The 56,531-nt window shown below is 66.2% G+C and carries 52 protein-coding genes, 1 tRNA gene and 2 riboswitches (2 of these 55 running past the window's edge); of the genes, 17 read left to right on the plus strand and 36 right to left on the minus strand.

Annotated elements, in window-relative coordinates; translation table 11 throughout:
• The 5 genes from V5734_RS01950 to V5734_RS01970 form a co-directional block, all read left to right on the plus strand.
• Positions 1–115 carry the 3' portion of a hypothetical protein gene (locus V5734_RS01950; protein WP_347311851.1) on the plus strand. The gene continues 257 nt to the left of window position 1, outside the view, so only the last 115 of its 372 coding nucleotides appear in the window; its start codon lies beyond the left edge, outside the window; its stop codon occupies positions 113–115.
• Entirely contained in the window at positions 108–1,145 is a 1,038-nt protein-coding gene (locus tag V5734_RS01955; protein ID WP_347311852.1) for a sulfotransferase, read from the plus strand. The genes V5734_RS01950 and V5734_RS01955 overlap by 8 nt, the downstream gene beginning before the upstream one ends.
• Positions 1,146–1,403: 258 nt before the next feature.
• Positions 1,404–2,867 (plus strand): AMP nucleosidase, encoded by a 1,464-nt coding sequence (locus V5734_RS01960; RefSeq protein WP_347313704.1) that lies wholly within the window; start codon positions 1,404–1,406, stop codon positions 2,865–2,867.
• 142 nt (positions 2,868–3,009) lie between these two features.
• Positions 3,010–3,297, plus strand: coding sequence for an HU family DNA-binding protein (locus V5734_RS01965; RefSeq protein WP_347311853.1), 288 nt, complete (start codon positions 3,010–3,012; stop codon positions 3,295–3,297).
• Positions 3,298–3,449: 152 nt separating this feature from the next.
• Entirely contained in the window at positions 3,450–4,331 is an 882-nt protein-coding gene (locus V5734_RS01970; protein ID WP_347311854.1) for a DMT family transporter, read from the plus strand.
• Between the two features lie 41 nt (positions 4,332–4,372).
• Here the strand turns inward: V5734_RS01970 and V5734_RS01975 are convergent, their stop codons facing one another.
• Positions 4,373–5,023, minus strand: a complete 651-nt coding sequence (locus tag V5734_RS01975) for an HD domain-containing protein (protein WP_347311855.1) — start codon at positions 5,021–5,023, stop codon at positions 4,373–4,375.
• Positions 5,020–6,123 carry a chorismate synthase gene (aroC, locus tag V5734_RS01980; RefSeq protein ID WP_347311856.1) on the minus strand — a complete coding sequence of 368 codons (1,104 nt, stop codon included), beginning with the start codon at positions 6,121–6,123 and terminating at the stop codon, positions 5,020–5,022. The genes V5734_RS01975 and aroC overlap by 4 nt, the downstream gene beginning before the upstream one ends.
• Before the next feature lie 177 nt (positions 6,124–6,300).
• Positions 6,301–6,403, plus strand: a riboswitch (TPP riboswitch).
• A gap of 67 nt (positions 6,404–6,470) precedes the next feature.
• On the opposite strand from aroC, the gene thiB reads away from it, so the two are divergent.
• From thiB to V5734_RS01995, 3 genes are read left to right on the plus strand one after another with little or no spacing between them, the layout of a single operon-like run.
• Positions 6,471–7,445 carry a thiamine ABC transporter substrate binding subunit gene (thiB, locus tag V5734_RS01985; protein WP_347313558.1) on the plus strand — a complete coding sequence of 325 codons (975 nt, stop codon included), beginning with the start codon at positions 6,471–6,473 and terminating at the stop codon, positions 7,443–7,445.
• A complete protein-coding gene (locus V5734_RS01990) occupies positions 7,421–8,989 on the plus strand; it encodes a thiamine/thiamine pyrophosphate ABC transporter permease ThiP (protein ID WP_347311857.1) in 1,569 nt (522 codons plus the stop codon). Before thiB ends, V5734_RS01990 begins: the two co-directional genes overlap by 25 nt.
• Positions 8,976–9,671, plus strand: coding sequence for a thiamine ABC transporter ATP-binding protein (locus V5734_RS01995; RefSeq protein WP_347311858.1), 696 nt, complete (start codon positions 8,976–8,978; stop codon positions 9,669–9,671). The genes V5734_RS01990 and V5734_RS01995 overlap by 14 nt, the downstream gene beginning before the upstream one ends.
• Positions 9,672–9,757: 86 nt before the next feature.
• Here V5734_RS01995 and V5734_RS02000 read toward each other — a convergent pair whose 3' ends face one another.
• The 7 genes from V5734_RS02000 to V5734_RS02030 form a co-directional block, all read right to left on the minus strand.
• A complete protein-coding gene (locus V5734_RS02000; RefSeq protein WP_347311859.1) occupies positions 9,758–10,543 on the minus strand; it encodes a cytochrome c1 in 786 nt (261 codons plus the stop codon).
• An 18-nt stretch (positions 10,544–10,561) separates the two neighbouring features.
• The gene (gene petB, locus V5734_RS02005) at positions 10,562–11,884 is read right to left on the minus strand and encodes a cytochrome b (RefSeq protein ID WP_347311860.1); all 1,323 of its coding nucleotides are present in this window, start codon (positions 11,882–11,884) and stop codon (positions 10,562–10,564) included.
• Positions 11,885–11,896: 12 nt separating this feature from the next.
• Complete coding sequence (gene petA, locus V5734_RS02010) at positions 11,897–12,460, minus strand: ubiquinol-cytochrome c reductase iron-sulfur subunit (RefSeq protein WP_347311861.1); 564 nt, start codon at positions 12,458–12,460, stop codon at positions 11,897–11,899.
• Between the two features lie 273 nt (positions 12,461–12,733).
• Positions 12,734–13,372, minus strand: a complete 639-nt coding sequence (locus V5734_RS02015; protein WP_347311862.1) for a LysE family translocator — start codon at positions 13,370–13,372, stop codon at positions 12,734–12,736.
• The gene (locus tag V5734_RS02020; RefSeq protein ID WP_347311863.1) at positions 13,369–13,977 is read right to left on the minus strand and encodes a glutathione S-transferase; all 609 of its coding nucleotides are present in this window, start codon (positions 13,975–13,977) and stop codon (positions 13,369–13,371) included. The genes V5734_RS02015 and V5734_RS02020 overlap by 4 nt, the downstream gene beginning before the upstream one ends.
• A gap of 10 nt (positions 13,978–13,987) precedes the next feature.
• Entirely contained in the window at positions 13,988–14,278 is a 291-nt protein-coding gene (locus tag V5734_RS02025) for a hypothetical protein (protein ID WP_347311864.1), read from the minus strand.
• A 235-nt stretch (positions 14,279–14,513) separates the two neighbouring features.
• Positions 14,514–15,134 (minus strand): FMN-binding negative transcriptional regulator, encoded by a 621-nt coding sequence (locus V5734_RS02030; RefSeq protein ID WP_347311865.1) that lies wholly within the window; start codon positions 15,132–15,134, stop codon positions 14,514–14,516.
• A gap of 153 nt (positions 15,135–15,287) precedes the next feature.
• A riboswitch (FMN riboswitch) is annotated at positions 15,288–15,435 on the plus strand.
• Between the two features lie 76 nt (positions 15,436–15,511).
• Between V5734_RS02030 and V5734_RS02035 the strand changes: the two genes are divergently transcribed.
• The gene (locus V5734_RS02035) at positions 15,512–15,946 is read left to right on the plus strand and encodes a 6,7-dimethyl-8-ribityllumazine synthase (RefSeq protein WP_347311866.1); all 435 of its coding nucleotides are present in this window, start codon (positions 15,512–15,514) and stop codon (positions 15,944–15,946) included.
• Between the two features lie 46 nt (positions 15,947–15,992).
• On the opposite strand, the gene V5734_RS02040 is transcribed toward V5734_RS02035, so the two are convergent.
• The 4 genes from V5734_RS02040 to dapF all read right to left on the minus strand — a co-directional run bounded on the left by V5734_RS02040 (position 15,993) and on the right by dapF (position 19,101).
• On the minus strand, positions 15,993–16,400 hold the full coding sequence (locus tag V5734_RS02040) for a c-type cytochrome (RefSeq protein ID WP_347311867.1): 408 nt from the start codon (positions 16,398–16,400) through the stop codon (positions 15,993–15,995).
• A 118-nt stretch (positions 16,401–16,518) separates the two neighbouring features.
• On the minus strand, positions 16,519–16,920 hold the full coding sequence (locus V5734_RS02045; protein WP_347311868.1) for a c-type cytochrome: 402 nt from the start codon (positions 16,918–16,920) through the stop codon (positions 16,519–16,521).
• Between the two features lie 91 nt (positions 16,921–17,011).
• On the minus strand, positions 17,012–18,265 hold the full coding sequence (mtaB, locus tag V5734_RS02050) for a tRNA (N(6)-L-threonylcarbamoyladenosine(37)-C(2))-methylthiotransferase MtaB (protein ID WP_347311869.1): 1,254 nt from the start codon (positions 18,263–18,265) through the stop codon (positions 17,012–17,014).
• Positions 18,262–19,101, minus strand: a complete 840-nt coding sequence (gene dapF / locus V5734_RS02055) for a diaminopimelate epimerase (RefSeq protein ID WP_347311870.1) — start codon at positions 19,099–19,101, stop codon at positions 18,262–18,264. Before dapF ends, mtaB begins: the two co-directional genes overlap by 4 nt.
• A gap of 97 nt (positions 19,102–19,198) precedes the next feature.
• Here dapF and V5734_RS02060 point away from each other — a divergent pair.
• Positions 19,199–19,274, plus strand: a tRNA-Lys gene (locus tag V5734_RS02060).
• 115 nt (positions 19,275–19,389) lie between these two features.
• Positions 19,390–20,586 carry a 23S rRNA (adenine(2503)-C(2))-methyltransferase RlmN gene (gene rlmN / locus V5734_RS02065; protein ID WP_347311871.1) on the plus strand — a complete coding sequence of 399 codons (1,197 nt, stop codon included), beginning with the start codon at positions 19,390–19,392 and terminating at the stop codon, positions 20,584–20,586.
• Between the two features lie 60 nt (positions 20,587–20,646).
• On the opposite strand, the gene V5734_RS02070 is transcribed toward rlmN, so the two are convergent.
• From V5734_RS02070 to V5734_RS02095, 6 genes are all read right to left on the minus strand, one after another.
• A complete protein-coding gene (locus V5734_RS02070) occupies positions 20,647–22,656 on the minus strand; it encodes a hydantoinase/oxoprolinase family protein (protein WP_347311872.1) in 2,010 nt (669 codons plus the stop codon).
• 11 nt (positions 22,657–22,667) lie between these two features.
• Positions 22,668–24,299, minus strand: coding sequence for a GMC family oxidoreductase (locus tag V5734_RS02075; RefSeq protein ID WP_347311873.1), 1,632 nt, complete (start codon positions 24,297–24,299; stop codon positions 22,668–22,670).
• A 76-nt stretch (positions 24,300–24,375) separates the two neighbouring features.
• A complete protein-coding gene (locus V5734_RS02080; protein WP_347311874.1) occupies positions 24,376–25,275 on the minus strand; it encodes an NAD(P)-dependent oxidoreductase in 900 nt (299 codons plus the stop codon).
• A 27-nt stretch (positions 25,276–25,302) separates the two neighbouring features.
• A complete protein-coding gene (locus V5734_RS02085) occupies positions 25,303–26,856 on the minus strand; it encodes a trimethylamine methyltransferase family protein (protein ID WP_347311875.1) in 1,554 nt (517 codons plus the stop codon).
• 82 nt (positions 26,857–26,938) lie between these two features.
• Entirely contained in the window at positions 26,939–29,383 is a 2,445-nt protein-coding gene (locus tag V5734_RS02090) for a GcvT family protein (RefSeq protein ID WP_347311876.1), read from the minus strand.
• Between the two features lie 64 nt (positions 29,384–29,447).
• A complete protein-coding gene (locus V5734_RS02095; RefSeq protein ID WP_347311877.1) occupies positions 29,448–31,892 on the minus strand; it encodes a GcvT family protein in 2,445 nt (814 codons plus the stop codon).
• A gap of 105 nt (positions 31,893–31,997) precedes the next feature.
• On the opposite strand from V5734_RS02095, the gene V5734_RS02100 reads away from it, so the two are divergent.
• Entirely contained in the window at positions 31,998–32,876 is an 879-nt protein-coding gene (locus tag V5734_RS02100) for a LysR family transcriptional regulator (RefSeq protein WP_347311878.1), read from the plus strand.
• A 3-nt stretch (positions 32,877–32,879) separates the two neighbouring features.
• On the opposite strand, the gene V5734_RS02105 is transcribed toward V5734_RS02100, so the two are convergent.
• From V5734_RS02105 to V5734_RS02175, 15 genes are all read right to left on the minus strand, one after another.
• The gene (locus V5734_RS02105) at positions 32,880–33,551 is read right to left on the minus strand and encodes a hypothetical protein (protein ID WP_347311879.1); all 672 of its coding nucleotides are present in this window, start codon (positions 33,549–33,551) and stop codon (positions 32,880–32,882) included.
• A 93-nt stretch (positions 33,552–33,644) separates the two neighbouring features.
• Positions 33,645–34,286 (minus strand): ATP-binding cassette domain-containing protein, encoded by a 642-nt coding sequence (locus V5734_RS02110; RefSeq protein ID WP_347311880.1) that lies wholly within the window; start codon positions 34,284–34,286, stop codon positions 33,645–33,647.
• Positions 34,283–35,992, minus strand: a complete 1,710-nt coding sequence (locus V5734_RS02115; RefSeq protein WP_347311881.1) for an ABC transporter permease — start codon at positions 35,990–35,992, stop codon at positions 34,283–34,285. Before V5734_RS02115 ends, V5734_RS02110 begins: the two co-directional genes overlap by 4 nt.
• Complete coding sequence (locus V5734_RS02120; protein ID WP_347311882.1) at positions 35,989–37,176, minus strand: ABC transporter substrate-binding protein; 1,188 nt, start codon at positions 37,174–37,176, stop codon at positions 35,989–35,991. The genes V5734_RS02115 and V5734_RS02120 overlap by 4 nt, the downstream gene beginning before the upstream one ends.
• A 15-nt stretch (positions 37,177–37,191) precedes the next feature.
• On the minus strand, positions 37,192–37,803 hold the full coding sequence (locus tag V5734_RS02125; RefSeq protein ID WP_347311883.1) for a CDP-alcohol phosphatidyltransferase family protein: 612 nt from the start codon (positions 37,801–37,803) through the stop codon (positions 37,192–37,194).
• A complete protein-coding gene (locus V5734_RS02130) occupies positions 37,804–39,954 on the minus strand; it encodes an FAD-dependent oxidoreductase (RefSeq protein ID WP_347311884.1) in 2,151 nt (716 codons plus the stop codon).
• A 430-nt stretch (positions 39,955–40,384) separates the two neighbouring features.
• Positions 40,385–41,170, minus strand: a complete 786-nt coding sequence (locus V5734_RS02135) for a methyltransferase domain-containing protein (protein WP_347311885.1) — start codon at positions 41,168–41,170, stop codon at positions 40,385–40,387.
• 3 nt (positions 41,171–41,173) lie between these two features.
• Positions 41,174–42,049, minus strand: coding sequence for a dimethylsulfonioproprionate lyase family protein (locus V5734_RS02140; RefSeq protein WP_347311886.1), 876 nt, complete (start codon positions 42,047–42,049; stop codon positions 41,174–41,176).
• A complete protein-coding gene (locus V5734_RS02145) occupies positions 42,046–42,885 on the minus strand; it encodes an ABC transporter permease subunit (protein ID WP_347311887.1) in 840 nt (279 codons plus the stop codon). The genes V5734_RS02140 and V5734_RS02145 overlap by 4 nt, the downstream gene beginning before the upstream one ends.
• Positions 42,882–43,820, minus strand: coding sequence for an ABC transporter permease (locus V5734_RS02150; protein WP_347311888.1), 939 nt, complete (start codon positions 43,818–43,820; stop codon positions 42,882–42,884). The genes V5734_RS02145 and V5734_RS02150 overlap by 4 nt, the downstream gene beginning before the upstream one ends.
• 3 nt (positions 43,821–43,823) lie before the next feature.
• Positions 43,824–44,987, minus strand: a complete 1,164-nt coding sequence (locus V5734_RS02155; protein ID WP_347311889.1) for an ABC transporter ATP-binding protein — start codon at positions 44,985–44,987, stop codon at positions 43,824–43,826.
• 49 nt (positions 44,988–45,036) lie between these two features.
• Entirely contained in the window at positions 45,037–46,140 is a 1,104-nt protein-coding gene (locus V5734_RS02160; protein ID WP_347311890.1) for a polyamine ABC transporter substrate-binding protein, read from the minus strand.
• Positions 46,141–46,180: 40 nt separating this feature from the next.
• Positions 46,181–47,398: an aromatic ring-hydroxylating oxygenase subunit alpha gene (locus tag V5734_RS02165; protein ID WP_347311891.1), complete on the minus strand. Its 1,218-nt coding sequence runs from the start codon at positions 47,396–47,398 to the stop codon at positions 46,181–46,183.
• Positions 47,399–47,408: 10 nt separating this feature from the next.
• A complete protein-coding gene (locus tag V5734_RS02170) occupies positions 47,409–48,542 on the minus strand; it encodes an aromatic ring-hydroxylating oxygenase subunit alpha (protein ID WP_347311892.1) in 1,134 nt (377 codons plus the stop codon).
• Positions 48,539–49,888 carry an aspartate aminotransferase family protein gene (locus V5734_RS02175; protein WP_347311893.1) on the minus strand — a complete coding sequence of 450 codons (1,350 nt, stop codon included), beginning with the start codon at positions 49,886–49,888 and terminating at the stop codon, positions 48,539–48,541. Before V5734_RS02175 ends, V5734_RS02170 begins: the two co-directional genes overlap by 4 nt.
• 190 nt (positions 49,889–50,078) lie before the next feature.
• On the opposite strand from V5734_RS02175, the gene V5734_RS02180 reads away from it, so the two are divergent.
• Positions 50,079–50,756: a TetR family transcriptional regulator C-terminal domain-containing protein gene (locus V5734_RS02180; protein WP_347311894.1), complete on the plus strand. Its 678-nt coding sequence runs from the start codon at positions 50,079–50,081 to the stop codon at positions 50,754–50,756.
• A gap of 6 nt (positions 50,757–50,762) precedes the next feature.
• Here the strand turns inward: V5734_RS02180 and V5734_RS02185 are convergent, their stop codons facing one another.
• Complete coding sequence (locus V5734_RS02185; protein ID WP_347311895.1) at positions 50,763–51,422, minus strand: GntR family transcriptional regulator; 660 nt, start codon at positions 51,420–51,422, stop codon at positions 50,763–50,765.
• Between the two features lie 105 nt (positions 51,423–51,527).
• On the opposite strand from V5734_RS02185, the gene V5734_RS02190 reads away from it, so the two are divergent.
• Genes V5734_RS02190 through V5734_RS02205 form a run of 4 tightly spaced genes read left to right on the plus strand, consistent with a single transcriptional unit; the run spans position 51,528 to position 55,729 of the window.
• On the plus strand, positions 51,528–52,421 hold the full coding sequence (locus tag V5734_RS02190) for a dihydrodipicolinate synthase family protein (RefSeq protein WP_347311896.1): 894 nt from the start codon (positions 51,528–51,530) through the stop codon (positions 52,419–52,421).
• 9 nt (positions 52,422–52,430) lie between these two features.
• Positions 52,431–53,690, plus strand: a complete 1,260-nt coding sequence (locus V5734_RS02195; protein WP_347311897.1) for an NAD(P)/FAD-dependent oxidoreductase — start codon at positions 52,431–52,433, stop codon at positions 53,688–53,690.
• Complete coding sequence (locus tag V5734_RS02200) at positions 53,687–54,688, plus strand: 4-hydroxyproline epimerase (protein WP_347311898.1); 1,002 nt, start codon at positions 53,687–53,689, stop codon at positions 54,686–54,688. Before V5734_RS02195 ends, V5734_RS02200 begins: the two co-directional genes overlap by 4 nt.
• 9 nt (positions 54,689–54,697) lie before the next feature.
• Positions 54,698–55,729: a trans-3-hydroxy-L-proline dehydratase gene (locus tag V5734_RS02205; RefSeq protein WP_347311899.1), complete on the plus strand. Its 1,032-nt coding sequence runs from the start codon at positions 54,698–54,700 to the stop codon at positions 55,727–55,729.
• A gap of 46 nt (positions 55,730–55,775) precedes the next feature.
• On the opposite strand, the gene V5734_RS02210 is transcribed toward V5734_RS02205, so the two are convergent.
• On the minus strand, positions 55,776–56,531 hold the 3' portion of the coding sequence (locus V5734_RS02210) for a saccharopine dehydrogenase C-terminal domain-containing protein (protein ID WP_347311900.1). Its footprint extends 324 nt past the window's final position; 756 of the gene's 1,080 nt are visible here — the last part of the coding sequence; its start codon lies off the right edge, out of view; its stop codon occupies positions 55,776–55,778.

The raw sequence follows: 56,531 nt of genomic DNA on the forward strand, positions 1-56,531 counted from the left end.
TCCGGGCGGCATGGCCGCTTGGGGGGAAGCGTTGATGCGGCCGCTCGTGATCCTCGTCCTTTGTATCGCCTCCATCGCTTATATCTGGCTTCGGTTGAAGGTGACGCGTGTCTGACTATTCCGCGTTGGACCGCGTGCTGCACCGGCTGGCGCTGGCGTCGCCCGCGCGGGCGGAAATGATGCATGACATCGAGCGAGGGGCGTTTCTCAAATCCTCCCCCGAGGATACCGGCCGGCATGTCTTCGTGACCGGCCTCGCCCGGGCCGGGACGACGATCCTGATGCGGGAGATTCACCGGACCGGGGAATTCGGATCGCTGACCTATGCCGACATGCCCTTCGTCCTCGCGCCGAACCTCTGGGCAAAGCTCAGCCGCAAGGGTCATGAACCGGGGGTGAAGGCCGAACGCGCCCACGGCGACGGGATCGAGGTCGATACCCAAAGCCCCGAGGCGCTCGACGAGGTCTACTGGCGGGTCTTTGACGGCAAGGCCTATATCGGCGCCGATGGGTTGATGCCGCATGACCCGGACGACGACCTGATCGACGGCTACCGCGACCTGATCCGGCTGGTGCTCAGGAAGACCGGAAAGACGCGGTACGTTTCGAAGAACAACAACAACATCCTGCGGCTCCGGGCACTGGCAGACGCCATGCCGGAGGCGGAGTTCCTCGTGCCGTTGCGCCGGCCGCTCGATCACGCGGCGAGTCTTCTTGGCCAGCACGCGCGCTTTCGCGACGCCGACGCCTTCACGCAGGACTACATGACCTGGCTCGGCCATCACGAATTCGGCGCGACCCACCGGCCGTTTCTGTTTGGCGCGCGGCCTTCGGGCGATCCGATGGCGATGGACTACTGGCTGAGGCTCTGGCTGTCGGTCTATGCCGCGCTCGATCCCATCGAGGCGGAGTGCCCGAACGTGACTTTCGTCCCCTATGAGGCGCTGAGCGCGGATCCCGCGGTCTGGGCGGCCGTCGCCACGCGGATCGGGGTGCCGGCTGGCGCTGCGGGCGAATTGCGGCCGGTTCCCGACAAGGCGCCGGGAGCGCACGATGCCGGCCTCGGCCGCGAGGCTGAAGCGCTGCACGCCAGGCTTTCCGCGCGGGGCTTTGGCACCCTGGGGCTCGGCGGCGAAGGATCGTGAAGACCTGCTTTCCCGGCGGCCTCACGCGGACGCGGAAAATCTCGGCCATTCTTGCAAATCCGCGCGGATTTCCGGCAAAAACGCGACGGGGCCGGCCCCTTGCGGGGGGGCGGCCGATCTGTCAGGTTTTGGCATGAACACAGGAACACGAACCAATCTTTCCCGACAGTGCTTAGCGGTCCACGTCACCGGACCGGGACCATCCGAATGTCGCCCGGACGCCGGCGCGGAGCAGAGGCGATGAACGCACAGGACCAGATGCCCATTCTGTTGCCGCAGATGTCGGCCCCGGAAGCGTTCACGGATGCCGAGGCGGCTGTGTCGCGGCTGGAGGCGCTCTATTCCCAGGCCACGCATTTCCTTTTCGACACGTTCACCGAGACGATCGCCGGCAAACGCCCGAAAGCGCGGGTCCGGGCCTTCTATCCCGAAGTGCGGATCACGACGACGAGCCATGCCAAGGCCGACAGCCGGCTGAGCTTCGGCCATGTCGCCGTTCCCGGCACCTATGCCGCGACGATCACGCGGCCGGACCTCTTCCGTAACTACCTTGTCCAGCAGCTTGACCTTCTGATCCGCAACCACGGCGTTCCGGTCATCGTCGGGCCGAGCGCCACGCCGATCCCCGTGCATTTCGCGGTGGCCTCGAACCCCTCGGTTTCGGTCCCCCAGGAGGGTGTGCTCGACTTCCCGCTGCGAGACGTCTTCGACGTGCCGGACCTTGCCACAACGAACGACGACATCGTCAACGGAACCGCGAAACCGAATGCCGACGGGTCGGGCCATCTTGCCCCCTTCACCGCGCAGCGCGTGGACTATTCGCTTGCCCGGCTCGCGCATTACACCGCGACGGATCCGGCGCATTTCCAGAACCACGTCCTTTTCACCAACTACCAGTTCTATGTCGACGAGTTCGAGACCTTCGCGCGCCAGGTCCTTGCCGATCCATCCTCGGGCTACACGTCCTTCGTGTCGCCCGGAAATCACGAGATGCGAACTGCTGACGGCGATATCCCGCTTCTCGCCAAGCTGCCGCAGATGCCGTCCTATCACCTGAAACGCCGCGGCGGGCAGGGGATCACGCTGGTGAATATCGGCGTCGGCCCGTCCAACGCGAAGACGGCGACGGATCACATCGCGGTGCTGCGTCCGCATGCCTGGCTGATGGTCGGCCATTGCGCCGGCCTCAGGAACAGTCAGTCGCTTGGCGATTTCGTCCTCGCCCATGCCTATCTGCGCGAGGACAAGGTGCTTGACGACGACCTGCCGGTCTGGGTGCCGATCCCGGCGCTGGCCGAGATCCAGATCGCGCTGCAGGAGGCCGTGGCGGAGATTGCCCAGCTCGACGGGTTCGACCTGAAGCGGATCATGCGGACAGGAACAGTGGCGACGGTCGACAACCGCAACTGGGAACTGCGCGACCAGACCGGCCCCGTGCAGCGCCTGAGCCAGAGCCGGGCCATCGCGCTCGACATGGAAAGCGCCACGATCGCGGCGAACGGTTTCCGGTTCCGGGTGCCCTACGGCACGCTTCTCTGTGTCTCGGACAAGCCCTTGCATGGCGAGTTGAAGCTGCCCGGCATGGCCACGGATTTCTACAGGACGCAAGTCAGCCGCCACCTCCTGATCGGGGTGAAGGCGATGGAGCGGCTGCGCGAGATGCCCCTCGAACGCATCCACAGCCGCAAGTTGCGCAGCTTCGAAGAGACGGCCTTCCTCTGAAACCCTGCGGAACGGGCGAAAAAACGCCACAAACGGGCGGAAATCGCTTGCTTTGGGCCACAAAAGATTGTGTAGCAACACTAGATGACGCTAAATGGCGCAGATAACCCCCAACCTAACGGGGACCAGTGAGGAGACAGACATGTCCAAACCGATGACCAAAACCCAGCTCGTCGCCGCCCTGGCCGAGGAGATGGGGTCCGACAAGAAGACTGCCTCGTCGGCTCTCGACGCAATTGCCGCCGTGGTGACCCGTGAAGTGGCCGGCGGCGGTGCCGTCACGCTGCCGGGCATCGGCAAGGTCCAGTGCCGCGCCCGTCCCGAGCGCCAGGTGCGCAACCCCGCCACCGGAGAGACGATGACGAAGCCCGCCGACAAGGTCGTGAAGGTCGGGATCGCGAAGGCGCTGAAGGACAGCGTCAACGGCTGATCCGGTCCTCGGGACGCGTTCAGGGCCGCCCTGGCCGGGGCGGCCTTTTGCTTTTGCGGGACCGCGCGGGGCACTCCCCAGATCGCGCCCCTCTTGTATCCCGCCCGGTCGCCCCTCAAAAGGGCTACGGGACAACGGCACGGAGAACAGGGTTGGACATTCGCGCGATCTTCATGGGGCTGGCCTTCGCGCTGATGTGGTCATCGGCCTTCACCTCGGCGCGGATGATCGTCGCGGATGCGCCGCCCCTGACGGCATTGTCGCTGCGGTTCGTGATCTCGGGTCTCATCGGCGTCGCGATCGCCCGGGCGCTCGGCCAAAGCTGGCGCCTGTCGCCGCCGCAATGGCGATCGGTCCTGATCTTCGGCCTTTGCCAGAATGCGCTCTATCTCGGCCTGAACTTCGTCGCGATGCAATGGATCGAGGCGTCGCTCGCCGCGATCATCGCCTCGACCATGCCGCTTCTTGTGGCGTTGCTCGGCTGGCTTTTCCTCGGCCAGAAGGTGCGACCGCTCGGCATCGCCGGGCTGGTCGCGGGCGTCGTCGGCGTGGCGATCATCATGGGCTCGCGGTTTTCCGGCGGGGTCAGCATTCCGGGTCTTCTGTTCTGCGGCCTCGGCGCGCTCGCCCTCGCGGTCGCGACCCTCTCGGTGCGGGGGGCGTCGACCGGGGGCAATGTCCTGATGATCGTCGGGTTGCAGATGTTCGTCGGTGCGGCGCTTCTTGCCGTCGCCGCAGCCGTCGTGGAGCGTGGCCTGCCGATCCACTGGACGCCGCGCCTCGGCCTCGCCTTCGCCTATACGACGCTGGTGCCGGGCCTGGTCGCCACCTGGATCTGGTTCCGGCTGGTCGCGCGGATCGGCGCCGTCCGGGCGGCGACCTACCACTTCCTCAATCCGTTCTTCGGCGTTCTCGTCGCCGCCGTCCTGCTGAATGAACAGATGGGCCTTGCCGACGGGTTGGGCGTGGCCATCGTTACGGTCGGGATTCTCGCCGTGCAACTCTCGAAACAGGGTCCCGCGAGGACCGGCTGAAGCCTGAACGGAACCCGGTTCTGCCCGCACCGCCTTGCCGATCACCACGCCGGCGGCGGCGCCCCCAGTTCGCGCGCGAGGTCGGCGAGATAGCGGCGCATCACCGCCGCCCGCTCCTCCGCCAGACGCCGTCCCGTCGGGGTCAGGAATGTCTCGGGCAGTTTCAGGAGTTTCACCGCGAAATGGTCCAGCGCGGAGACCGCGTCATCGGGCTCGCGCGCCAGGGCAAAGGGATCGTCAGCATCGAAAAGGGGCCGGCCGAGCGCGCCCGAGACGGCGAAGCATCGTGCGACGCCGATGGCACCCAAAGCTTCCAGCCTGTCGGCATCGCGAAGGATGCGCGCCTCGGGCGATTGCGGCTCTATCCCGCCGGAAAAGCTGTGCGCCTCGATCGCATGGCGGGCTTGCGCGACCTCGGTCGGGGCAAGGCCGAGCGCCTGCATCACCGGCCCGGCGGCCGAGGCGGACATCGTCGCGGCCCTCGCGCGCTTGGGGTGGTCCTTGGGCAACGTCACCAGGTCATGCAGGTAGGCGGCGCAAAGAAGAACGCGCGACGGGGCCATCCCCTCGCCATGCGCGATCGTCCGGGCATGCATCCAGACCCGGTCGGCATGGGCAAGATCATGTGCGGCATCGCCGGTTTCCGCCGCCAGGGCCTGCCGAAGGGCAGCGCGCAGCGGCGCGAGGCTCATCCGATCCGCCCACCTGCATCGCCGACCTGGCCGCGATGGAGGAGGAGATGGTCGAGGATCACGCAGGCCATCATCGCCTCGCCCACCGGCACGGCCCGGATCCCGACGCAAGGATCGTGGCGGCCCTTGGTGACGATCTCGGTCTCCGCGCCGGCGATGGTGATGGTCTTGCGCGGCGTCAGGATCGACGAGGTCGGCTTGACCGCGAAACGGACGACAAGCTCCTGCCCGGTCGAAATGCCGCCGAGGATGCCCCCGGCATGGTTGGAACTGAAGCGGGGCTTGCCGTCATTGCCCATGAAGATCTCGTCGGCATTCTCGACGCCGGTGAGTTCCGCCGCGCCCATCCCGGCGCCGATTTCCACGCCCTTGACCGCGTTGATCGACATCATCGCGGCGGCGAGATCGGTGTCGAGCTTGCCGTAGATCGGCGCGCCAAGACCTGCCGGTACGCCCGAGGCCACGACCTCGATCACGGCGCCGACGCTGTTGCCGGTCTTGCGCAATTCATCGAGATGCTCGGCCCAGATCGCGGCGGCGGCGGCGTCCGGAGACCAGAAGGGATTGCGCTCCACCTCGGCCAGATCGAACCGGTCACGATCCGCCTTGAGCCGCCCCATCTGCACCATGTAGCCCGTGATCCGCACCTCTGGCGCCAGCATCTTCAACGCCTCGCGCGCGACCGATCCCGCCGCCACCCGCGCGGCGGTCTCACGGGCCGACGACCGCCCGCCGCCACGGGGATCCCGTATCCCGTATTTCTGCCAGTAGGTGATGTCGGCATGGCCGGGGCGGAACTTCTGCGCGATCTCGCCGTAATCCTTCGACCGCTGGTCGGTGTTCTCGATCATCAGCTGGATCGGGGTTCCCGTCGTGCGCCCCTCATAGACGCCCGACAGGATGCGCACCGCGTCCGGTTCCCGCCGCTGCGTCGTGTATTTCGACTGGCCGGGCTTCCGCCGGTCGAGCCAGTGCTGGATCATCGCCTCGTCAAGTGCGATTCCCGGCGGACAGCCATCCACGGTGGCACCCAGGGCCGGGCCATGGCTCTCACCCCAGGTGGCGACACGGTAGAGATGGCCGAAGGTATTGAGGCTCATGGACGGGCTCCTTTGCCAAAGCGGCATAGCGAAGCCAGCGCCCGCGCTCAAGCATTCCCTCCCCTCTCTCCGTCATCTCGCCGCAAATATCCCGGGGCGCTGCCCCTGGAGGGGGCGAGGGGCAGCGCCCCTCCGCTTACCTATCCGCTTGCGCCGCCCGCGCCTTTCGCTATGGTGCGGCCCACCTCGGGGTGCTCTGGGATCAGGGCTGAGATGCGAAAGCGAACCCGTTGAACCTGAACCGGTTAAGACCGGCGGAGGGAAGGTCAGGCAACCATGCCACCCCCATCTCCGCCCGCCTGACCATTGGAGGATGAGAGATGAAACATACCGGTATCTCGACCCTGATGATCGCGGGTTTCCTGACGGCCACGACGGCCATGGCGCAGGAAAAGCCCGTCCTCACGGTCTACACCTATGACAGCTTCGTTTCGGACTGGGGTCCGGGACCGGCGATCGAGACGGCTTTCGAGGCCGAATGCGGCTGCGACCTCAAGTTCGTCGCGACCGGCGACGGCGCGGCCCTCTTGTCGCGCGTGCTTCTGGAAGGCGAGGGGACGGAGGCCGATGTCGTTCTCGGGCTCGACACGAGCCTGACCGCCGCGGCCGCAGCGTCCGGGCTTTTCGCCCCGGGCAGGCAAGCGGGCGCGGCCTATGACCTGCCGGTCGACTGGACCGATCCGACCTTCGTTCCCTATGACTGGGGATGGTTCGCTTTCGTCTACGACAAGACGAAAACAGACACTGTTCCGGCGGATTTCGAGGCGTTGGCGAAGTCCGATCTGAAAATCGTGATCGAGGATCCGCGCTCATCGACGCCCGGCCTCGGACTCCTGTTCTGGGTCAAGGCCGTCTATGGCGACCGGGCTGCTGCAATCTGGGAAGGACTTGCCGACAACATCGTGACCGTGACGCCGGGATGGTCCGAGGCCTACGGCCTCTTCCTAGAGGGCGAGGCGGACATGGTCCTGTCCTACACGACCTCGCCCGCCTATCATCTCATCGCGGAAAGCGACGACAGCAAGGCCGCCGCCGCCTTCAGTGAGGGCCACTACCTTCAGGTCGAGGTCGCCGGGAAGCTGAAAGGCACCGATCAGGATGCCCTCGCAGACCAGTTCCTGGCCTTCATGACGACCGATGCCTTCCAGAGCGTGATCCCGGAAACCAACTGGATGTATCCCGCCGTCACGCCAGTATCCGGTCTGCCCGTAGGTTTCGAAACCCTGATCCGGCCGGAAAAGAGCCTGCTCTTCCCGCCCGAAGAAGCAGCGGCAATCCGCGATTCGGCCTTGGGCGAATGGCAGACCGCGCTCAGCCGCTGAGCGCGGGGCTCTGGCTCGGCGCGGGGACGGCCGTGGCGCTGATCCTCGCGTTGACGCTCGGCACGCTCGGCGCGGTTCTGGGCCGCGCCGGGAGTTTCGCCGGCCTTGCTCCGGCCGACTGGGCGGCCTTGCGATTCACGGTGACCCAGGCGGCGGTTTCGGCGGCGCTCAGCCTCGCGCTCGCCATTCCGGTTGCCCGGGCGCTGGCCCGGCGGCGCTTTCCGGGGCGTGGCGCCCTGATCACCCTTCTCGGCGCGCCCTTCATCCTGCCCGTCATCGTCGCGGTGATGGGCATCCTCGGGATCTTCGGCCGCTCGGGCATTCTCAATGACGGGCTCGCCGCCCTCGGGTTTGACCGCGTCTCGATCTACGGCTTCGGCGGCGTCGTTCTCGCGCATGTCTTCTTCAACCTGCCGCTCGCGGTGCGGCTCCTCCTGCAAGGCTGGCTTGCGATCCCGGCCGAGCGCTTCCGCCTCGCCGCCGCGCTCGGCTTCGGCCCCGGCGATATCGCCCGCCATCTCGAACGGCCGATGCTGAAGGCGCTCGGCCCCGGCATCTTCGTCACCATCTTCCTCATCTGCCTCACCAGCTTCGCGGTCGCCCTGACGCTCGGCGGCGGGCCGAAGGCGACGACGGTGGAGCTGGCGATCTATCAGGCCTTCCGCTTCGATTTCGACCTCGGTCGCGCCGCCCTTCTCGCGAGCCTCCAGCTTGCGCTCTGCGCTATCACCGCTCTTGTCGCCGCGCGCTTCGCGGTGCCCTCTGCCTTTGGCGCCGGGCTTGACCGTCCGGTGGCGCGCTGGGACGCGGGAAGCGCCGGGCTGAGGCTGCTCGACACGCTTCTTCTCGGGCTGGCCGCGCTTTTCCTTCTCGCCCCGCTCGCGGCGGTCATGGTGGCGGGCTTGCCGCGTGTCCTCGCCCTGCCGGAACAGGTCTGGCATGCCGCGATCCGCTCGCTCATCGTGGCCTGCGGAACGACGATCGTCGCGATGGCGCTCGCCCTGCCGCTCGCCCTCGCCATCGCGCGGCGGGGACGGACGCGGATGCTTGAGACAGTGGGCATGTTGCCGCTCGCCACCTCGTCGCTCGTCACCGGCACGGGCCTCTTCCTCCTCCTGCGTCCGGTGGCGAGCCCCGGCGACCTCGCCTTGCCCGTCACGGTTGCTGTGAACGCGGCGATGGCCCTGCCCTTCGTACTGCGGGCGCTGATCCCTGCCGCCCGCGATCTGGAGGCGGATTACGGTCGCCTCGCGGCCAGCCTCGGGATGCAGGGCGTCGCGCGGCTGCGCCTGCTCACCGTGCCGCGCCTCCGCCGTCCGCTCGGCTTCGCGGCCGGGCTGACGGCGGCGCTGTCGATGGGCGATCTCGGCGTGATCGCCTTGTTCGCCGACGCCGATCACGCCACATTGCCCTTGCAACTCTACCGGCTGATGGGGGCCTACCGGATGGCGGACGCGGCGGGGGCGGCTGTTCTTCTTCTGGCGCTCAGCCTCGCGCTCTTCTGGATCTTCGACCGTGGAGGGCGCGCCGATGCTGGTGCTTGAGAACGTCGTCATCACCCAGGACGACTTTCGCCTGACCGCGGATTTCGCCGTGACGAAGGGCGCGCGGGTCGCAGTCGTCGGACCCTCGGGCGCCGGCAAGTCGACGCTCTTGTCGGTGATATCCGGCTTCTTCCCCGCCGCTTCGGGGCGCATCCTTTGGGACGGACGCGACATGTCGCACCTGCCGCCGGGGCAGCGGCCGCTGTCGATCCTGTTTCAGGACCAGAACCTCTTTCCGCACCTCACCGTCGCCCAGAATGTTGGGCTTGGCCTTCGCCCGAACCTGCGGCTTTCAGCAGCCGAGTCCGCCCGGGTGAGCGCGGCGCTGGCCCGCACCGGTCTCCGGGGGATGGAGGATCGCAGGCCGGGGACGTTGTCGGGCGGCCAGCAAAGCCGCGTCGCGCTGGCCCGCGTGCTGCTTCGCAGCCAGCCGCTGATGCTCCTTGATGAGCCCTTCTCTGCCCTCGGCCCGGCACTCAAGGACGAGATGCTCGACCTCGTCGCCGATATCGCGTCCGAGACCGGCGCGACGGTGCTGATGGTCAGCCACGATCCCGGCGATGCGCGCCGCTTCTCCACCGAAACCATCGTCGTCGCCGAAGGCCGGGCCGCGCCGCCCGCGCCGACGGTGGCGCTTCTGGACGATCCGCCCCCGGCGCTCGCCGCCTATCTCGGCAAATGAAAAGAGGCGCTCGGTTCCGGGCGCCTCTTCTTCTGTTCGCAAATACTCCGGGGGTCCGGGGGCAGCGCCCCCGGCCTTCCCGACCGTCAGGCGCTCTGCTTGCCCTTGTGCGGCGCCCAGAGCCGCTTGTTGGTCAGATAGAGAAGCACCGTGAGAAGGCCGAGGAACAGCACCGCCACGAAGCCCGCCTTCTTGCGCGCCATCATCTGCGGTTCCGCCGCCCACATCAGGAAGGCGCTCACGTCCATGGACATCTGATCGACCGTGGCCGGCGTGCCGTCCTGATAGGTCACGAGATCGTCGGAAAGCGGCGGCGGCATCGCGATCCAGCCGGTGGAGAAGGCGTGGTTCTCGTAGAAGGTCGAACCGGCCTCATCCTTGGTTTCTTCCGTGTAGTCCGTGAGGATGGCGTGGATGTATTCCGGCCCGCCAATGCCCTTGAAGAACTGGTTGATCCCGGTGCCGTAGGGTCCGTGGAACCCGGCCCGCGCCTTGGCCATCAGAGAAAGGTCGGGCGCGCCCGCATCGTTGTTGGCCGGGAAGTTGTCGGTTTCCTTCGCTTCCCGTTCTTCACCGGTCTCCTTGTCGATCGCGGTGAACTGCTTGGCAAAGGCGCGCACCTGGTCTTCGGGCAGGCGCGGGCCGCCCTCGTCGGCGAGCGAGCGGATCGGCACGAACTTCATGCCGTGACAGGCGGAGCAGACCTCGGTATAGACCTGCAGCCCGCGCTGAAGCTGGTGCTCGTCGAACTTGCCGAACGGGCCTTCGAAGGAGAAGGCCACATCCTCGATATGCGCTGTTTCCGCCGCGAAAGCGCCGCTGCCGGCAAGGGCGAGGACGGAAGCGGCCGTGATTGCGATTTTTCTCAGCATCTCAATCGATCCTTTCCGTCACTCGGCCGCATGGGCTTTGGCGCCGTAATGCGCGTTGAAGTCGTCCTCGATCGTCGCCGGCGGGGTCGTCGGCTTCTCGATCACGCCCAGAAGCGGCAGGATCACGAGGAAATAGGCGAACCAGTAGGCCGCGGCGATGAGCGAGATCCAGGTGTAGATCCCTTCGGCCGGCTGCGCGCCCACCCACATCAGCACCACGAAGTCGATGACGAGGAGGTAGAACCACCAGCGGAACATCGGCCGGTACTGGCCCGAACGGACGTTCGAGGTGTCGAGCCACGGCACGATCGCCATGACCGCGATCGAGCCGAACATCGCGATGACGCCGAAGAACTTGGCGTCGACGATGCCGAAGGTGATGAACTGCACCAGCTGCACGATCCACACGTCGCCTGTGAAGGCGCGCAGGATGGCGTAGAAGGGCAGGAAGTACCATTCCGGCACGATATGCGCGGGCGTCGCCAGCGGGTTGGCCTGCGTGTAGTTGTCCGGGTGGCCGAGGTAGTTGGGCATGAAGCCGACGACCGCGAAGAACACCACGAGGATCAGCGCCAGCGCGAAGAGATCCTTGATCACGAAGTAGGGCCAGAAAGGCAGGGTGTCCTTCTCGGCCTCGGCCTTCGAGCCGCGCCGCACCTCGACGCCCGTCGGGTTGTTGTTGCCGGTGGTGTGGAACGCCCAGATGTGGACGGCGACCAGCGCGGCGATGACGAAGGGCAGGAGGTAGTGGAGCGAGAAGAAGCGGTTCAGCGTCGGGTTGTCGACCGCCGGCCCGCCCAGAAGCCAGGTCTGGATCGGCTCGCCGATGCCGGGGATGGCGCCGAAGAGGCCGGTGATCACCGTGGCGCCCCAGAACGACATCTGACCCCAGGGAAGCACGTAGCCCATGAAGGCGGTGCCCATCATGCAGAGGTAGATGATCATGCCGACGATCCAGGTGATCTCGCGCGGGGCCTTGTACGACCCGTAGAAGAGGCCGCGGAAGATGTGGATGTAGACGGCGAGGAAGAAGAGCGAGGCGCCGTTGGCGTGAATGTAGCGCAGCATGTGGCCGCCATTCACGTCGCGCATGATGTGCTCGACCGAGGCGAAGGCCAGATCGACATGCGGGGTATAGTGCATCGCCAGGACGATGCCGGTGACGATCTGAAGAACCAGGCAGAAGGCCAGGACGATGCCCCAGATCCACCACCAGTTCAGGTTCTTCGGCGTCGGGATCATCAGCGTGTCGTAAGCGAGGCCGACGATCGGCAGGCGGCGATGCAGCCACTGCTCGAAGGCCGACTTGGGCTCATAATGGTCGTGCGGAATACCAGCCATGTGTCAGCCCCCTCAGCCGAGTTTGATCGTGGTGTCGTCGGTGAAGGCCGCGACAGGAATGTCGAGGTTCCGCGGCGCCGGGCCTTTGCGGATGCGGCCGGCCGTGTCGTAATGCGACCCGTGGCAGGGGCAGAACCACCCGCCGAAATCGCCCGACGCGTTGCCGAGCGGCACGCAGCCGAGATGGGTGCAGACCCCCATCATCACCAGCCATTCGCCGGCCTCGTCGAGGGTGCGGTTCTGATCCTCGGCGTCGGCCTCCGGCCCGAGGTTTGCGTTATCCGCCTTCGGATCGACCAGGTCGGACAGCGGCACGGCGCGGGCGGCGTCGATCTCGTCCTGGGTGCGACGGCGGATGAAGACCGGCTTGCCGCGCCATTTCACGGTCAGCTGGGTGCCCACTTCGACGCCCGAAACGTCGACGAAGATCGAGGACAGGGCCTGCACGTCCGCCGAAGGGTTCATCTGATCGGCGAGGGTCCAGACGGCGGCGCCGGTGGCGACGGTTCCCGCCCCGGCCGTGGCGTAGTAGAGGAAATCCCTCCTGGTGCCTGCGTGGTCTTCTGCGTGGGACACGAAACTTTCTCCCTTCTCTGACCGGCAGTCCGGCCGTGCGACAACGGGGCGACGGTTTCCCGCAGCCTTCAGGGGCGGTTATTAGCGGCCAAAATCAGGCCCGTCCAGCGGACAATCGGGCGCATGAGGGCGGGTGTGTCGCGGGCGCGTCAGCCCGTGGGCGCTACCATGACCGGCGGGCGGTTGCCCGTACCGGGAGGCACACAGCGTTTTTCACGTCGCTACCCCGGAAGGGCGGGCTTTATCGCCGCGGATTGCCGGTCCGGACATTCGTCACCGCAAAAGCCCGAGGGCGAGCTTGAGCGCGAATCCGGTAAAGAAGACCCCGACGCCGGTATTGATCGCCGGCGCGAGTCGCAGCCAGGCCCGGGCGGCGGGTGGGGTCGAGAAAGCGAGCGCGTAGCCAGCGTGGATCGTGAAGGCGATGGTGGCCGCCCCGACCCCGAGAAGGGCGATGTCGCCGGCATGGGCGTGCGCAACCGGAAAGAGCGACAGAATCACCACCCAGGTCGTCAGCGCCTTCGGGTTCAGCGCATTGACCGAGAGCGAGCGCAGGAACGAGGCGCGCATCCCGAGACCGGCGCGCCCGGAGATTCGCTGGGCGCCGTGGCGCCATCCGGCCCAGGCGGCGCCGAGATAGCGGCTCGCGAACCACAGGAGGAGGCCGATGGCGATCACCGTGAGAAGGGCGCGCGTCGCCGGTACCGCCTGAAAGAGCGCGGCCATGCCGAGGGTCATGCCAAGGCACCAGAGCCCGACGCCGAGCGCCACGCCCGCCGCCGAGGCGAGCCCCGGCCCGCGCCCCGATCCCATCGCCGTGGTGATGGTGTTGAGAACATTCGGCCCCGGCGAGGCGATGTTCATCGCCAGCACCGCCCAGACCGTCAGGAAGGGCGCGAAGGCCAGGCTCACCCCTGCGGCTCGGTCGCCTTCATGCTGTCACGCCGGGCGAAGGCTTCATGCCATGCGGCAAGCTTCGGGTGGCCGGCGCGCCAGTTGCGGGCATCATGGCGGAAGTCGAGATAGGAGAGCGCGCAGGCCACCGCGACCTGGCCCATGTCGAGCGGACCGCCCAGGTGGTCCATCCAGCGCCCCTCGAGCGAATCGAGCGCCCGGGCGATCTTGGCCCATTGGCCCTCGACCCAGCCGTCGAAGCGCTTCTCCTCCGGTCGGATACGGATTTCATAGACCATCAGGAGCGCCGCATCGAGGATGCCATCGGCGGTCGCCTCCAGCGTCAGGGTGCGCCAGAGGCGGGGCTTGGCGGGATAGAGCTTGCCGCCGGCACGATCGTCGAGGAAACGGCAGATCACCCGGCTGTCATAGACCGGCGTGCCATCGTCCAGTTCCAGCGCCGGGATCTTGCCAAGGGGGTTGGTGTCCAGCGGAGTGGAGCCGGGATCGACCGGGCTGCCGGAGGCGGGGACGACCTCCACATCGCCGGCCTGGCCGGTTTCGATCAGCATCACCATGACCTTGCGCCCGAAGGGCGTTGTGGGCGAGTGGAAAAGGCGCATGTCGGACCTTTCAGATCTTGCGGATACGGAAGCGGGCGAGGCCGGCGGCGTCGATCTCGACTCCCTTGTCGCCCCAGCGGATCACCCGGTGGAAACGGGCGGCGGCATTGGTCTGGCCGCGATCGGCCGGACGGTGCACGGCGAGGCCCTCGTCCATCTGGTCCATCGCATCTTCGGCGCGCTGGTCGGTGCGGCCCTTGCGAAGCGCGCGTTTCACGCCGTAGGCGGCGACGGCGAGCGCGCCATAACGGATGCCGTAGCGCAGGGCGACACCGGCGATCGGGGCGAGCGGAAGCGGCATGGAACCCTCCTTGTCCGTTTCGGCAGCGATGCTAGGGGCGGGTCGGGATGCTGTCCATTCAAGATTGGTTATGATTCGGCCCGCACCCCTGCCGGGCCGGCCGTCGGGGAGCGGGGCAAACGCGGGGGCGACGCTGCCGGCGGCTGGCCTGCCGCAATCCAGAGGAGCGCGCGGTGCCGCTCGCAGGTTTATATCTCGCCCCCGGCGCCGATGCGCCAGGCGCTCGGGCGGGCATTCAGCCGGGGGTGGCGCGCATCATGCCCGCCAGGGCGGCGGCCTCGCTGCCGATGCCGGCCGCCTCGAGTCCGTCGGCCGAGCCGAGCCGGGCGCGGTCGGGTTTGTTCTGGCCGAGCTTCCAGGTGCCATCCACCTTCGCGATGTCGAGCCGGCAGGGCAGGATCATCCGCATCAACCGGTCGAGCGCCTCTTCCGGCATCTTGTCGGTCCGCCAGGGAGTCTTGGGCCGGAGCCGGTTCTCGAACTCGGCCGACAGCCGGTCGAGCTGGCCGCGCATCAGATCGGGCGGCAGCGCGGTGAGGGTGCCGCGCAGGTGGGCGGCGATGTAGTTCCAGGTCGGGACCTGATCCGCCATCCCGTACCAGTCGGGCGAGATGTAGCCGTCCGGGCCGATGACGGCGAGCAGCGCCGGTTGGGGCACCGCGAGGGCGCGGGCAATGGGGTTGGAGCGCACGAGGTGCAGTTCAAGCGAAGTGCCGTCGGGGGCGAGAACGAAGGGGATGTGCGAGGCAAGGGGCCCGCCGGGCCCGTTGATGGTGAGCGTGCCGAAGCCGCGCGCGCGGGCGAAGGCGAGCACGGTGTCCTCGGGCGTCTGGCGGTAGGCAGGGTTCGGGTGCATCTGTCAGTCTCCTCGGCCTTCAAGGTTCCTGCCGGGGACGGGCGGGTCTGTCACGCGGCTTTTTGTGCGGAGCACATTTTCCCGGCGGGCCGGGCAAACGTCGCCTGACCGCCGACGCCCCCTTGCCTTGCGCTGCCGCTGCTGGCACTTTCCTCCCGTTCTCAGGGCGGGGCGAAATTCCCCACCGGCGGTATGGGGTTCGTCCCCGAGCCCGCGAGCGCCCCGGATCCTGGTCCGGGGGTCAGCAGACCCGGTGCGAGGCCGGGGCCGACGGTTACAGTCCGGATGGAAGAGAACGTGCAAGGCGGACCCCCGCGAGGGGTTCACCCTGCCCGTGATCGCCTTGGGTGACGTGTCACTTTTGAAAGGAGATCACGATGACACACACCCGCTATGCCTTCATCAAGGCCAACTGGCATGCCGATATCGTCGACCGGGCGCTCGAGGGGTTCCGCGCCGCGATCGGCGACGCCGACATCGACGTTTTCGATGTGCCGGGCGCGTTCGAGATTCCGCTTCTTGCCCGCGATCTTGGCCGCTCGGGCCGCTACGACGCCGTCATCGGCGCGGCTTTCGTTGTCGATGGGGGCATCTACCGCCACGATTTCGTCGCCTCGACCGTCGTTGAGGGCCTGATGCGGGCACAGATGGATACCGACGTGCCGGTCCTGTCGGTGGTTCTGACGCCGCACAATTACCAGGAGACGGAAGCGCACACCGCCTTCTTCCGCGAACACTTCGTCCTCAAGGGGCGCGAAGCGGCCATGGCCGCGCAAGCCATCGGCGGCGCCCGCCGCCGTGCCGCTGCCTGATCTGTGTATTCCTCTCCGCAGCGGCGGTGCGCCCTGCGGAGAGGAATCACTTCTGGATCGACTCGAGGTAGAGGGCCAGTGACAGCATCCGGCCACGGGTGGCGACCGATGAAGCGTAGGGCCCGACATCGCCCGGAATCTCTGATGTGAAGATATCGCCGTAGGTCGGCATCGGTCCGCCATGACCACGAACGCCGGTCCGGCCGTCGATGATGTGAATGATCCGCAGCATCGGGAATTCGCCATCATTGTTGGCGGAGAGTTGCGTGAGGTCGGCGACCTTGACGGTCATCAGTTCGGTCAATGGGCCCCTGCCGTCCCCGGTCTCGCCGTGACAGGTTGCACAGTACTGCATGTAGATTCGTTCACCGGTACCCGCGTCCTGCGCCGCCGCGGCGCCGGCGCCGAGCAGCGCGGCCACGGCCAGAGCCGCCCTCGTCCTCGAAAGCATCATCTTGTCCCCTCCATCTTGTGCACGTCCCGCATTGATCATGCTTGCGGCCCGGGGCCATGCGTTGATCGAAATCAGCGTCACCCCGCCCGGTTATAGAAGTGTCGAGCCGTGAAAACGCTCACTGCTGGATCGATTCGAGGTACATGGCGAGCGAAAGCACCCGACCCCGCACTTCAAGAACCGAACCGTAGGGATTGGCCGGCCCCGGATCGGACGCGAACACGCGGCCGAATACCGGCATCGGGGCGCCGTGACCACGCAGCCCGGTACGGCCGTCGATCACATGGATCACCTTCAACATCGGAAACTCGCCGTCGTTGTTTGTCGCCAGGAGCGTAAGATTCGGTGCCGGAATGGTCATCAGGTTGGCCATGTCGCCGTCGCCCTTGCCGCTCGCACCGTGGCAGGCCGCGCAATAGTCGGCATAAAGGTGCGCGCCGATGTCGGTGTCCTGCGCGACGGCCGATCCGGCCAGAAGGCCGAACCCTATGCAGGCTGCCAGAGTCGTGATCGTTTTCATGTTTCCCTCCACCTGGAACGCTACGTTCCGGGGTGAAGTCTAGCCGAGTGCTGAAGCTACCAACTGATTTGGATCATTAGGTCCCGCGCATCTACGCGAGAAGCATGCGGCCATCCGCTCCGGCGATGCGCGCGGTGACGATGGCGCCGACAGGTTGATCGGTCGCGAAGGCCACTTCCATGAATTGTTCGGTCCGGCCCATGTGCGCGCTTTCGGTGAGAATGCGGTGCGCCTTGCCCAGCTCGGCCGAGAGGTGGCGCGTGAGCGCCGCGTCCCCCTCGGCACGGAGCCGTGCGGCGCGCTCGCGGATCGCCGGGCCCCTTACCTGAGGCATGCGCGCGGCGGGCGTGCCGTCGCGGCGGGAATAGGGGAAGACGTGCAGGAAGGTAAGGCCGCAGTCCCGGACGAGCCTGACGGAATTGTCGAACATCGCCTCGGTCTCGGTCGGGAAACCGGCGATGATGTCTGCGCCGAAGACGATGTCGGGACGGAGGCGGCGCGCCTCATCGCAAAAACGGATGGCGTCGTCGCGAAGATGCCGGCGTTTCATCCTCTTCAGGATCAAGTCGTCGCCGTGCTGGAGCGAAAGGTGCAGGTGCGGCATCAGGCGCGGCTCGGTGGCGATGGCCTGCATCAGGTTCTCGTCCGCCTCGATCGAGTCGATCGAGGAGATGCGCAACCGGGCGAGATCGGGCACGAGGCGGAGAATGCGCATCACCAGATCGCCGAGGCGGGGCGCGCCGGGCAGGTCGGCGCCCCAGCTCGTCAGGTCCACGCCGGTCAGCACGACTTCCAAAAAGCCCTTGTCGACCAGCCGCTTGATCTGCTCCACCACCACGCCCGCCGGGACCGAGCGGGAATTGCCGCGACCGTAGGGGATGATGCAGAAGGTGCAGCGGTGATCGCAGCCGTTCTGGATCTGCACATAGGCTCTGTGCCGGCCGAATCCGTCGATCAGGTGGCCCGCGGTCTCGGTCACGCTCATGATGTCGTCGACCATGATCTTCTCGGTCTCGCCGATCAGGTCAGGGGCCTTGAGCGCGGCCCAGGTGGCGGCCTGCATCTTCTCGGTATTGCCGATGACGCGGGTGACTTCGGGCATCGCGGCGAAGGTTTCGGGCTCGGTCTGGGCGGCGCAGCCGGTCACGATCAGCGTCGCATCGGGATTCTCGCGGCGCAGGCGCCGGATCTCCTGCTTGGCCTTGCGCACGGCCTCGGCGGTGACGGCGCAGGTGTTGACGACGACCGCGCCCTCGATCCCGGCCTTTTCGGCCAGGTCCTTCATCGCTTCCGTCTCATAGGCGTTGAGGCGGCAACCGAGGGTGGAGAAGACCGGCGCGCTCATGCGTATTGGGTCAGGAAGGCGGATGTGAGGGCGCCGTCGAAAACATGGGCGGTGGGGCCGGTCATCCAGACCCCGTCGTCGCGCCAGTCGATTTCCAGCGTGCCGCCGTCGAGGTCGAGCGTGACCTTGCGGCCGGTCAGCCCGCGCCGATGGGCGGCGACGGCGGTCGCGCAGGCGCCGGACCCGCAGGCGAGGGTGATGCCGGCGCCGCGTTCCCAGACCCGCATGCGCAGGCGGTCGGGGCTGGTGACGCTGGCATATTCGACATTGGTGGCTTTGGGGAAGAGCGGGTGACGCTCCATCGCCGCGCCGTCGGCGGAAAGGTCCACGGCCTCGGCATCGGCGACGAAGAAGACGCAGTGCGGGTTGCCCATGCCGACCGCGGCAGGATCGCCGTCGATTGGCAGATGCAGGAGGTCGGCGGGTTCGGCAAGCGGCACCCCGGCCCAGTCGAGAATGGGCGCGCCCATGTTGACGCTGACGAGCCCGTCGGCGCGGCGGAGCGCGGTCAGGACGCCGCGTTCGGTGACGAAACTCACCCGGTCACGGCCGAGCCCGGACATCACGTGATCGGCGACGCAGCGCGAGGCATTGCCGCAGGCCCCGGCGCGGCTGCCGTCGGAATTCCAGAAGTCGAGCGCGTAATCGGCGCCCTCGACATCGCGAATCTCGGCCAGCTGGTCGAAACCGACGCCCCGGTGCCGGTCGCCAAGCGCGGCGGCAAGCGCTGCCGTAGTCACGGGGTTCCGCCCCCGTGAATCGATGATCACGAAGTCATTGCCCGCGCCATGCATCTTCATGAACGGCAGGCCGGCGGAGGGTCGCGCGTCCTTCATGGCCCGCGATATACGCCCGGCACAGGGATTTTGCCAGTGGGGCCTGCTTTTGCACTTGACCGCCTCGGATGGGGTTCATAAAGAGACGCCCTGTGATGGGCCGGTAGCTCAGTTGGTAGAGCAACTGACTTTTAATCAGTAGGTCTCGGGTTCGAGCCCCGACCGGCTCACCACTCACCCCATCCCGATCGTGATAACAGGCGGTGTGCGCGGACGTTGCGGCCAGTGTTCCGTTTTGCCGGGCGATCGTCTATATGACTGGTCTTCAAGCTTTTCGAGATGTCGCAGATGACCGAACAGAGCCCGAGCGCGCCGATCACTCAGGACGTGATGACGATTCCCCGCAAACTGCCGGAGGGCGGACGGGTGAACCTCGTCGGGCTCACGCGTGAAGGCCTGCGCGACGCGCTGATCGCCGCCGGTACGCCGGAGAAGCAGGCGAAGATGCGGGTGGGGCAGATCTGGCAATGGATCTACCACTGGGGCGTGCGCGATTTCGCCGCGATGACCAACCTCGCCAAGGACTATCGCGCGATGCTGGCCGAGACATTCGAGATCGCGCTGCCCGAGATCGTGACGCGGCAGGCCTCCGCCGACGGGACGCGCAAGTATCTCCTCCGCATCGCTGGCGGGCACGAGGTCGAGACGGTCTATATACCAGAGGAAAATCGCGGGACGCTGTGTATCTCGTCGCAGGTCGGCTGCACGCTGACCTGCTCCTTCTGCCATACCGGCACGCAGAAGCTCGTCCGCAACCTCACCGCGGCCGAGATCGTCGGGCAGGTCCTGGTCGCGCGCGACGACCTTGGCGAATGGCCCGTTCAGGGTGCGCCGAAGGACGAGACGCGGCTGGTGTCGAATGTCGTCCTGATGGGCATGGGCGAACCGCTCTACAACTTCGAGAATGTCCGCGACGCGATGAAGATCGTGATGGACGGCGAGGGGCTGACCCTGTCGCGCCGTCGCATCACCCTGTCGACAAGCGGTGTCGTCCCCGAGATTGCCCGCGCCGCCGAGGAGATCGGCTGCCTTCTGGCCGTCAGCTTCCATGCGACGACGGACGAGGTGCGCGACACGCTCGTGCCGATCAACAAGCGCTGGAACATCGAGACGCTTTTGGCGACGCTGCGCGACTATCCACGGCTGTCGAACTCCGAACGGATCACCTTCGAATACGTGATGCTGAAAGGCGTGAACGACAGCGACGAGGATGCCAAGCGACTGGTCAAGCTGATCCGTGGCATCCCGGCCAAGATCAACCTCATTCCCTTCAACGAATGGCCGGGCGCGCCCTATCAGCGCTCGGACTGGGGGCGGATCGAGGCTTTCGCCGACATCGTCTACAAGGCGGGCTATGCCTCGCCGATCCGCACGCCCAGGGGCGAGGATATCATGGCGGCCTGCGGTCAGCTCAAGTCCGCGACCGAGCGTGCCCGCAAGAGCCGGGCCGAGATCGCCGCCGAAGCGGGGCTGCCGGGGGCGTAGGCCTCTTGAGCGCGAAGGGCCGCGCCCGACACTCGGCTGGGGAGTGGAACGCGAAAAGACCTATCCCGTGGCGATCCTCGGACGGCCCTGCGCGGTCACGCGAAGCCGCGCCTCGATGAACATCGACTGGCCCTCGACCTCGATCTCTGACATGTCGCGGGTGCAGGTGACGCGAAGCTCCTCGACTCCGGCGCGGCGGGCGCGGTCTGTGGCGTCGGCCGTCAGCGCCGCCTCGAGTGCGGCGAGAGCCTTGTCGCGGTCGTTGAACCGGTGCGGCCCGTCCGCGAGATGGGCGGCGAAAAGGCCAGGGCCGGGGCTTGTGACGATGCCTTCGGCATGCATGGCGATCTGGCCGACGACGGCGCCGATCGCGTTTGCGACGCCGGCATGTTCCGGCAGGATCATCCGCGCGCCAAGGCGGTCCCCCACCGCGCCGTAATAGCTCGGGGCCGAGGCGCCGAGGCCGATCACCGGTACGCCGAGGCTCGCCGTGATGCGGATCACGCCGGAATGCCGGTCGAGCCCCGCCTTCATAAGGGAATGCCGCGCGAGGTCTTCCGGAGCCGCGCCCCAATCCCGGCCATCCTCGGCAAAGGCGGCTTCCAGAAGGCAATCGACGGTCTGCGCGGTCAGCTGATCGATGATCCGCTGCGCGAGCGCCTCGGGCGCCGCCGCGATCCGGTCCCCGCGCCCGTTGCGGCGCCGGGCGAAGAGGGTCACGGCCTTGCGTGCGGCCCCGGCGTCCCAGCTGTCGAGGCGGCCAAGGACATGCGCGGCGTCCGAAGGTGTGATGCCCGAAACCATCACCTGCCCGCGCGACACGAGCCGCATCAGCGCCGGCAGTTCCAGCCGCGTCCGGACCGCGTCGGCAAGCCGAACCGGGCCGCCGAGAAGGCGTTCGACCACCGCGCCCTCGCGCCCCTGGAGCCCTTCGGGCGGGGTGCCGCGCCACATCGGCAGGGCGAAACGGCCGTCATGCTCACCCGTCGCATCCTGCGACAGCCAGCCGTCGAGCGCGTCGTGCACCAGTCCCGGCCAGTCGCGTGCGGCCAGCGCCACCGGCATCAGCCGGCGGGGGCCAAGGCGGAGGCCGGTTTCCAACCCCTCGATCAGATGCACCTCGCTGTCGCCGCCAAGCCCGGTCGTGCGCATCGCCACCGCCTCGACCATGGTGCGGAAGCTGCCGACGCGGGCGCCCATCGGGTCGATCATCGGCTTGCCGTCCTTGAGAAGACAGACATCCGTCGTCGTCCCGCCGATATCGGAAACGAGCGCGTCCGTCTCTCCGGTCAGCCAGCTCGCCCCGGCGATGGAGGCGGCGGGGCCGGAAAGGATCGTCTCGATCGGCCGTTCCCGCGCCAGCGCCGCCGAGACGAGCGCGCCGTCGCCGCGCACCACCATGAGGGGCGCCGCGATCCCGAGATGGGCCATGTGCCCCTCGCAGGCGGAAATCAGGTGGTCGATCATGCCGATCAGCCGGGCATTCAGGACGGCCGTCAGCGCCCGGCGCGGGCCGTTCAGCCCGGCCGACAATTCATGCGAACAGGTGACCGGCCGGCTGGCTACGCGGCGGATCAGATCGCGGGCCGCGATCTCGTGCGCGGGGTTGCGCGTCGCGAAGCTCGCCGCGACGGCAAAGCCGCTGATACCGGGACCGAGGGCGGCGATTTCAGTCTCTAACCTAGCCAGATCGAGAGGTGCCGTCTCTGCGCCGGCATGGCTGTGGCCGCCCGCGAGGCGAATCACTGGATCGCCCTTTAGTGCGTCTTCAAGGCCGGCGCGGCCAAGCTCCGCCTCCTCGAAACCGATGAAGACGAGCGCGACGCGGCCGCCCTGGCCCTCCACCAGCGCATTGGTGGCAAGCGTCGTGGAAAGCGAGACCATCGCGATCTCCGCCGCCGCGACGCCCGAGGTGGCGATGGCCGCGTCGATGGCGGCACCGACGCCGCGCGAAAGGTCGGGCCGTGTCGTCAGCGACTTCGCCGAGGCGATGACACGGTCCTCGGCCTCGTCGAGGACCACCGCGTCGGTATAGGTGCCGCCGGTATCGACGCCCAGAAGATATGCCATGCGCGTTCCCTCTAGTGCGCGTCCGCGAGGATGCGTTCTGCTCCCAGCCAGCCGACCAGAATGCTCGGCGCATTGGTATTGCCGCCGATCAGCGTTGGAAAGACCGAAGCGTCGCAGACCCGTAGTCCATCGACACCGTGCACTTTCAGATCGGGGCCGACGACGGACGTTGCCGCGTCGTGCCCCATCCGCGCCGAGCAGGACGGGTGATAGACCGTCCCCGACCGCGCCCGGATGTCGGCGATCAGATCCGCGTCGCTCCGCACTTCCGGTCCCGGCCGCAACTCCTCGGCGATAAGGGGGCGGATCGGGTCCTGATCGGCGATCCGGCGGAGGAATTTGACCGCCGCCAGCATTTCCTGCACGTCATGGTCGGTCGAATAGGCATTCGCGACGATTTTCGGATGCGCGAAGGGATCGGCGCTGTTCAGCGTGATCTCGCCCCGGCTGGTCGGCCGGCAGTTCGAAAGCCCGATGGAGAGGCCCGAGAACGGGTCCGGCGTCAGCAGAGGCCGCTCGCCGACGCGGGGGACGAGGGTGGAGAAGGCCTGGAAGTAGAGCTGCATGTTGGGGCGCGGCAGGTCCGGCGAGGTACGGAAGAAGCCGCCGCCGTGGTTGATCGACTTCGCCAGCGGGCCGCTGCCGGTCAGGAAATATCTCAGGCCGACCGCTACCTTGCCCCACCACGGGCGCAGGACGTCATTGTAGGTCGGCACCTTCATGCGCCAGGTGTAGTTCAGCCCCTGATGGTCGTTGAGGTTCCGGCCGACCTGTGGGCTGTCGGACGTCACCGCGATCCCGTGATCCTTCAGATGCGCCGCAGGACCGATCCCGGAGAGCATCAGGAGCTGCGGGGAATTGATCGCGCCGCCGGAGAGGATCACCTCGGATGCGGCTCTAACCCGGCCTAAAACACCGTTCTTCCGGTATTCAATCCCGATGGCCCGGCGCCCCTCGAAGATCACGCGTGTGACCTGTGCATGGGTCATCACGGTGACGTTCGCCCGCTTCATCGCCGGGCGCAGGAAGGCCCGCGCGGCGGAGTTGCGGCGGGCATTGCGGATCGTCATCTGGTAGGTGCCGACGCCCTCCTGGTCCGCCCCGTTGAAATCGGCGTTGCGCTTCAGTCCCGCCGCCTCGGTCGAGCGGATGAAGGTCTCGCAGAGGGGATGCAGGTCGCGCTGGTTGGCCGAGATGAAGAGCGGCCCGCCCTTGCCCCGGAAGGTATCCGCGCCCGCCTCGTTATCCTCGATGGCGCGGTAGGCGTCGCGCGCCTTCGCCCATCCCCAGTGCGGCCCGGCGATCTCTTCCCAGTCGTCGTAGTCGCTTTGATGGCCACGGATCCAGACCATCGCGTTGATGGAGCTTGACCCGCCAAGGAGCTTCCCGCGCGGCCAGTGGTCGCGGTTGCCGGCGAGGCCCGGATCAGGCTCGGTCTGATAAAGCCAGTTGACGGCGGGGTCGTAGAAAAGCTTGCCGTAGCCGAGCGGCAGCTGGACATAGAAGCGCCGGTCGCTGCCGCCGGCCTCCAGCACGAGAACCCGGTGCCGGCCACTCGCCGACAACCGCTCGGCCAGGACCGAGCCGGCCGATCCGGCGCCCACGATGATGTAGTCGAATTCTGCCCCGTTCACGGCCGCCACCTGTTTCCCCGCCTAGCATTTCCACGGGAAAGGGCCGGATTCCGCCAGATCTGCGACCGATCTGGTCGCAAAGGAGCTATTCCAGCCGCGCCGGGAAGCCGGGCGCCCTGAGATCGGTGCCGAGAAGATCCTCCAGAAGCCTGGCGATCATCGGCGACTGCGCCTCGCCGCCATAGGCGGCCTTCGCCGCTACATAGGTCTGGTTGGTCATCGAGGCGAGGTCCAGGGGCACACCGAATTCCTTGCCGAAGCCCAACGCGAATCCGAGGTCCTTGAGCGCGAGATCGACGGAAAAGGCGATATCGTAGGAGCCGTTGAGGATCAGCGCCCCCTCCGTCTCGTGCACGAAGGAGTTGCCGGAGGAAGCGGCGATCGCATGCCAGGCCTGCCCGAGATCAAGGCCGCCGCGCTTGGCCAGCATCAGCGCTTCGGATGTGGCTTTCAGGTGGATGAAGGCCAGCATGTTGGTGATGACCTTGATGATCGAGGACGAACCCAGGGGGCCCATGTGGAAGATCCGGTCGCCCATCGCCTCGAACGCCTTCCAATGGAGATCGACAAGGTCCTTGTCGCCCCCCGGCAGCATGGTGATCTTGCCTTGCGCCGCCAGATGCACCCCGCCTGTCACCGGCAGTTCCAGCATCCGCACGCCGGCCTCGCCAGCGACCTCGGCGAGCGCCAGAACATCGTCGCGGCCGAGCGTCGACATCTCGATCCAGGTCGCGCCGGGCTTCATCGCCGGCAGGATCCCGCGCAGCACCTTTTCCGACACGAAAGGCGAAGGCAGGCAGGTGATGACATGATCGACCGAGGCGGCGAGATCCGCGGCGCTGTCGGCCCAGGTGGCGCCCATCGCCACCAGTCGCCCGGCCGGTTTGGGGTCGAGGTCGTGCACCGTCACCGCAAAGCCCGCCTTCAGGAGGCAAGCCGCACAATTGGCGCCGAGATTGCCGAGGCCGATATAGCCGTAATGCACCGCGAATCTCCTGAAACCGGGTCTATTTCACCGGAAATAGATGTTGTAGTCCGCCCTGATCGCCGCATCGAGTTGCGGGTCGACCTGCATCCCGGCCTTGGCGAGAATGTCGTTCTTGCGTGCGATGGCCTTGTCGAGGAGCATCGGCCGCCCCGCCTCCACCCATTCCTTCGGGCTCATCCGGTTGCCGACGGTCGGGTAGATGTATTCGGTCTGCATCAGCGCCAGCGTCTGGTCGGAGCCGAGGTAATGCCCCGGCCCGCCGAGGCAAACCGCCTTCATCGCCTCGATCGAGGTCGAATCCTCGGTCACGTCGATGCCGCGCACGGTGCGCAAGACCTGACCAAGGATATCGTCGCCGAGGACCAGCGATTCGAGGCAGAAGCCCAGAAGCGAGGCATGCATGCCCACCGCCTCGTAGACCATGTTGAGGCCCGAAAGCCCCGCGAGCGTGTTGGTGATCGCCTGTTCCCAGCCGGCCTGCATGTCCGGCAGCTTCGAATCCGAGATCCCAGCTGCCGCCCCGCCCGGCAGGTTGTAGAACCGGTGCATCTGCGCGCAGCCGGCGGTCAGAAGGGCCTGCTCGGCCGAGCCGCCCGACATCGCCCCGGTCCGAAGGTCGCTGACGAAGGGCCAGGTGCCGAAGATCGCCGGATGTCCCGGCGCCATCGCGTTGACGTAGACGACACCCGCGAGGCACTCCGCCACCGCCTGCACGATGGTCAGCGCGATGGGCGCTGGCGCGGTCGCCCCGGCCTGCCCGGCGCTCAGAAGAAGCACCGGCATGCCGCCCCTAATGCACTTCTCCATCGTGACGCAGCTTTCCTCGGCGAATTTCATCGGCGGCACGACGAAGCAGTTTGAGTTGGAGATGAAGGGGCGCGCACGCCATGCCCCCTCGCCGCCGGCGATCCGGTGGATCATGTCGAAGCACGGCTCCACATGGCTTGGATCGCTGAAAGAGGTGCCGACATGTTTCGAGGTCCCGGAACAGCAGGCATAGAGCGTGTTGAGGTCCATCTCGAGATTGTCGAGCACGTCGCGGGCCACCATCGCGCGCTGGAAGAAATGCACGTTGTCGAGGTGATGGGTGATCCTTGCGGCGTCGAACAAATCCTGCGCGGTCGAATCGCGATAGGTGTTGGTTTCTAGGTCGACGATATGGACCGCCGCACCGGCGGTGCCGAAATGCACGTTGGTCCCGCTCAGATGCAGGTCGTATTTCGGATCGCGGCCGCACAGGGTGATGTCGCGCGCCGCCACGGCCAGCATGTCCTCGACCAGGGCCCGCGGAAACCGGAGCCGTCCGTCATCGCCCAGGATCGCCCCGGCGCCGGTCATGATCTCCACCCCCGATGCGGGCGCCTGGCTCAGCCCGATCACCTCCAGCGCGTCGAGCGCGGCGGCATGGATCTTCGCCATCCCCGCCTCGGTCAGGGGCTTGTACTGCCCGCCCGGCAACCCGGCGCGAACCGGACGCAGGTTCTCGGCAAGGGGGGCTGCCCGCAACGCGACCCGCGCCGCCCGCCCGCCACCCCGCGCCGCCCGCCTCGGCGCGCAATTCAACGCATCGTCAGACATTGCCGTCACTCCTTGAACGCCACTGGCTTCTTCTGTTCAAAAATACTCTCGGGGGTCCGGGGGCAGACGGCCCCCGGCCCGGTCACATCCGCACACGGTCCGATTTCGGATCGTAAAGCGGCTGCAAGGATGCCGCAGCCTTCACCCGCCGTCCCGCGATCTCCACCTCATAGTCCGACGCCAGCACATCGGCCGCGCTCTCGCCCTTGCAGGGCACGTAGCCCATGCCGATCGCCGCGCCGAGGTGGTGGCCGTAGGTGCCGGAGGTCAGGTGGCTGACGATCTTGCCGTCCCGGATCAGCGGTTCGTTGTGATAGACCATCACCTCGGGATCGCTCAGCCGGAATTGCACAAGCCGCTTCTCCAGCCCGGCCTCTTTCTTCCTGAGCACCGCGTCGCGGCCGATGAAATCGGGCTTCGACGTCTTCACCGCGAAGCCGAGCCCGGCTTCCAGCACATGATCCTCGCAGGTGATGTCGTGACCGAAATGGCGGAACGCCTTCTCGATCCGGCATGAGTCCATCATGTGCATGCCGCAGAGCGTAAGATCCAAGTCGCGCCCGGCCTCGCGCAGCGTCTCGAACACATGGCCGCACATGTCGGAGGAGACATAGATCTCCCAACCAAGCTCGCCGACATAGGACACCCGGTGCGCCCGGGCGAGGCCCATGCCGATCTCGATCTCCTGCGCCGTGCCGAAAGGGTTGGCCGCGTTCGAGAAGTCGTTGGGGCTGACCTTCTGCATCAGCTTCCGCGCATTAGGCCCCATCACGGCGAGGACGCCCTCCGCCGCCGTCACGTCGGTCAGGACCGCGTTGAAATCGCCGATCTGCCGGCGCATCCAGACCTGATCCTTTGGCCGGGTCACGGCCGGGGTCACCACCAGATAGGCGGTCTCGGACAGCCGGGTGACGGTCACGTCCGCCTCGATCCCGCCTTTTGCGTTCAGGAATTGCGTATAGACGATCTTGCCGACAGGCACCGACATGTCGGCGCCGGAGATGTGGTTCAGAAACGCCTCCGCATCGCGGCCTTCGACCCTGATCTTGCCGAAAGAGGACATGTCGTACATGCCGACATTGGTGCGGATGGACTTGTGCTCCGCGGCCGTGTTGGCGAACCAGTTCTGCCGGCCCCAGCTATACTCGTAGTCCCGCGCCTGCCCCGGCGTCGCGAACCAGTTCGCCCGTTCCCAGCCGCCGATCTCGCCGAAGACCGCGCCCTCGACGTCGAGATGGGCATGGAACGGCGTCCGCCGCACCCCGCGCGCGGTGGCTTTCTGGCGATAGGGGAAATGATCGGCGTAGAGGAGGCCGAGCGTCTCCTTCGAACGTTCGAAAAGGTAGTGCCGGTTGCCCTGGAAGGGCTGGTTCCGCCCCACATCCACGTCGCCGAGATCGAAAGGCTTCTCGCCCGTCTCCATCCATTCGGCCAGCGCCATCCCGGCGCCGCCCGCCGACTGGATGCCGATCGAATTGAAGCCCGCGGCGACCCAGAAATTGTCGACCTCGAGCGAGAGCCCAAGGTTGTAGGCGTCATCCGGGGTGAAGCTTTCCGGCCCGTTGAAGAAGGTGTGGATGCCGGCCTCGGCGAGCATCGGCAGCCGGTTCACCGCGCGTTCGAGGATCGGCTCGAAATGGTCGAAATCCTCGGGCAATTGGTCGAAGCAGAAATCCTCCGGAATGCCGGCCATGCCCCAGGGCTTCGCATTCGGTTCGAAGGCGCCAAGGAGGTACTTGCCGGCATCCTCCTTGTAATAGGCGCATTCGTCCGGCACCCGCAGCACCGGCATCTGCGTCAGGCCGGGGATCGGCTCGGTCACGATGTAGAAATGCTCGCAGGCGTGCAAGGGCACGTTGACGCCCGCCATCCGGCCCACCTCGCGGCCCCACATGCCCGCGCAATTGACCACGTGATCGGCCTGAATAGAGCCGCTTTCACCACCCTTCGACCAAGACACCGCCTTGGCGCGTCGCCCTTCGACCGTGACGCCGGTGACCTTCACGCCTTCGAGGACCAGCGCCCCGCGTTGCCGCGCCCCCTTGGCAAGGGCCAGCGCGATATTCGCCGGATCGCCCTGGCCGTCGGTCGGCAGCCAGACGCCCGCCTTCACGCCGTCGATATTCAGATGGGGATAGCGCTCCTTCACCTCCGCCGGCGACATCTCCTCCACCGGCACTCCGAAGCCCCGCGCCATCGAGGCCGAGCGGAACAACTCCTCCTTCCGCGCCTCGGTCAGCGCGACAGAGACCGAACCCACCGTCTTCATCCCCGTGGCGAGCCCCGTCTCGGCCTCCAGCCCCCGGTAAAGATCGGCCGAATACTTGGCGAGTCGCGTCATGTTGGCCGAAGCGCGAAGCTGCCCGATCAGCCCTGCCGCGTGCCAGGTCGTGCCCGACGTGAGCTGTTTGCGCTCCAGAAGCACGACATCGGTCCAGCCAAGCTTGGTCAGATGATAGGCCACCGAGCAGCCGACCACCCCGCCGCCGATGATCACGCATTTCGCTTTTTCAGGTAGGATAGACACTTAAAAGCCTCTTCATCTTGCCGTAAATATCCTGGGGGTCCGGGGGTGAAACCCCCGGCGTTCCTCAGGCCCGAATCCGCGCGTTCTCCGGATCCCAGAGCGGTTGATCCTTCTGCACCACGGCGCGGTGGCGCTCGCCGTAGATCTCGACCTCGACCACGGTCCCCGGCACCGCGAGATCCGCCCGCACCATGCCAAGCGCGATCGACGCCCCGACCCGGTAGCCCCAGGCGCCGGAGGTCGTCTCGCCGACTACCTTTCCGTCATGCCAGAGCGTCGACATGTAGGGCGCGTCGCAGTCGCCCGCGTCGACCATCAGCGTGACGAAGCGCTTCTTCACGCCGCGCTGCTTTTCGGCCAGAAGGGCCGCCTTGCCCGGGAAGTCCTGCAGCTTGTCGAATTTGACGAACCGGTCGAGCCCGCCTTCGAGAAGGCTGTAATCGGTCGAAAGGTCACCCTTCCACGCCCGATAGCCCTTCTCGATCCGCAAGGAATTCAATGCCCACATACCGAAGGGTTTGGCGCCTTCCGCCAGCACCGCGTCGTAGATCTCCGGGATGTTCCCGACGGGGGCGTGGACTTCCCAGCCGAGTTCCCCGGCGAAGGAGACGCGGGCGAGGACGGCCTTTTGCCCGGCGACCGTCCACATCTTGTGGCTGAGCCAGGGCAGGGTCAGGTCGGCATCGGACATCTTCGCGAAGAGGTCGCGCGACTTCGGGCCGGTGACGATTAGCGTCGACAGGTCTTTCGTCCGGTCCTTCAGCGTGACACTTTCCGGCAGCGTACGCGCGAGCCATTCGTAGTCGTGCCATTGCGCGACGGCGGCGGTGATCAGGGTGAAATCGTCCGCGCCGTTACAGGCGACGGACATCTCGGTCAGGATCCGCCCCCGGTGATCCGGGAAATAGGCCAGCGACAGCCGCCCCGGCTTCGGAAGATTGCCCGCGATCCGTCCCAGAAGCCATTCCCCGGCGCCCGGCCCCGAAAGGTGGAAGCGCGAAAAGCCCGGCAGGTCGAGGACACCGACGCCGTCGCGGACCGCCTCGCATTCCTCGCGGATGCGCGCCTCCCACGGGCCGGAGCGGCCCCAGGTATGCGTCGCTTCCTCGGAGGTGTCGTCGCCCGGCTTCGCGAACCAGTTCGCCCGCTCCCAGCCGTTATAGGCGCCGAACTGGCCGCCGAGTGCCTTCACCTTCGCATGGGCTGGGGAGAGCTTGCGATCCGCCCCGGCGGGCCAGCGGTGCCAGGGGAAATGCATGGCGTATTCGTGGCCATAGACCTCCTTGCCCTTGGCGATACAGTAGTCGCGGTCGGTGTAGTCGGTGTAGCGGCGCGGGTCGCAGGACCACATGTCCCACTCGGTGCCGCCTTCCGTGATCCATTCGGCCAGCACCTTGCCCGCCCCGCCGCCCTGCGCGATGCCGAAGGTGAAGACGCAAGCCTCGAACGCGTTCGGAACGCCGGGCATCGGCCCGATCAGAGGATTGCCGTCGGGCGCGTAGGGGATCGGGCCGTTGATCACCCGGCTGATCCCGGCCGAGCCCAGAAGCGGGACGCGCGCCATCGCATCCTCGATATACCATTCCAGGCGGTCGAGATCGTCGGGATAGAGCTGGAAGCTGAAGTCGTCCGGCATCGGGTCGTCGGGCGTGACCCAATGCGCCTTGCAGTTGCGCTCATAAGGGCCAAGGTTGAAACCCGTTTTTTCCTGCCGGAGATAATAGGAACTGTCGACGTCGCGCAGCAGTGGCAGCTTGTGGCCGACTTCCTTGCTCCAGGCTTCGATCTCGGCGATGGGTTCGGACAGAAGATACTGGTGGCTCATCACCATCATCGGCCCGGTGCGGCCGCCGAAGGGCTTGAACCATTCGCCGACCTTCTGGGCGTAGTAGCCAGCGGCATTCACCACGAATTCGGCCCGGATAGAGCCTTTTTCGGTGTGAACGATCCATTCGCCATTCTCGCGGCTCACTCCGGTTGCCGGGGTGAAGCGCAGGATCGTCGCGCCCATGTCGCGGGCGCCCTTGGCCAAGGCCTGCGTCAATTGCGCCGGGTCGATATCGCCGTCGGCCGGATCGTAGAGCGCGCCGGCGAGGTCGTGGGTTTCGAGGAAGGGATACTTGCCCTTGATCTCATCCACGCCGAGCACTTCAAGCGCCATGCCCTGATAGACGCCCATGCCCTTCGCGCGTGCGAATTCCTGCATCCGCTCCTTCGAATGGGCGAGGCGGACCGAGCCGGTGACGTGGTAGTTCATCGGGTAGTCGACCTCGGCGCCGAGGCGGCTGTAAAGCTCGGTCGAATAGCGCTGCACGTTCATGATCGACCACGAGGTCGAGAATGTGGGCACGTTGCCCGCCGCGTGCCAGGTGGACCCGGCCGTGAGTTCGTTCTTTTCGAGAAGCACGCAATCGGTCCAGCCCGCTTTCGCGAGGTGATAGAGCGCCGAGACACCGACCACGCCGCCCCCGATGATCACCACGCGCGCCGTTGTCGGAAATCCGGACATTTTGCCCCCCTAGTCGAATTCGGCGCGAGTATCGGCGGAGTTCGGGGCGCTTTCAATTCGTCAGCGCTCGGTTTATTAATCGGCATCTCCGATCAGGAGCGCCCCTTGCAGATCGAACTCATCGAAACCTTCCTCGACCTTTGCGATACCCGCAGCTTCAACCGCACAGCGGACCGGATGGGTGTGACGCAATCGACGATCTCCGGCCGGATCCGCACGCTTGAAAAGACCCTCGGCCACCGGCTTTTCATCCGCTCGCGCGCAGGAACGGAACTGACGACGGAAGGCTTGCGCTTTGCCCCCCACGCCCGCAGCCTGCTGCATGGCTGGACCGAGGCGCGCCATGCGATGGGCGATACGGCCGGGGCGGTGACGATGCGGATCGGCATTCAGCATGACCTCGTCAACCTGCATTTCAGCGAGCTGATCGGCGATTTCCGCGCCGCGATGCCCGACACGGCGTTCTTCTTCGAGGCGGACTATTCGGCGCAGATGTGCTCGGACCTCACGACGGGGATCGAGGATTTCGCCATCCTCTTCTCGCCGCGCTACCATCCCGACCTCTACTTCGAGACGATTGGCGAGATCGCCTATCTGATGGTCTCGACCGAGACCGACCGGCTGGCCGAGGTCCGCCGGGAGACCTATATCCTTCCGCATTTCTCCGACGCCATTGCGCCCCTTCATGCCGCGCTGCATCCGCGGCTGGCGACCGCGAGCCTCTCCATCGGCCAGAACGCGGCGATGGTGGCGCTTCTGGGCTCACTCGGTGGGACGGCCTATGTCCTGCGCCAATCCGCGGATGAGCTTGTCGGCGCCGGAACCTGCCGTCTCGTGTCAGGGGCGCCGCCGATACCCCAGCCGATCTTCGCGGGCATCCATATCCGCAACCGCCACCGCTCCGCCCACCGGCGGCTCCTCGGCATTCTGCGGACGCGGTTCGGGCCGTCCGGCCCGACGCTCGCGCGGCGACGCGTTGGATAGGGCTCAGAAGCCGGGCAGCGGCAGGCCCTCGCCAAGCCAGAAGACCAGGATCGGCACCGGCGCGACCGCAATCGCGATGGTCAGGAGCGTGGCGGCGAGCGAGAAGAGGCGGCTGACGCCTGCGATCAGAAGGATACCGCCGCCGCCGCCCAGAAGCGTGTTGCCCGGCAGATTGATCAGGAGCGCGAGGAGCACGTAGCGCTGGCCGCGAACGAGGGGCGACAACCGGCGCGGCAGCCGTGCGCCAAGGAAGTCGAGGCGGGCTGCGCGGTCAAGGGGTTGCAGCGTGGCCACGAGATCCGCCGCCCGCCGGAGACCGAGGTCGGCAAGGAACCGTCTCAGCATCGGATCGGGCAGAAGCGACCCCACCCCGTAAGCCAGCGCCAGACCGCTGAGCGTCGCCGCCCAGATGAAAGGCGCGATCGCCGCGCCCTCGACCATCATCAGGGTAATGCCGAGTTCCGCGCCCGGCACGAAGGGCAGCGCGATGAGGAGGGCATAGGCAACGAGGAGGAGGGCGACGAGCGCGAGGGCCGGCATCGACCGTGCGTCGGATTTGAGGGCATCGGCCTCCGTCATCGTCCATCCGATGAGAAGGTGGACGAGCCAGACAACAAGCGCCAGTGCGCCGAGGCGCAGCAAGAGCCGTCCGATGGATGCGCCCCGGATCGTCAATGCACCTTCCCCCGCCGGTCCCTGAGAGGCGGACGGCAGGTCAACCTAGCATGGATCGGGTGCGTTGCAGAGGTGCCGGCCGTCGGCAAACCGCTATTCCAATGCGACAAGCGGTCCGCTTGCAGCTTCGGCATCCTCAACGTCGTGGCTGACCATCAGGACCGGCACCCCCCGTTCACGGATATGGTCGAAGACAAACGCCCGAATTTCCGCCCGACGATCGGGGTCGAGTTTCGAGAATGGCTCATCGAGGAGGAGCGCCCGGGGTTCGGCCAGAAGCGTCCGCATCAGCGCCGCGCGTGCGCGCTGGCCACCGGATAGCGTGGCCGGATCGCGGTCGTAAAAGCCGGAAAGACCCGCCTGATCAAGGGCCGCCTCGACCGCGGCGCGCCGTTTCGACCGGCCGCGCAGGTCGCGGGCAAGACCGAAGGCGAGGTTATCGCCCACGGAGAGATGCGGGAAGAGAAGCGCGTCCTGGAACAGGATGCCGATCCGCCGCGCCTCGGCCGGAAGCCGGGTGACGTCGCGGCCATTCAGCAGGACCCGCCCGGTCGCCTCGAACCCGGCGGAAAGATGGCCGCCGATGAAGTCGATCAGCGTCGATTTTCCAATGCCGGAGGGGCCAATGATCGTCGTCACGCTCCCGGCAGGTACGCGGAGGGTCAGTGGGGCGAAAAGCGGCGCGGGGCTCTCACAGGGGCGGATCGACACGTCGAGAAGCTCCAGCGCGCTCATGCGACCGCCCCCGCGAGGCCGCGACGGTGGCGCAAGAGGGCCGCCGGAAGCATCAGCGCAGCGCCATAGGCGGCGAAGGGAAGGGTGGCCTGCAACACCGCGTAGACGCCCGTCACCCGGCGGTCCGAGCCAGAGGAGAGGGTCACCGCCTCGGTCGTCAGTGTCGCGATCCGGCCGGCACCAAGGAAGAGCGTGGGAAGATACTGCGCGACCGAGACGGCAAAGCCGATCGCGGTCGCCGTCAAGACCGGGGCGAGCAGGACGGGAAGTTTCACGGCGAACAGGCGCCGCCACGGCCCCGCGCCAAGGGCCGCCGCCGCGCGCACCATCCGCCGGTCGACTGCCCGCCACGGGTCGGAGAGCGCGATCATCACGTAAGGAAAGACGAAAAGCGCCTGGCCCCAGATCACCGCCATCATGCCACCGGTGACGCCCGCACGAAGGAACGTCACCGAAAGGCCGTAAAGGAACGCGACCTGCGGCACGAGGAGCGGCAGATAGATCAGCCCCTCGGCCCAGCGCGCGCGGCTCATCCCGGCGCGGTCCTCGCCCTCAAGCCACGCGATGGCGAGCGTCAGCGACAGAACGGTCGTGGCAATTCCGATGATCAGGGTCTGTTTCAGCGCCATCCCCCATCCCATTGCGGGCCGCGCCCAGGCCCCGAGGCTCCAGCTTTCAGGCAGGGTATCGGGAAATGGCCATCGCCACGTCACCGACCAGATCAGCAGGGCAAGCAGTGCCGCCGTGCCAAGCGCCATGAGAAAACCGGCCCCGGCAACCGCGACCGCCAGTCCCGGCCCCGAGGAGAGGCCGCGCCCGCCGCGACGAATCCAGAACCGGCCTGCAAGGATCGCAGCGCGTTCCGCCCCGACCCAGAGCAGGATCCCCCCCGCCACCAGCGCCGTCTGCGTCAGCGCCGCGGCCGAGGCCGGGAGGATCAGCATCGTGTCGGCCGCGAAGAACCAGCGGGTTATCGCCACGGCCAGCGTCGGCGGGTTCGAGGGGCCGAGGATGATCGCCATGTCGACCATCGACAGCGCGAAAGAGAGGACGACGAAGATCGGCAGCCGGATCAGCGGATAGACCTGCGGCGCGATCACCTTGATCCAGACGACACCCCGCCCGTAGCCAAGCGCCCGGCCCGCCGCGAGATGCGCGCGCACCGGCACCTGGCTGAGCGCAGAAAGCATGACCAGAAGGAAGAACGGCACTTCCTTGATTAGGAGACCCAGGATCAGCGCGATCCCGTATGGATCCCGGACCGTCGCGAGGTCTGGCGGTAAGTCCCATCCCGTGGCCCAGGGACTGAGCATTCTGGCGATCCAGCCTGAAGGCGCGATGAGGAAGGTAATCCCGATGGCGAGGGCTGCATGCGGTGTCGCAAGGAATGGCGTCAGCAGCCGGGCGCTGCGGCCCGCGCTCATCCGCCCGTGAACGGCAGCGCAGAAGCCGGTCGCGATGGCGAGCGCGAGGAGCGTGGAGGCGAAGCCGGTCCAGAGCGTCAGCCACAGGCTGGTCGTGACGCCCGGAAGCGCCCAGAGCCGTCGCCAGGGATCGAGCGACAGGGCATCCGCACCGATGGCCGGGAGAAAGCCGAAGGCCGCGCGGGCCGTTTCCCAAAGGCCGGCAAGGATCGGCAGGACAAGGCCGGCCGACACGATGCCGAGGACCGTCAACCTCAGCCAGCGGCCTTCGGTCGTCCTCATTTGGTGTAGCGCTTCGCCCATTCCCCGGCGATCCGGGTCATCCAGCTCGGATGCGGCTCGTTGAGGGTCGGGCCGAGGGCTTCGTTCGACGGCAGGGCGGGGGACGTGGGCAGGGCAGCGAAAGCGGCCTTTGCCGCGTCATCCAGCTTGGCGGGGTCGAGGACCGAATAGCTGCCGAGCACGGTTATGTCCTGGGCATGGGCCTGGGTGGCGGGATCGAGGAGGAAGTTCGCCACCACCATCGCGCCTTCCTTATGGGCGGCGTTGAAGGGGATCGCGACGAAACTGATATTGCCAATGGATCCGCCCTCGGGCGCGTAGCTTCGCACGGTATCGGGCAAAAGCCCGCGTTCGACGGCGGCGGCAGCTGCGGCGGGGTCGAAGGCCATCGCGAAGTCGACTTCGCCGTCGTTCAGCATTTGCTGAAGCACGCTTTCATTCTCCGGGAAGGCCGTGCCCCCGCGCCAGAGGTTCGGGCGGAGCGCGTCATACCAGGCCCAAAGCGGCTCTGTAGCGGCCGAAAACACCGCATCTGTCGCCTCGGATTGCAGGACGGAGACATCGGGCGTCAGTTCGATCAGCGCCTGCTTCAGAAACGTGGCGCCCATGAAGTTCGACACGGCCGGATGGGTGAAGCGGCCCGGATTGGCCTTGGCCCAGTCGAGAAACGCGGCCATCGAGCGGGGCGGCTCCGGCACGCGGGCGCTGTCATGGGTCAGCACGAATTTCGCGAGCCGCCACGGACTTTCATAACCCTCGGTCGGGATGGTGAAATCGACGATGGCGGCCGAGTCGTCGGACAAGTCGAGGTATTTCGAGTTCGGCAGGTCGGCCAGGAACGGACCATGCAGCAGCCCCTGTTCCTTCATCGACAGGAAGTTCGCGCCGTTGATCCAGATGAGGTCGACCGAGCCGCCCCCGGTTTGCCCGGCCGCCTTTTCGGCGATGACGCGGGTCACGGCCTCGGCGGTGTCGGAGAGCTTCACTTGCTGTATGGTGACGCCGTATTGCGCCTCCAGTTCCCCGCTCGCCCAAGCGATGAAGTCGTTGGTGCGCTCGTCCCCGCCCCAGGCGTTCCAAAAGACGGTCTGGCCACGGGCGGCCGCGAGCGTGTCGTCCCAGTTGTCGGCAAGGGCCGGAGCGGCCAAGCCGGCGGCCAGGAGGGCAATAAGGGGAAGGCGCATTGGTACTCCTGTTGGTCAGTTCTGCCCGAAGGCCCGCCAGCCCTGAAGCCAGCGGGATAGAGTGGTGATGGCGCAAAGCGCGGCGAAGATAAGGGCCAGCTTAGGAAAGGCGGCCGGCCAAAGGCACATGACGACGAAAAGCGTGATCGTTTCGGCGCCCTCGGTCAGGCCGCCGAGGTAATAGATGCCTTTCGAGGGATAGGCCTCTGCCGTGATCCCGGTCTTTGCGGCAATCGCGGCGAAGGCGAGAAAGCTCGATCCGGTACCGACGAAGCTGGCGATGAGGACGGCGGCAGGCAGCGCATTTGCCGCAGGATCGGCAAGCGCGAAGCCGAGGGGCACGAGCGCGTAGAAGACGAAGTCGAGCGCGATGTCGAGAAAGGCACCACGGTCGGTCGGCCCGACCTCGCGCGCAATGGCGCCGTCGAGGCCGTCGGCAAGCCGGTTGGCAAGGATCAGCAGAAGGGCGAGCCAGTAGGCCCCCGTCCATAGCACCGGAACCGCCAGAACGCCGATGGCAAACCCGCCAAACGTGACTTGATCGGCGCTCACCCCGCCCGCGGCAAGCGCTCGCGCGGGCCGGACCAGGGCCGCGCGTGCAAATGGCAGGAGTCGGGCGTCGATCATTCAGCCCCTCCGCCAGGCATGGAACCGTTCGATGAGGCCGAGCGCGCGTTCGTTCACATGCGCCTTGCGCCACTCGCCGGCGGCGAACTTGTTGGCCTCGGCCAGTGTCGGATAGGTGTGGATGGTGCCAAGGATCTTGTTCAGCCCCAGCCCGTGCTTCATCGCGAAGACGAACTCGGCCAAAAGGTCGCCGGCATGCTCGCCCGCGATAGTGACGCCAAGGATCGTGTCCTTGCCGGGCGGGGTCAGGACCTTGACGAAGCCCCGCGCCGCGCCGTCGGCGATGGCGCGGTCGAGATCGTCGATGCCGTAGCGCGTGACCTCCACCGAGATGCCCTTCTCGCGCGCCTCCTGCTCATTGAGGCCGACGCGCGCCACTTCGGGATCGGTGAACGTGGCCCAGGGGATCACCCGGTAATCCGCCTTGAACCGCTTGAACGTGCCGAAAAGCGCGTTGAGGGCGGCGAACCAGGCCTGATGCGCGGCCGTGTGCGTGAACTGGAAGGGTCCGGCCACGTCGCCGGCGGCATAGATGTTGGGATAGAGCGTTTCGAGATACTCGTTGGTCTCGATCACCCTCCCTGTCGGAATGCCGAGTTCCTCCAGCCCGTATCCCTTCAACCGCGCGGCGCGGCCGACGGCGACGAGGATGTCGTCGAACGCGATGCGCCGCGTCTCGCCGCCCGCCTCGACCTCGATCCACTTCGCGTCGCCGGTCTTGCCGAGGGCGATCGCCTTGTGCCCGGTCAGGACCGTCACGCCGTCGGCCTCCATCGACGCTTTCACGAGGTCGGAGACCTCTTCGTCCTCGCGGATGAGGATGCGGGGCAGCATCTCGATCTGTGTGACCTCGGAACCGAGGCGGGCGAAGCTCTGAGCGAGTTCGCAGCCAATGGGCCCGCCGCCGAGAACGACGAGTCGATCCGGCGCCACGTCGCGCCCGCTCATCGCGTCCCAGAGCGTGTCCGAGGTGAGATAGCCGACCTCGTCGAGCCCCGGCAGCGGCGGCACGAAGGGCGCGGCGCCGGTGGCGAGGATGACCGAGCGGGCGGTCAACCGCCGGGCGTCGCCATCCTCGCCGGTGATCTCGACCGTCCACGGGTCGAGAAGTTTGGCGTGGCCTTGCAGGACCTCGACGCCCAATCCTTCATACCGTTCGACGCTGTCCTTCGGTTCGATCGCGGCGATGACCGCATGGATCCGTTCGAAAACCTTGCGGAACGAGAAATCAGGCGCTGTCGCGCTCAGCCCGTAATGATCGGCATGGCGCATCTGGTGGGCAAGCTTGGCCGACCGGATCAATGCCTTCGACGGCACACATCCATGGTTCAGACAGTCGCCGCCCATCCTGTGGCCTTCGATCAGCGTGACCTTCGCCTTTACCGCCGCCGCGATGTACGCCGAAACCAGCCCCGCCGCCCCGGCGCCGATCACGATCAGGTTCCGGTCGTAGCGTTTCGGTCGCGACCAGCCCGCATAGGCCCGACGTCGCTTGACGAGACCGAGTATGAATTTGGCGATCCACGGGAAGAGGCCGAGAAGCGCGAAGGACAAAAGGACCGGTGATGAAACGATGCCCGAGAGGCTTTCGAGCTGGGCGAGCTGGGTGCCGGCATTCACATAAACGGCGGTTCCGGCGAGCATCCCGATCTGGCTGACGACGTAGAAGATCCAGGCGCGGATCGGGGTCAAACCCATCAGAAGGTTGATCGCGAAGAACGGCACGACCGGGATCAGCCGCAGCGTGAAGAGATAGAAGGGGCCGTCCCGCTCGATCCCTGCATCGACCGCGTCGAGGCGGTTGCCGAACCGTCCGTGCACCCAGTCGCGAAGCAGATAGCGCGCGGCGAGGAAAGCCAGCGTCGCCCCGATAGTCGATGCAAAGGAAACGATCAAAAGGCCGCTCCAGAAGCCGAAGAGCGCCCCCGCGGCAAGCGTCATCCATGTGGCCAGGGGCAGCGACAGGGCGGTAACCGCGACATAGCCCGCGAAAAAGAGCACAGCGACAAGCAGCGGCCGCTCCGTCCGCCACGCGTGCAGGTCGACGAGGTGATCGCGCAGCATGTCGAGATCGGGCGGGTTGCGGCCGATCATCCAGATCAGCACGGCGATCAGGACGGCGAGCGCGGCAAAGAGGGCGGGCTTCTTCATTCGGACCGGGCGAAGGCTTCGACGGCGGACGACGGGGGCGCCGGGATATGGTTGACGACGTGTGCTGTCATGGCTTTCCCGGTCCTCACTTCGTCCCTTGTGCAACGAAGAGTCCGGCCGAGCCAAGACCGTTACAGAAATGTCCGCATCTCGTGATGGTGGCGTGATCCGCGGGACGCGTGGACGGCGCGCTGCTTTCACTCCTCCCGATTCCGGCCCGCGTTGCGGGAACCGGATCTCCGCCGTTCATCGGAACGCAGATTGGTTTGCCTGTCGCCAATCAAGGCCGACTGATACGCATCGCAACCATCGTCCCGCAGCCCCACGATATCCCGATGACCGCCATCGTCACGGAAGAGGGCACCCCCTGACCCTTTCACCTTGCCCAAAATACCTCCGCCGGAGGCATCCGCCGCCCAGCGCCCGCGCCTCAGCCGGGTTTCAGCGCCTTCAGGTGGGTCGGGCAATGCTCGCCGGTATCGAGAACCGGGATCATCCGGCTCCATATGCCGATATTCTCGTCGACGAAATCTCGCCCGACGATCTGCACTGCGGCATCGCCCACCGGCCCTTTGAGCCGCTCAAGCTCCGCCCGCGCGGCTTGCCGGTACCAGCCGTTGCGGCTGATCACCTCGATCTCGTCGAACCCGGCCGCCGCCATCGCCTCGCGGTAGCGGCCGGGCGACGCCATGCCGAAGTCGAGCCCCTCGGCGGCGATGTATTCGGCCATCTGCGGCGACGGCGTGCCGTCATGGCCGATCAGCCAGTCCGAGGCGACGAACCGCCCGCCGGGTTTCAGAACCCGGAAGGCCTCGGCCATGAGCGCATGCTTGTCGGGAATATGGACGATGGAATCCTTTGAAAACACGATGTCGAACACAGCGGGCGGAAAGGGCAGGGGGCCGGGCGCGACCTTCAGGCAACCGATCCGCGGTGTCAGCCCCGCCTGCCCGATCAGCTCTCGCGCGTGGGCAAGAACCGTATCCTCGACGTCGATACCGCAGACATAGCCGGCGCCGTGATTGCGGACGAGCGCGATGTCGATCCCGCCGGCGCCGCAGCCGATATCGAGCACCGACTTGCCGGCGAAGTCGGTGTTCGCGACCAGCCGCGCGACCTCATCCGGGCCGCCCGGCGACAGGAAGCCTTCGCCCCAGATCGCCTCCAGCATTCCGATCATCCGATTGTGGTAAAGCTCGCCTCCGACCGCTTCCATCCCTCATCCTCCGATCCGCAATGCTTCCAGGTCCGGCCAATCCTCTGCCGGCAGCACCCGTGCCGGCAGGTCCACGTCCTTCGTCCAGCCGAAGAGGCACAGGAACGGGACCGGGCCGACCTTCGTCATGTGCGGCGCTTCCGGCTCGTTCCAGACCGGCTGGTGCGCCGGCTTGACGATCAATGGCGTCCCCGGCCCGAAGCGCCAGCCATGCGGGCCGGTCAGGGGCGCGTAAAGTTCGGGCGCCGGATGGGCGTGGTCGCGGTAGAGCACATGGGGCGCGATGAGAAAGATGCCGAGGTCGAATTCCTCGGCCGGGATCGCGCCGTCGGCGCCGACAAGGGTGGCATAGGCGTGGCCGGTCAGGAACGCCTCGCCGATCTCCTCCGGCGGGTAGAGCCCGTAGGTGATCCAAGGGAGATGCGGGGTGGCCGCGCGGAGTGCGGTGGCCAGCGCCGGCTGATCTGCCTCCATCGCGTCGAGGGCGGCCGCGAGATGTGCATCCACGACCGGGTTGGGCGAGTTGCTCGCCCGGACAGGTCCGCCGCGCCACTTCGCGGTCAGGCTCCGGACTTCCGCGATGCCCGGTCCCGCCAGTGTGACGAGGTAACGGTCGACCTCTTCAACGAGAAGCCGGATCGCAAGCTCGGGCGCTTCCGGGGCCGGCACATCGACCCTCATCCCCCGCGCGGCGAGAAGGGGCGCCGGATCCTCGCCGTCCTTCGGCGAGCAGATCCGGTAGACCTCCAGCGCTTCGGGGGACAGATGCCCCTTGCGGTAGAAATGCATCGCCGCCGCGTAGCGCAGCCGGCCCGATCCGGGCTGGCCGATCGCGGCGTTCAGGTCTGCGCGGGCGCGCAGGTCGTCGTTCGCGGTCATGTGTTTTCCTGATAGGCCAGCTGGGCATCTCGGTCGCGCCGTTTTTCGGCCCGGTTCAGCACCCAGCCCGCGACCGCGACGCCGATTCCCACGATGCAGACCGTGATCGTTGCAAGCGCGTTGATGTCGGGCGTCACGCCGAGTTTCACCTTCGACCAGATCAGGATCGGTAGCGTCGTCGTTCCCGGCCCGGTGGTGAAGTTGGTGATCACCACGTCGTCGAGCGAGATGGTGAAGGCCAGGAGCCAGCCCGACAGGATCGCCGGCGAAATAACCGGCAGCGTGATATCCTTCATCACCTGCCAGGGGCGGGAGCCGAGGTCCATCGCCGCCTCCTCGATCGCCTCGTCGGCCTGAACCAGCCGCGAATGGACGATGGTTGTGACGAAAACCATCGAGAAGGTGATGTGGGCGAGCGTCACCGTGGTGAAGCCGCGCTGGGCGGGCCAGCCGATCCATTCCGCCATCAGGATGAAGAGCATGAGCGAGGCGATGCCGGTGATCACCTCGGGCATGACCAGGGGCGCGGTGACGAGGCCGGAAAACAGCGTCCGTCCCCGGAACCGCTTGAACCGGGCGAGCGCGATGCCCGCCATCGCGCCAAGGATCGTCGCCATCGTCGCGCTGACCACCGCGATCTGGAGCGACAGGACGGCAGCCTTCAACACCTGCCGGTTCGACAGGAGCGAGACATACCATTTCGTCGAGAACCCGCCCCAGACGGTCGCCAGCCGCGAGCCGTTGAAGGAATAGACCATCATCGACAGGATCGGGATGTAGAAGAACGCGAAGCCGAAGCAGAGCATGGTTATGAGGAAGACGGGACGGCGGTTCATGCCTCCTCCTTCTTCTTCTCGTGCGATTTGCCCTCGTAATAGGTGTAGAGCATCAAGGGCACGACGAGGAGAACGAGGAGCGCCACCGCCACCGCCGAGGCCATTGGCCAGCTTCGGGCCGAAGTGAACTCATCCGCGATCACCCGCCCGATCATCGGCCGCGAAGAGGAGCCGACGAGCGAGGGGATGATCAGTTCGCCCGACGCGGGAATGAAGACCAGCATGGAACCGGCGATGATGCCGGGCACCGAGAGCGGCAGGGTCACGTCGAAGAAGACCCGAGAGGGGCGTGAGCCGAGATCCATCGCCGCCTCGTCCAGCGTCCGGTCGAGCTTTTCGAGATTGGCGAAGAGCGGCAGGATCATGAAGGGCAGGTAGGAATAGACCGTGACCAGAACGACCGCGAAATTGGTGTTCATCATGGGGATGTAGCGCAGGGCCCATTCTGATGGCACGACCCAGTTATAGGCGCCGGTCAGCATCTTGTTGAACCAGCTGTTCGACCCCATCAGCCCCATCCATGCGTAAACGCGCAGGAGGAACGAGGTCCAGAACGGCAGGATCACCAGCATCAGGAGGATGTTGCGCCACGACCTCGACACCCGCGTGAGGCCAAGCGCCATCGGGTAGCCGATCAGCAGGCACATCACCGTCGCGAAGGCCGCGTTCATGATCGAGGTCAGATAGGCGCGGATATAAAGATCGTCCTGAAAAAGCCGCGCGTAGTGGTCGGTGTTCAGGAGCGGATAATCGCCGCCGAACGAGAACGGCGGCGCCGTGGGCGTGCGGGTCGCGAAGCTCATCGCGAGGACGATGACGAAGGGCAGGAGGAAGAAGAAGATCAGCCAGATGTAGGGCGTGGCGATGGTGACGTTGATCCAGCCCTTGCGGTTGAACCAGCGCTGGAACGGGGTGTCGTGATGTGCCGCGGCCATGCGTCAGTCCTTCAGGAGGATCGCGGCGGCCGGGTCGAAGGACAGGAAGACCGCGTCCTCCCAGTCCGCCACCCGCTCCGTCTCGCCGACCCGGCGGGCATTGACGGAGTTGACCGACAGGATGCGGCCGGAAGGAAGGGCGATGCGATAGAGACTATCCTTGCCGAAATAGGCCAGACTCTGCACCGTTCCGGCAAAGGCATTCGCTTCCTCGGGCCGTTTTCGTGACAGCGCGATCTTTTCCGGCCGCACCGCCAGCGTGATCTCCTGCCCCGCCGCGAGGCCGGGGATTGCCCGCGCCTCGACCGTGCCGCCAAGGTCGGGCACGTCGACCCGCGCAGTGTCGCCCTTGGTGTCGTGGACAGTCGCCGGAAAGAAGTTGATCGAGCCGATGAACCCCGCCACGAATTTCGAGTTTGGGTATTCGTAGACCTCGGTCGCGGTCCCGATCTGCTTGATCCGGCCCTTGTCCATGACCGCGAGCCGCGACGAAAGCGTCATCGCCTCTTCCTGATCGTGGGTGACGACGATGAAGGTCGTGCCGGTCTTTTCCTGAATCTCCATCAGCTCGAACTGCGTGTGTTCGCGCAGCTTCTTGTCGAGCGCGGCCAGGGGTTCGTCGAGCAGGAGCACCTTCGGCTGCTTCGCCAGCGCCCGGGCCAGTGCCACGCGCTGCCGCTGGCCGCCGGAGATCTGGTGCGGCTTGCGGTGGGAAAACTCGGTGAGTTGCACCAGCGCCAGCATGTCCCGTACGCGCTCCTTGCGCTGGGCGGCGGTCATGTCCTCGTGCTTGAGGCCGTAGGCCACGTTCTTCTCGACGGTCATGTGCGGGAAAAGCGCGTAGGACTGGAACATCATGTTCACCGGCCGCTCGTAGGGCGGCAGGTCGGTCATGTCCTGTCCGTCTATGAAGATGCGGCCCTCGGTCGGGTCCTCGAACCCGGCGAGCATCCGCAAGAGGGTGGTCTTGCCGCAGCCGGACCCCCCTAGAAGGGAGAAGATCTCTCCCTTCCGGATCTCAAGGTTGACGTCAGAGACCGCCGTGAAAGTCCCGAACCGTTTCGTGACGCCTTCGATGCGGATGAAGGGCGGTTCCTTGGCGGCCGCGAGGGGGGCTGCGCCGGGAAATACCGCGACATTCGTGGCGGCACGGGCGGGTTCGGGCATCTGGCGGTCTCTCCGTCTGAGTGGTGGCTTTCGGTACGGACAGACGGGCTCAGCCCGACTTGATCTCCTGCCAGGCGCGGGTCATGGCGCGGTCCTGCTCTTCAGAGAAGGGTTTCGGCGCCCACATCCGGCCGATCGTCTCGGCGTCCGGATAGACAGCCGGGTCGTCGAGGATTTCTTGCAGGACGAACTCCCGCGCGGGAACGTTCGCATTGGCGTAGTAGGTGTAGTTCGTGCAGCCCGCCGCGACTTCCGGCTGCATCATGAAGTCCAAGAACTTGTAGGCATTTTCGCGGTTCGGCGCGTCGGCGGGGATCGCCATGCAGTCGACCCAGGCGGGCGCCCCGGTTTTCGGCACGAAATAGGCCAGATTCATCTCGATTCCGGCCTCCGCCGCGCGGCCGGCAGCGGTCGCGTAGTCGCCGGACCAGTTGTTGACGGCGCAGAGCTCTCCGTTCGGGATCGCGTTGAGGTAATTGGTGTTGTCGAAGGTGCGGATGTACTGGCGGATCGGTTTGAACGCCTCGACGACCTTCTGATAATCCTCGACATTCGTCGTGTCGCCGTCGAGCCCGAGGTATTTCAGAACCATCAGCATGATGTCGGAGGGGCTGTCGAGGATCGAAATTCCGCAATCGGCGAGCTTTTCTGCATTCTCCGGTTTGAAGATCAGATCCATCGAGGTCATGTCGGCGCCCGGAATGCGTTCGTTGACCAAATCGACATTATAGGTGAAGCCGACCGAGCCCCACATATAGGGCATGCCGTAGGCGTTGCCCTCGTCCCAGCCGGCGAGGATGCGCAAGATCTCGGGGTCGAGGTTCTTCCAGTTCGGCAAGAGCGCCTTGTCGAGCTTTTCGTAGATGCCTGCCGCGATGGCGCGCGGCATGTCGATGCCGGCGTGGTCGACGACGTCGTAACCGGTCGAGCCGGCGAGCATCTTGGCCTGCATTTCCTCGGCCGAGGAATAGGTGTCGTAGACCACCCCGATCCCCGTCGCCGCCTCGAAGTCCGACAGCGTCGTTTCACCGATATAGTCGGCCCAGTTGTAGACATTGACCGTACCCGACTGGGCCCAGGAGGGCCGGACATAGGGCAGCGCCAGGGCGCCGCCGATCGCGGTAAGCGCCGTCCGCCGTGTCAGTTTCGTCATCGCAGTTCCTCCGGTTGGTATGCGCTGGTTTTTTTTGAGGTTATGCCGGATTCGCGCCAGCGCTACGCAAATCTTCGTTGAGGCCGGCCACCCGGTCTTCGTCCGGTGCATCGGGCAGACAAGTGACGGGAAGGACGCGACGCAATTGGTCGTGATGCGCGCGCACCCCGTATTCCAGATCGGACAGGTGGAAATCGTCGAAGGCCGTCGATTTCATCGACTCGTTCGACCAGATCGACAGTTGCTGATCCTCTTGCGAGGTGTCGCGGTCGATCCGGTAGGCCAGGTAGCGCGCCGCCCGGGTTTGGCGCGTTTCATGCGCTTGACGGTAGAGGCGCCCGTTGAGATAGGTCTCGTCCCGCGACAGCGGAATGTCCTGATAGTACTGGGCGCCTTCGGGCGTGAAGGCGATGACCGAGTTCGGGAAGATCCCGTAATAGGTCCAGGACCGGCGCAGCCGTTCAGGCAGCCAGTCCGGCCGGGGGCTGAATTTCAGGTATTGCCGAACCGACCAGAGCCGGCCCGGCTGGTCGCCGAATTCCGCGGTCGAATGCGAGATTCCGCCGGGATAGACCATATCGCGATAGGTCCGACCATAGAGGTCCTGCAAGGCCGGATGCGCCATCGCGACGTGATATCCTTCGTTGTCCACGTCGCGCACCGATTTCCAGTTTACGGGAAGGGTGGCGCCGCTCCAGTTGCCGGCTTCGGCCGGCAAGAGCGCGTCTGACCTGTAGGCAGCGAAATCGGCCTCGAACGGCCGCATCAGCGTGGCCACCGAAGGCTGCGGGCCGGGCAGGAAGCGCAGGAACAGGAATCCCTGCCAGATTTCCATTTCGACGGGCTTCAGCCCGAAATCGGAGCGCTCCATATCACCGAAGCTTTCGGGCCGCGCCGCGCCGCGCAGGGTTCCGTCGAGGTTGTAGACCCAGCCGTGGAACGGGCAGACCATCGCGTTCTTGCAATGCCCGGAATCGCCGTCGGCCAGCCGGGCGCCGCGATGCCGGCAGAGGTTGTGAAAGGCGCGGACGACGCCGTCCTTGCCACGGATGATCAGCGCGCGTTCGCCGAGAAGATCGAAGGTCAGCCAGTCGCCGGGCGCCGGGATGTCGCCGACATGACCGCCGATCTGCCAGTGGGTCAGGAACACCTCGGTGCGTTCGAGCTCGAAGAGCGCCTTGGAATGATAGGTCCAGCCGGGCAGGCCCCGGCGGTCCCAGTCGTTCGGCACCTTGATCGGCGTTACGGCGGTGGTCATGGCCTTCTCCTTACGCGGACTCCATCTGCGCCCGCACCCAGTCGTGGAACTTGAGAATGTCGAATTCCTGCGGCATCAGCCGGCCGCCCTGATATTTCTCGGAGCGCAGCCCGCGCTGGTTCATTTCGCAGGCCGCACCGTCCTGATCGAGGACGAGCGTGGCAAATTCCGCCACATTACCCGCGTCGAAACCGGGCTGGGCGAGCGTTTCCCCGGCAAACAGCCATTCCGCCGTCAGTCTTGTGCGTTCGGGGCCGAGCGGGGTGACGGTGACGGAGCGGACGTAATCCACATGCGCCACGACGAACATCGTCGGGTAGATCGTCACGAAATTGAAGCCATTCGCCCGTTCCTCGGCCGTCAGGCCGGCGAATTCAGGGCCGCAGGGCGCCCCCGTCATCGTCCAGGTCTGCGCGCCGTCCTTCAGCACCGGCTGTTTCGGCGCATCGGGCACCCATCCTGAGGCCTCGTTCGCCGCCATCACGCCCCGCTTGTAGATCGGCACCATGTCGCAGAGTTCCGGGTGGATGCCGGGGCAGTGCAGGCATTCGTTGTAGTTTTCCCAGAAGATCTTCCAGTTGCAGTCCAGTTCCTTTACCAGCCGGTGGCCGGTTTTCAGCCGGTCCATCGGCCAGTTGTCGAGCGCCTTGAGGCCCATGTCGGGCCGCAACTCGGGCGGCGCGTCGTCAAGACAGACGAAGAGGAAGCCGTTCCAGTCGCGGGTGTGCACCGGGAAAAGACCGTGCTCCTCCTTGCGGAAGTCCGGCGTCGGGGTCGCGAAGGCGGTGGAAACGAGCCGCCCCGAGAGGTCATAGGCCCAGTTGTGATAGGGGCAGGTGATAAGCTTGCCCAAAGGCTTTTCGGCCGCCGAACAAAGCTCCGCCCCCCTGTGGCGGCAGGTATTGTGGAAAGCCGTGACCTGCCCGTCGCGGTCCCGGCAGAGGATCAGGTTCTGTCCGCCGACCTGGACGCGCCGCATGGTTCCCGCCGGGATGTCGTCCAGCCGTCCGACATGCACCCAATTCCGGCGCCAGATCGCGCGTTCCTCGCGCGCGTACCAGTCGGGGTCGAAATACGACGATGCCGGCAAGGCCTCCGGGCAACGGTCGAGGAGCGGGGAGACGGGCGGATGATGCTCGCTCATGCCCGCTTCTCGGCCTCGACATGTTCAAGCGTCAGGTCGACCGCCGTTTCAACCGCCATCAAAGTGTCGGTCAGGCATGCGCGGTCGATCCCGTGGGCTTCGCAGACGAACCAAGGCTCGCGGCTGTCGGGTTCGCAGATGACGCCGAGGTCGTGCAGGAAATAGGCCATCTGGTCGTAGAAGGAGTAGTCCGAGGTCTTCCAGTCGCGGTAATTGTCCGGCGCGCGCTCCGCGAAGAAAAGGCCGAACATCGACGAATGCCCGGCGTAGGAATGGACGATTCCTCGGCGGTTGAGGATCCTGGAGATCCCCGCCTTCAACTCCTCGCCGTAGTTGGCGATCGTCTCCAGTGCCGGGGTTTCGTCGAGGATGCGCAGGCATTCCTCGGCGGCGGCGAGGCTGACGGAATGCGCGGTATAGGTGCCGCCATGTGCCGCGCCGCCATAGCCGAAGGTGCGCATCACCGCCTCACGCCCCGCGACGACGGCGATCGGATAGCCGTTCGCCATCGCCTTGGCGAAGGTGCAGATGTCGGGCGTCACGCCGTAAAGCGACTGCACGCCGCCCCGCGCGACGCGGAAACCGGTCTTGACCTCGTCGATGATCAGAAGAACGCCGTAGCGGTCGCAAAGCTCGCGCGCGAGGCGCACATAATCGACCGAGGCGGTGATGCCGCAGCAATTGCCCTGGATCGGCTCGATCAGCATCGCGGCCATCGTGTTGCCGTAGCGCTTGAACGTGTCTTCGAGCCGCTGGAGGTCGTTCATCGGCACCAGATGGGCGAGGGTCTTCAACTCCTGTGGGATGCCCTTCGAATAGGACACGACCTCCGGATCGCGGTTTTCCGACCTGTCCCAGTCCTCGACGTTGGCCATCCACATCGCTGCGTCGAAAAGACCGTGATAGCCTCCCTCGACCAGAAGGTAGCTGTCGCGTCCGGTATGGGCGCGGGCCAAGCGGAGGGCGGCCATCACCGCCTCCGTCCCCGAATTCGAGAAGCGAACGAGATCAATGCCAGGCACCATCCTGGCGATGCGGTCGGCGACGGCAAACTCCCGTTCGGTCGAAAGCGCGAAGACCCCGCCGACCTCCATCCCCTTGCGCGCCGCCGCGTCCACCCGGTCGTCGGCATAGCCGAGGATCGCGGGGCCGTAGCCCAGCCGGTAGTCGACATAGGCATTGCCGTCGATATCCCAGATCCGCCCGCCCTTGCCTCGATCGACATAGATCGTGCGGTCTTCGCCCCAGTAGCGGAAGGTCGATGCCACCCCCAAGGGCAGGCGAGTCAGAGCCTTCTTGAACTGGGCGTTCGATCTTGAAAGGGCGCGTTTCGGTAGCGGGCGCATGGCGTGTCCTGTCGGGCGGCGGGCCGACTCAATCCTCTGTGGGGGTCGGCCTCATTTAATGTACGATCATTCATTCAGATTTTGACTGTATTGTCAATCAAAACTGGAAATAGCGGACTTTTGTGGGCAAACTCCCACCCGAAACGACTATGCGCCGAGCTGTGCGCGGTGCATCAGACCGGGGGGCCCGATGGACGGCATCGACGACATATCGAAGGATGGGCCGGCCACGCCACGCAAGCTCAGCCGCGGTGCGCGCCGCCAGCAGTTGATCGAGGCGACGATCGACACGATCGCGGCGCGGGGCTATTCGCGCACCACCCTCACCGATGTCGCGCGCCATGCGGGGCTGTCGCATGGCCTCGTCAACTTCCATTTCGAAACCAAGGAAGGCCTCCTGACCGAGACCTTGAAGTATCTGGCCGAGGAGTATCGACGGAACTGGACCGAGGCGCTCGCGGCGGCCGGGCCGACACCGGCCGAGCAGCTCGACGCGATGCTGAGGTCGGATTTCAACCCTGCAATCTGCACCAAAGCGCGGCTCTCGGCCTGGTGCGCCTTCTGGGGCGAGGCGCAATGCAGGCCGATGTATCAGGAACTTTGCGGCTCCAACGACGACGATTACAATCGCACGCTGGAAGATATTTGCACCCGCCTCGTCGCCGAAGATGCGCGATCCGGCGATCCGGTCCGCATCGCGCGCGTGATCCGCATCACGACCGAAGGTGTCTGGCTCGACATGATGACGATGACCGACCCTTACGGGCCCGAAGAGGCGATGCGCACGACGTTCACCTGCGCCGCCGCCTTCTTCCCCGAATTTTTTGACGAGACGGGGCTGACCCCGACCGAGAAAATCCGGGTCTGACGATCCTCAATCGCGGCGCAGGTTCGCCAGAAGATTCGCCTTCGCCCCGAGAATATGCTGCCGGGTCAGCGCGCCGGCCCGTGCCGCGTCCCCGGCCGCGCAGGCGTCGAGGATCGCCCGATGTTCCGCATCGGCCCGAGATACGCCATTCGACAGGGACAATTGCGCGCGAATGTAGCGGTCCACGCGGTCGAGCGTCTTTTCGATGACGCCGAGGTGATAGGTCAGCCCGCTCGCACGATAGAGAGCCATGTGAAACCGCCGGTTCCAGTCACCCCATTCCACGGGGCCGTCCGCCGTCGCGAAAGCCGCCAGATGTGCCCCCGCTTCCTCAAGGATATCGGCGGACATCTTCGGAACCGCCGCTTCGATCACATGCCCTTCGACCAACGCCCGGAAATCCCAGATTTCGGCGGCCTCGTCGGGCGAGATTCCGGCGACGACCGCGCCCTTGTAGCGCTGCGTGGCGACCAGGCCCTGCTGTTCCAGCATCGTCAACGCCTCGCGCACCGGGATCCGCGACGTATTGAACATCCGCGCGATATCGTCCTGACGAAGCGGCTCGCCGTCCTTCAATCGTCCTTCGATGATCGCCTTCTTCAAGGCCTCGCAGATGATCGACGCCGCCGACGCGGTCTGCGCAATGTCAACGCTTTCGATCTTCACCTGATTGACCTCCTCAATTTCTTACTTGATTATTGTATCCAATATTCTTTATCCAAGTCACGAAGATTCTGCCGCCAAACGGTGATCGAGAGGAAAGGAAAGCTCATGTGGCATGGTGTGATCCCGGCCGTGACGACGAAGTTCACCGAGGATGGCGCGCTTGACACCGCCGAGATGGAGCGGTGCTTCGCGCTGATGATGGATGCCGGCTGCCACGGCCTCATCGCCTGCGGCACGCTCGGCGAGGGCAACATGCTTTCGCCCGACGAGCGGCTTGACGTTCTGCGCATCGCGAAGACGCAAACAGGGTCTAAACCGGCACTATTGACGATATCCGAGGCCGGGACGCGCGAGGCCTGCGACCTTGCCCGCCGCGCCGCCAGGGCCGGTGCCGACGGACTCATGATCGTGCCCTCGCCGATCTATTTCACCAGCCGCGACGAAACCATCGCCAACCTCCGCGCCATTGCGGCGGCCGGAGATCTGCCGGTGATGATCTATTCGAACCGTGTCGGCTACCGCGTCGACGTCACGCCCGAGATGATGGTGGAGCTGGCCGACGATCCCCGTTTCGTCGCGATCAAGGAAAGCTCGGACGACATCCGCCGCACGACCGAGATCTTCAATATCGTCGGCGATCGCTATGACGTTTTCACCGGCGTCGACAACCTTGGTTACGAAGCGCTGATGATGGGCGCCATCGGCTGGGTTGCGGGACTTGTCGTCGCGTTCCCGCGCGAAACCGTGGCGATCTACGAGCTGATCCGGCAAGGGCGGCACGCCGAGGCTCTCGCGATCTATCGCTGGTTTCGGCCGCTTCTAGACCTCGACGTCTCGACCTATCTCGTCCAGCAGATCAAGCTTGCCGAAGTGCATGCCATCGGCTCGAACGAGCGTGTTCGCGCCCCCCGACTGCCGCTTTCGGGCGAGCATCGGGCGCGGGTCGAGACGATCATCACCAAGGCGATCGCATCGCGCCCTGCCCTTCCGGCTTTCTGAGGAGCGGCCATGACCCCCCGTCCCGACGTTCTGGTCATCGGTGCGGGAGTCATCGGCCTATCCGTGGCCAACGCCGCTCTTGCGCGGGGTCTGACGGCGCAGGTCGTTGACCGGACCGGACCCGCAGCCGGTGCATCTGCCGGCAATGCAGGCGGTTTCGCTTTCCCGGAAATCCACCCTCTCGCCTCGCCGGATACTCTGCTGAATTCTCCGCGCTGGCTGCTCGATCCGCTTGGGCCGCTTTCAATCCCGCCGCGTTATGCGGCGAAGATCGCACCCTGGATGGCGAGGTTCGCCTGCGCGAGCCTGCCGCATAAGGTGGCCGCCTCGACCCGCGCGCAGGCTGCATTGATGACGCTGGGGCGCGAGACGCTCGGGCCGTTCATGGCGGCGACTGGGACGTCGGGCATGCTGCGCAAGACCGGCCAGCTTGAGGTGCACGAGTCCGCCCGAGCGTTCGACGCCGCCCTGCGGCAACATGATGAGGCGCGGCAATTCGGGTTCAGTTACCGCCCGCTTGTCGGGGCCGACGCCATTGCCGAGGTCCAGCCCGGTCTTTCGCCGCGGTTCAGCCACGCGACCGTCACCGAGGATTGGTGGGCGATCGCCGATCCCAAGCTCTACGTCCTCGCGCTCGCAGATGCGTTTCGGGCGAAAGGCGGTATAATAGACACTGGCGACGTCCGCGCCCTCGCCGTCGAGAATGACGGCGCGGTGGCGCAACTCGGCGACGGACGTGCGATCCCTGCCGGACGGATCGTGCTTGCGGCCGGCGCCCATTCGCACCGGATCGCCCGCACTATCGGCGACCGTATCCCGCTTGAAACCGAGCGGGGCTACAACACGACGCTGCCGCCCGGCGCTTTCGACCTCAGATGCCACATCACCTTCGCCGCCCACGGTTTCGTCGCCGCGCCTCTCTCGACCGGCATCCGCATCGGTGGCGCCGTCGAACTCGGCGGGCTGGACCTGCCGCCGAACTACGCGCGGTCGAAGGCGATGCTGAGGAAGGCGCAGGCTTTCCTGCCGGGTCTGAACGCGGATGGCGGCACCGAATGGATGGGTTTCCGTCCGTCACTGCCCGACTCCCTTCCTGCCATTGGCTGCGCGCCTAGCGGGCCGCAGGTCATCTATGCCTTCGGTCACGGGCATCTGGGCCTCACCCAATCGACAGCCACCGCGACGCTCGTCGCTGACCTTCTGACGGGGCAGGCGCCAAGCATCGACGTTGGCCCGTTCGATCCCGTCCGCTTCAGGGGCTTCCCATGACCAGCCACACTTTCCTCTGCATAGACGGCCATACCTGCGGAAATCCCGTCCGCCTCGTCGCTGGCGGCGCGCCGCAGCTTCAGGGCGCGACGATGCTGGAACGGCGCGCGCACTTCCTTGCGGAATACGACTGGATCCGCACCGGCCTGATGTTCGAGCCGCGCGGGCACGACCAGATGTCGGGCTCCATCCTCTACCCGCCGACGCGCGACGACTGCGATGTCGGCGTCCTCTTCATCGAGACGTCCGGCTGCCTTCCGATGTGCGGGCACGGCACGATCGGCACGGTGACGACGGCAATCGAGAACGGCCTTGTCCGGCCCAAGACCCCCGGCATTCTCAACCTCGACACCCCCGCAGGCCGTGTCGTCGCCGAATACCGGCAGGCCGGACGGTTCGTCGAGGAAGTGCGCCTGACCAACGTCCCCGCCTTCCTCTACGCGGAGGGGTTGACCGCCGAGGTCGAGGGGCTGGGCGAGATCACGGTCGACGTCGCCTATGGCGGCAACTTCTACGCCATCGTCGAACCGCAGGCGGCTTTCCGCGACATCGCCGATCTCCGCGCGCTCGACCTCGTCGGGTGGAGCCCGAAGCTCCGCGCGGCGCTGAACGCCAGGTACAGCTTCACTCATCCCGAAAAGCCGGAGATCAGCGGCCTCAGTCATATCCTCTGGACCGGCGCTCCGACGCACCCGGAGGCCACTGCGCGCAACGCAGTCTTTTACGGCGACAAGGCGATTGACCGCTCGCCCTGCGGTACCGGCACCTCTGCCCGCATGGCGCACTGGGCGGCGAAGGGGCGCTTGAAAGAGGGCGAGGCCTTCGTTCATGAGAGCATCATCGGCTCGCTCTTCACCGGCCGGATCGAGGGGCGGGCGAAGGTCGGCGACCGAGACGCGATCATCCCGTCCATCGCGGGCTGGGCGCGGGTCACGGGTTTCAACACGATCTTCATCGACGACCGCGATCCCTTCGCCCACGGGTTCGTGGTGACCTGAGGCGGGGCGATGCGCACGACGAAGATCATCCACGTTGTCTCCGCCCATGCCGAGGGCGAAGTCGGTGACGTCATTGTCGGCGGGGTTCCCGTGCCGCCCGGCGACACCCTCTGGGATCAGCGGCGGTTCATCGCGGAGGATGGCATGCTGAGGGCGTTCGTGCTCAACGAACCCCGGGGCGGGGTCTTCCGCCACGTGAACCTGCTGGTGCCGCCGAAACACCCCGAGGCGCAGATGGGGTTCATCATCATGGAGCCGGAGGACACGCCGCCGATGTCCGGATCGAACTCCATCTGCGTCGCAACCGTGCTTCTCGATGCCGGCATCCTGCCGATGACGGAACCGGTGACGGAACTGGTGCTGGAAGCCCCGGGCGGGCTTGTCCGGGTACGGGCCGAGTGCCGGAACGGCAAGGCGGAGCGGATCACCGTTCGCAACCTGCCGTCCTTTGCCGACCGTATTGGCGTCCCGCTGGAGGTGGAGGGGCTTGGCACACTGAGTGTCGACACCGCCTTCGGCGGCGACAGCTTCGTCATGCTCGACGCCTCCGCGCTCGGGCTCGCAATGACGGCCGACGAGGCGCGGGATATTGCCCGGCTCGGCGTCCGGATCACCGATGCCGCGAATGCGCAGATCGGGTTTTCACATCCCGAACGGCCCGACTGGGACCACATCTCATTTTGCGCCTTTTGTGGTGTGCTGGAGCCGACCGAGACCGGCTTTTCCACCCGATCCGCCGTCGCGATCCAGCCCGGCAAGGTCGACCGCTCGCCGACCGGAACCGCGGTTTCGGCCCGGATGGCGGTGCTTCACGCCAAGGGACTGATGCGCGCGGGGCAGACCCTGACCGCGCGGTCGATCATCGACAGCACGTTCACGGGCCGCATCGCCGCGGTAACGGAGTTGGAGGGGCGTCCGGCCATCGTCCCGGAGATCAGCGGCCGCGCCTGGATCACCGGAACGCATCAGCACATGCTCGACCCGGACGATCCCTGGCCGGGCGGGTATCGCCTGACCGACAGCTGGGGCGCGGGTGGCTGAGCCGCCTCCGGCGGAGGTATTTCTGGCAAGATGAAAGACGGTTCCGTCAGCGCCGGCTTTTGTGGCCGATCGTGTAGTAGTGGCCGGTCCGCGTATCGAGATAGGGCAGGAGCGGGATCTCCTCCTGCTTCAGGAAGCCTTTCTGCGGCAGGGCGCCGGCGCGCACCATCTCGATCACCGCGACAACGGAGGCGGAAGTGGTCCAGGCGATGGCCGTCCGCCGTCTTCCGCCGATTTCCAGCGGATAATAGGCGCGGACATATTCCTTGCGCTTCAACTGGCCTTCTGTCCAGCCTTCGGCCGCGACGTGGACATAGACGACATCCTCGTCCACCGGCGGTTTGGCATGGGTCAGGATCTTCCCCGCCGCCTCGCGGTTTTCCCGCATCAGAAGCTCGTGGAAGAAGAAATTCATGAGATGCACGTGGCCCGGATAGCGCATCGTCTTGTAGTCGAGGTTCTCGATCCTGTCGGCATAGGTCTCGCACATCGTGCCGAGGCCGCCGGAGGTGGTGAACGCCTCAAGGTGCACGCCGTCGATATAGATCGATTCCAGCCATTCCATCGCCGAGACGGACTTGTGCACGCCTTCCTCGATCACCTCGCAGTCGTTGAGGTATTCGTTCACGACACCCTCGGGCGACCAGTTGAAGGCGTAGCCGAGAAGTCCCGTGGGATTCTGCGGCAGGGCGCCGACGCGGAGGCGGATCGAGCGCACCTTCTCGAACATGTCGGCCAGGTGCGCGCCGACGATGCCGACGAATCCGGGGGCGAGGCCGCATTGCGGGGCCATGATACCCTT

This window comes from Defluviimonas sp. SAOS-178_SWC (genome assembly GCF_039830135.1).
Classification (GTDB): Bacteria; Pseudomonadota; Alphaproteobacteria; order Rhodobacterales; family Rhodobacteraceae; genus Albidovulum.

Excerpts from the sequence above, each read along its gene's own strand:
- V5734_RS01960 (WP_347313704.1), top strand. The coding sequence starts at position 1,404 with ATGCCCATTCTGTTGCCGCAGATGTCGGCCCCGGAAGCGTTCACGGAT.
- V5734_RS01965 (WP_347311853.1), top strand. The coding sequence starts at position 3,010 with ATGTCCAAACCGATGACCAAAACCCAGCTCGTCGCCGCCCTGGCCGAG.
- V5734_RS01975 (WP_347311855.1), bottom strand. The coding sequence starts at position 5,023 with ATGAGCCTCGCGCCGCTGCGCGCTGCCCTTCGGCAGGCCCTGGCGGCG.
- aroC (WP_347311856.1), bottom strand. The coding sequence starts at position 6,123 with ATGAGCCTCAATACCTTCGGCCATCTCTACCGTGTCGCCACCTGGGGT.
- thiB (WP_347313558.1), top strand. The coding sequence starts at position 6,471 with ATGATCGCGGGTTTCCTGACGGCCACGACGGCCATGGCGCAGGAAAAG.
- V5734_RS01990 (WP_347311857.1), top strand. The coding sequence starts at position 7,421 with ATGGCAGACCGCGCTCAGCCGCTGAGCGCGGGGCTCTGGCTCGGCGCG.
- V5734_RS01995 (WP_347311858.1), top strand. The coding sequence starts at position 8,976 with ATGCTGGTGCTTGAGAACGTCGTCATCACCCAGGACGACTTTCGCCTG.
- V5734_RS02000 (WP_347311859.1), bottom strand. The coding sequence starts at position 10,543 with ATGCTGAGAAAAATCGCAATCACGGCCGCTTCCGTCCTCGCCCTTGCC.
- petB (WP_347311860.1), bottom strand. The coding sequence starts at position 11,884 with ATGGCTGGTATTCCGCACGACCATTATGAGCCCAAGTCGGCCTTCGAG.
- V5734_RS02020 (WP_347311863.1), bottom strand. The coding sequence starts at position 13,977 with ATGCGCCTTTTCCACTCGCCCACAACGCCCTTCGGGCGCAAGGTCATG.
- V5734_RS02025 (WP_347311864.1), bottom strand. The coding sequence starts at position 14,278 with ATGCCGCTTCCGCTCGCCCCGATCGCCGGTGTCGCCCTGCGCTACGGC.
- V5734_RS02030 (WP_347311865.1), bottom strand. The coding sequence starts at position 15,134 with ATGCACCCGAACCCTGCCTACCGCCAGACGCCCGAGGACACCGTGCTC.
- V5734_RS02035 (WP_347311866.1), top strand. The coding sequence starts at position 15,512 with ATGACACACACCCGCTATGCCTTCATCAAGGCCAACTGGCATGCCGAT.
- V5734_RS02040 (WP_347311867.1), bottom strand. The coding sequence starts at position 16,400 with ATGATGCTTTCGAGGACGAGGGCGGCTCTGGCCGTGGCCGCGCTGCTC.
- V5734_RS02045 (WP_347311868.1), bottom strand. The coding sequence starts at position 16,920 with ATGAAAACGATCACGACTCTGGCAGCCTGCATAGGGTTCGGCCTTCTG.
- mtaB (WP_347311869.1), bottom strand. The coding sequence starts at position 18,265 with ATGAGCGCGCCGGTCTTCTCCACCCTCGGTTGCCGCCTCAACGCCTAT.
- dapF (WP_347311870.1), bottom strand. The coding sequence starts at position 19,101 with ATGAAGGACGCGCGACCCTCCGCCGGCCTGCCGTTCATGAAGATGCAT.
- rlmN (WP_347311871.1), top strand. The coding sequence starts at position 19,390 with ATGACCGAACAGAGCCCGAGCGCGCCGATCACTCAGGACGTGATGACG.
- V5734_RS02070 (WP_347311872.1), bottom strand. The coding sequence starts at position 22,656 with ATGGCATATCTTCTGGGCGTCGATACCGGCGGCACCTATACCGACGCG.
- V5734_RS02085 (WP_347311875.1), bottom strand. The coding sequence starts at position 26,856 with ATGTCTGACGATGCGTTGAATTGCGCGCCGAGGCGGGCGGCGCGGGGT.
- V5734_RS02095 (WP_347311877.1), bottom strand. The coding sequence starts at position 31,892 with ATGTCCGGATTTCCGACAACGGCGCGCGTGGTGATCATCGGGGGCGGC.
- V5734_RS02110 (WP_347311880.1), bottom strand. The coding sequence starts at position 34,286 with ATGAGCGCGCTGGAGCTTCTCGACGTGTCGATCCGCCCCTGTGAGAGC.
- V5734_RS02115 (WP_347311881.1), bottom strand. The coding sequence starts at position 35,992 with ATGAGGACGACCGAAGGCCGCTGGCTGAGGTTGACGGTCCTCGGCATC.
- V5734_RS02120 (WP_347311882.1), bottom strand. The coding sequence starts at position 37,176 with ATGCGCCTTCCCCTTATTGCCCTCCTGGCCGCCGGCTTGGCCGCTCCG.
- V5734_RS02125 (WP_347311883.1), bottom strand. The coding sequence starts at position 37,803 with ATGATCGACGCCCGACTCCTGCCATTTGCACGCGCGGCCCTGGTCCGG.
- V5734_RS02130 (WP_347311884.1), bottom strand. The coding sequence starts at position 39,954 with ATGAAGAAGCCCGCCCTCTTTGCCGCGCTCGCCGTCCTGATCGCCGTG.
- V5734_RS02135 (WP_347311885.1), bottom strand. The coding sequence starts at position 41,170 with ATGGAAGCGGTCGGAGGCGAGCTTTACCACAATCGGATGATCGGAATG.
- V5734_RS02140 (WP_347311886.1), bottom strand. The coding sequence starts at position 42,049 with ATGACCGCGAACGACGACCTGCGCGCCCGCGCAGACCTGAACGCCGCG.
- V5734_RS02145 (WP_347311887.1), bottom strand. The coding sequence starts at position 42,885 with ATGAACCGCCGTCCCGTCTTCCTCATAACCATGCTCTGCTTCGGCTTC.
- V5734_RS02150 (WP_347311888.1), bottom strand. The coding sequence starts at position 43,820 with ATGGCCGCGGCACATCACGACACCCCGTTCCAGCGCTGGTTCAACCGC.
- V5734_RS02155 (WP_347311889.1), bottom strand. The coding sequence starts at position 44,987 with ATGCCCGAACCCGCCCGTGCCGCCACGAATGTCGCGGTATTTCCCGGC.
- V5734_RS02160 (WP_347311890.1), bottom strand. The coding sequence starts at position 46,140 with ATGACGAAACTGACACGGCGGACGGCGCTTACCGCGATCGGCGGCGCC.
- V5734_RS02165 (WP_347311891.1), bottom strand. The coding sequence starts at position 47,398 with ATGACCACCGCCGTAACGCCGATCAAGGTGCCGAACGACTGGGACCGC.
- V5734_RS02170 (WP_347311892.1), bottom strand. The coding sequence starts at position 48,542 with ATGAGCGAGCATCATCCGCCCGTCTCCCCGCTCCTCGACCGTTGCCCG.
- V5734_RS02175 (WP_347311893.1), bottom strand. The coding sequence starts at position 49,888 with ATGCGCCCGCTACCGAAACGCGCCCTTTCAAGATCGAACGCCCAGTTC.
- V5734_RS02180 (WP_347311894.1), top strand. The coding sequence starts at position 50,079 with ATGGACGGCATCGACGACATATCGAAGGATGGGCCGGCCACGCCACGC.
- V5734_RS02190 (WP_347311896.1), top strand. The coding sequence starts at position 51,528 with ATGTGGCATGGTGTGATCCCGGCCGTGACGACGAAGTTCACCGAGGAT.
- V5734_RS02195 (WP_347311897.1), top strand. The coding sequence starts at position 52,431 with ATGACCCCCCGTCCCGACGTTCTGGTCATCGGTGCGGGAGTCATCGGC.
- V5734_RS02200 (WP_347311898.1), top strand. The coding sequence starts at position 53,687 with ATGACCAGCCACACTTTCCTCTGCATAGACGGCCATACCTGCGGAAAT.
- V5734_RS02205 (WP_347311899.1), top strand. The coding sequence starts at position 54,698 with ATGCGCACGACGAAGATCATCCACGTTGTCTCCGCCCATGCCGAGGGC.